48 protein-coding genes, 2 tRNA genes and 4 pseudogenes (1 of these 54 cut by a window edge) are annotated in these 57,643 nt (G+C 58.4%); 25 read left to right on the forward strand and 29 right to left on the reverse strand.

Annotated elements, in window-relative coordinates:
- Positions 1 to 264, forward strand: the 3' portion of a protein-coding gene (locus AO242_RS13405) for a hypothetical protein (protein ID WP_218927837.1). Its footprint begins 252 nt before the window's first position; only the last 264 of its 516 coding nucleotides appear in the window; its start codon lies beyond the left edge, outside the window; the stop codon is at positions 262 to 264.
- Positions 265 to 582: 318 nt separating this feature from the next.
- On the opposite strand, the gene AO242_RS13410 is transcribed toward AO242_RS13405, so the two are convergent.
- Both AO242_RS13410 and AO242_RS13415 read right to left on the reverse strand, forming a co-directional pair.
- Positions 583 to 825: a helix-turn-helix domain-containing protein gene (locus AO242_RS13410; RefSeq protein ID WP_099269091.1), complete on the reverse strand. Its 243-nt coding sequence runs from the start codon at positions 823 to 825 to the stop codon at positions 583 to 585.
- Positions 822 to 1,178, reverse strand: a complete 357-nt coding sequence (locus tag AO242_RS13415) for a helix-turn-helix domain-containing protein (RefSeq protein ID WP_306475053.1) — start codon at positions 1,176 to 1,178, stop codon at positions 822 to 824. The genes AO242_RS13410 and AO242_RS13415 overlap by 4 nt, the downstream gene beginning before the upstream one ends.
- A gap of 44 nt (positions 1,179 to 1,222) precedes the next feature.
- Here AO242_RS13415 and AO242_RS13420 point away from each other — a divergent pair, with 44 nt between their 5' ends.
- Both AO242_RS13420 and AO242_RS13425 read left to right on the forward strand, forming a co-directional pair.
- Positions 1,223 to 1,546: a hypothetical protein gene (locus AO242_RS13420; protein ID WP_257153435.1), complete on the forward strand. Its 324-nt coding sequence runs from the start codon at positions 1,223 to 1,225 to the stop codon at positions 1,544 to 1,546.
- Positions 1,547 to 2,003: 457 nt separating this feature from the next.
- A complete protein-coding gene (locus AO242_RS13425; protein WP_099269093.1) occupies positions 2,004 to 2,231 on the forward strand; it encodes a hypothetical protein in 228 nt (75 codons plus the stop codon).
- Positions 2,232 to 2,351: 120 nt separating this feature from the next.
- Here the strand turns inward: AO242_RS13425 and AO242_RS30170 are convergent.
- The 4 genes and pseudogenes from AO242_RS30170 to AO242_RS13445 all read right to left on the reverse strand — a co-directional run.
- A pseudogene (locus tag AO242_RS30170) lies at positions 2,352 to 2,443 on the reverse strand (HAD family hydrolase); the annotation flags it as partial.
- A gap of 53 nt (positions 2,444 to 2,496) precedes the next feature.
- Entirely contained in the window at positions 2,497 to 2,781 is a 285-nt protein-coding gene (locus AO242_RS13435; protein WP_099269095.1) for an addiction module antidote protein, read from the reverse strand.
- A gap of 3 nt (positions 2,782 to 2,784) precedes the next feature.
- Positions 2,785 to 3,048: pseudogene (locus AO242_RS13440) on the reverse strand (type II toxin-antitoxin system RelE/ParE family toxin); the annotation flags it as partial.
- A 217-nt stretch (positions 3,049 to 3,265) separates the two neighbouring features.
- The gene (locus tag AO242_RS13445; protein ID WP_099269097.1) at positions 3,266 to 3,916 is read right to left on the reverse strand and encodes an HAD-IA family hydrolase; all 651 of its coding nucleotides are present in this window, start codon (positions 3,914 to 3,916) and stop codon (positions 3,266 to 3,268) included.
- Between the two features lie 485 nt (positions 3,917 to 4,401).
- Between AO242_RS13445 and AO242_RS13450 the strand changes: the two genes are divergently transcribed.
- The 5 genes and pseudogenes from AO242_RS13450 to AO242_RS13470 all read left to right on the forward strand — a co-directional run bounded on the left by AO242_RS13450 (position 4,402) and on the right by AO242_RS13470 (position 9,582).
- On the forward strand, positions 4,402 to 6,090 hold the full coding sequence (locus AO242_RS13450) for an NAD-dependent malic enzyme (protein ID WP_099269098.1): 1,689 nt from the start codon (positions 4,402 to 4,404) through the stop codon (positions 6,088 to 6,090).
- Between the two features lie 334 nt (positions 6,091 to 6,424).
- A pseudogene (locus AO242_RS13455) lies at positions 6,425 to 6,964 on the forward strand (methylated-DNA--[protein]-cysteine S-methyltransferase); the annotation flags it as partial.
- A gap of 147 nt (positions 6,965 to 7,111) precedes the next feature.
- A complete protein-coding gene (rnd, locus tag AO242_RS13460; protein ID WP_099269100.1) occupies positions 7,112 to 8,245 on the forward strand; it encodes a ribonuclease D in 1,134 nt (377 codons plus the stop codon).
- Positions 8,242 to 8,535 (forward strand): YcgL domain-containing protein, encoded by a 294-nt coding sequence (locus AO242_RS13465; protein ID WP_027901859.1) that lies wholly within the window; start codon positions 8,242 to 8,244, stop codon positions 8,533 to 8,535. Before rnd ends, AO242_RS13465 begins: the two co-directional genes overlap by 4 nt.
- Positions 8,536 to 8,649: 114 nt before the next feature.
- Positions 8,650 to 9,582, forward strand: a complete 933-nt coding sequence (locus AO242_RS13470) for a D-2-hydroxyacid dehydrogenase (RefSeq protein ID WP_099269101.1) — start codon at positions 8,650 to 8,652, stop codon at positions 9,580 to 9,582.
- Between the two features lie 104 nt (positions 9,583 to 9,686).
- On the opposite strand, the gene AO242_RS13475 is transcribed toward AO242_RS13470, so the two are convergent.
- The gene (locus AO242_RS13475) at positions 9,687 to 10,280 is read right to left on the reverse strand and encodes a nitroreductase family protein (RefSeq protein ID WP_099269102.1); all 594 of its coding nucleotides are present in this window, start codon (positions 10,278 to 10,280) and stop codon (positions 9,687 to 9,689) included.
- Between the two features lie 228 nt (positions 10,281 to 10,508).
- On the opposite strand from AO242_RS13475, the gene AO242_RS13480 reads away from it, so the two are divergent.
- Positions 10,509 to 10,958: a YcgN family cysteine cluster protein gene (locus AO242_RS13480; RefSeq protein ID WP_027901862.1), complete on the forward strand. Its 450-nt coding sequence runs from the start codon at positions 10,509 to 10,511 to the stop codon at positions 10,956 to 10,958.
- A 214-nt stretch (positions 10,959 to 11,172) separates the two neighbouring features.
- Here AO242_RS13480 and AO242_RS13485 read toward each other — a convergent pair whose 3' ends face one another.
- The 4 genes from AO242_RS13485 to AO242_RS13500 all read right to left on the reverse strand — a co-directional run bounded on the left by AO242_RS13485 (position 11,173) and on the right by AO242_RS13500 (position 13,379).
- Complete coding sequence (locus AO242_RS13485; protein ID WP_027901863.1) at positions 11,173 to 11,547, reverse strand: YgaP family membrane protein; 375 nt, start codon at positions 11,545 to 11,547, stop codon at positions 11,173 to 11,175.
- Positions 11,548 to 11,634: 87 nt separating this feature from the next.
- A complete protein-coding gene (locus AO242_RS13490; protein WP_087265375.1) occupies positions 11,635 to 12,123 on the reverse strand; it encodes an RNA methyltransferase in 489 nt (162 codons plus the stop codon).
- 126 nt (positions 12,124 to 12,249) lie between these two features.
- Positions 12,250 to 12,621, reverse strand: a complete 372-nt coding sequence (locus AO242_RS13495) for a YajD family HNH nuclease (protein ID WP_095093505.1) — start codon at positions 12,619 to 12,621, stop codon at positions 12,250 to 12,252.
- A gap of 71 nt (positions 12,622 to 12,692) precedes the next feature.
- Positions 12,693 to 13,379 (reverse strand): spermidine synthase, encoded by a 687-nt coding sequence (locus tag AO242_RS13500; RefSeq protein WP_099269103.1) that lies wholly within the window; start codon positions 13,377 to 13,379, stop codon positions 12,693 to 12,695.
- A gap of 93 nt (positions 13,380 to 13,472) precedes the next feature.
- Between AO242_RS13500 and AO242_RS13505 the strand changes: the two genes are divergently transcribed.
- Positions 13,473 to 13,757, forward strand: a complete 285-nt coding sequence (locus tag AO242_RS13505; RefSeq protein WP_099269104.1) for a hypothetical protein — start codon at positions 13,473 to 13,475, stop codon at positions 13,755 to 13,757.
- Positions 13,758 to 13,938: 181 nt separating this feature from the next.
- Here the strand turns inward: AO242_RS13505 and AO242_RS13510 are convergent, their stop codons facing one another.
- Together AO242_RS13510 and AO242_RS13515 are read right to left on the reverse strand one after the other, a co-directional pair.
- Entirely contained in the window at positions 13,939 to 14,415 is a 477-nt protein-coding gene (locus AO242_RS13510; protein ID WP_095093625.1) for a cyclic nucleotide-binding domain-containing protein, read from the reverse strand.
- Between the two features lie 107 nt (positions 14,416 to 14,522).
- Positions 14,523 to 16,583 carry a S9 family peptidase gene (locus AO242_RS13515; RefSeq protein ID WP_099269105.1) on the reverse strand — a complete coding sequence of 687 codons (2,061 nt, stop codon included), beginning with the start codon at positions 16,581 to 16,583 and terminating at the stop codon, positions 14,523 to 14,525.
- A gap of 142 nt (positions 16,584 to 16,725) precedes the next feature.
- Here AO242_RS13515 and AO242_RS13520 point away from each other — a divergent pair, with 142 nt between their 5' ends.
- From AO242_RS13520 to AO242_RS13530, 3 genes are all read left to right on the forward strand, one after another.
- Positions 16,726 to 17,214 carry an MFS transporter gene (locus AO242_RS13520; RefSeq protein WP_099269134.1) on the forward strand — a complete coding sequence of 163 codons (489 nt, stop codon included), beginning with the start codon at positions 16,726 to 16,728 and terminating at the stop codon, positions 17,212 to 17,214.
- A gap of 59 nt (positions 17,215 to 17,273) precedes the next feature.
- The gene (locus tag AO242_RS13525; protein ID WP_099269106.1) at positions 17,274 to 18,047 is read left to right on the forward strand and encodes a class II glutamine amidotransferase; all 774 of its coding nucleotides are present in this window, start codon (positions 17,274 to 17,276) and stop codon (positions 18,045 to 18,047) included.
- Positions 18,048 to 18,276: 229 nt separating this feature from the next.
- Entirely contained in the window at positions 18,277 to 18,801 is a 525-nt protein-coding gene (locus tag AO242_RS13530) for a DUF2937 family protein (RefSeq protein ID WP_099269107.1), read from the forward strand.
- A 186-nt stretch (positions 18,802 to 18,987) separates the two neighbouring features.
- Here AO242_RS13530 and AO242_RS13540 read toward each other — a convergent pair whose 3' ends face one another.
- The 3 genes from AO242_RS13540 to AO242_RS13550 form a co-directional block, all read right to left on the reverse strand.
- On the reverse strand, positions 18,988 to 20,166 hold the full coding sequence (locus tag AO242_RS13540) for a vWA domain-containing protein (protein ID WP_099269108.1): 1,179 nt from the start codon (positions 20,164 to 20,166) through the stop codon (positions 18,988 to 18,990).
- Between the two features lie 13 nt (positions 20,167 to 20,179).
- Positions 20,180 to 21,025, reverse strand: a complete 846-nt coding sequence (locus AO242_RS13545; protein WP_027901874.1) for an AAA family ATPase — start codon at positions 21,023 to 21,025, stop codon at positions 20,180 to 20,182.
- 278 nt (positions 21,026 to 21,303) lie between these two features.
- Complete coding sequence (locus AO242_RS13550) at positions 21,304 to 22,371, reverse strand: DUF748 domain-containing protein (protein WP_099269135.1); 1,068 nt, start codon at positions 22,369 to 22,371, stop codon at positions 21,304 to 21,306.
- Between the two features lie 135 nt (positions 22,372 to 22,506).
- Between AO242_RS13550 and cysK the strand changes: the two genes are divergently transcribed.
- Together cysK and AO242_RS13560 are read left to right on the forward strand one after the other, a co-directional pair.
- The gene (cysK, locus tag AO242_RS13555; RefSeq protein WP_027901876.1) at positions 22,507 to 23,481 is read left to right on the forward strand and encodes a cysteine synthase A; all 975 of its coding nucleotides are present in this window, start codon (positions 22,507 to 22,509) and stop codon (positions 23,479 to 23,481) included.
- Positions 23,482 to 23,619: 138 nt separating this feature from the next.
- Positions 23,620 to 24,558 (forward strand): aspartyl/asparaginyl beta-hydroxylase domain-containing protein, encoded by a 939-nt coding sequence (locus AO242_RS13560; protein WP_027901877.1) that lies wholly within the window; start codon positions 23,620 to 23,622, stop codon positions 24,556 to 24,558.
- A gap of 236 nt (positions 24,559 to 24,794) precedes the next feature.
- On the opposite strand, the gene AO242_RS13565 is transcribed toward AO242_RS13560, so the two are convergent.
- Positions 24,795 to 25,688 carry a DMT family transporter gene (locus AO242_RS13565; RefSeq protein ID WP_099269109.1) on the reverse strand — a complete coding sequence of 298 codons (894 nt, stop codon included), beginning with the start codon at positions 25,686 to 25,688 and terminating at the stop codon, positions 24,795 to 24,797.
- Between the two features lie 424 nt (positions 25,689 to 26,112).
- Here AO242_RS13565 and AO242_RS30175 point away from each other — a divergent pair.
- Positions 26,113 to 27,087 (forward strand): annotated as a pseudogene (locus AO242_RS30175) (cache domain-containing protein); the annotation flags it as partial.
- 180 nt (positions 27,088 to 27,267) lie between these two features.
- Complete coding sequence (locus AO242_RS30180) at positions 27,268 to 27,993, forward strand: methyl-accepting chemotaxis protein (RefSeq protein ID WP_373562221.1); 726 nt, start codon at positions 27,268 to 27,270, stop codon at positions 27,991 to 27,993.
- Positions 27,994 to 28,091: 98 nt separating this feature from the next.
- Here the strand turns inward: AO242_RS30180 and AO242_RS13575 are convergent, their stop codons facing one another.
- Together AO242_RS13575 and AO242_RS13580 are read right to left on the reverse strand one after the other, a co-directional pair.
- A complete protein-coding gene (locus tag AO242_RS13575) occupies positions 28,092 to 29,273 on the reverse strand; it encodes an FAD-dependent monooxygenase (RefSeq protein WP_099269111.1) in 1,182 nt (393 codons plus the stop codon).
- 70 nt (positions 29,274 to 29,343) lie between these two features.
- Positions 29,344 to 30,021, reverse strand: coding sequence for a MarR family winged helix-turn-helix transcriptional regulator (locus AO242_RS13580; protein WP_218927838.1), 678 nt, complete (start codon positions 30,019 to 30,021; stop codon positions 29,344 to 29,346).
- A gap of 93 nt (positions 30,022 to 30,114) precedes the next feature.
- Here AO242_RS13580 and AO242_RS13585 point away from each other — a divergent pair, with 93 nt between their 5' ends.
- Positions 30,115 to 31,392 (forward strand): aromatic amino acid transport family protein, encoded by a 1,278-nt coding sequence (locus AO242_RS13585; protein WP_099269113.1) that lies wholly within the window; start codon positions 30,115 to 30,117, stop codon positions 31,390 to 31,392.
- Between the two features lie 113 nt (positions 31,393 to 31,505).
- On the opposite strand, the gene AO242_RS13590 is transcribed toward AO242_RS13585, so the two are convergent.
- From AO242_RS13590 to rdgC, 10 genes are all read right to left on the reverse strand, one after another.
- A complete protein-coding gene (locus AO242_RS13590; protein ID WP_099269114.1) occupies positions 31,506 to 31,955 on the reverse strand; it encodes a DUF411 domain-containing protein in 450 nt (149 codons plus the stop codon).
- A 191-nt stretch (positions 31,956 to 32,146) separates the two neighbouring features.
- Complete coding sequence (locus AO242_RS13595; protein WP_099269115.1) at positions 32,147 to 33,742, reverse strand: gamma-glutamyltransferase family protein; 1,596 nt, start codon at positions 33,740 to 33,742, stop codon at positions 32,147 to 32,149.
- Between the two features lie 32 nt (positions 33,743 to 33,774).
- Positions 33,775 to 34,647 carry an ABC transporter permease gene (locus tag AO242_RS13600; protein ID WP_027898079.1) on the reverse strand — a complete coding sequence of 291 codons (873 nt, stop codon included), beginning with the start codon at positions 34,645 to 34,647 and terminating at the stop codon, positions 33,775 to 33,777.
- Positions 34,647 to 35,591 carry an ABC transporter permease gene (locus AO242_RS13605; protein ID WP_027898078.1) on the reverse strand — a complete coding sequence of 315 codons (945 nt, stop codon included), beginning with the start codon at positions 35,589 to 35,591 and terminating at the stop codon, positions 34,647 to 34,649. The genes AO242_RS13600 and AO242_RS13605 overlap by 1 nt, the downstream gene beginning before the upstream one ends.
- A gap of 28 nt (positions 35,592 to 35,619) precedes the next feature.
- Positions 35,620 to 37,122, reverse strand: a complete 1,503-nt coding sequence (locus AO242_RS13610; protein ID WP_099269116.1) for an ABC transporter substrate-binding protein — start codon at positions 37,120 to 37,122, stop codon at positions 35,620 to 35,622.
- Positions 37,119 to 38,252, reverse strand: a complete 1,134-nt coding sequence (locus tag AO242_RS13615) for an ABC transporter ATP-binding protein (RefSeq protein WP_099269117.1) — start codon at positions 38,250 to 38,252, stop codon at positions 37,119 to 37,121. The genes AO242_RS13610 and AO242_RS13615 overlap by 4 nt, the downstream gene beginning before the upstream one ends.
- Positions 38,249 to 39,256, reverse strand: coding sequence for an ABC transporter ATP-binding protein (locus AO242_RS13620; RefSeq protein ID WP_099269118.1), 1,008 nt, complete (start codon positions 39,254 to 39,256; stop codon positions 38,249 to 38,251). The genes AO242_RS13615 and AO242_RS13620 overlap by 4 nt, the downstream gene beginning before the upstream one ends.
- Entirely contained in the window at positions 39,253 to 39,990 is a 738-nt protein-coding gene (locus AO242_RS13625; RefSeq protein ID WP_027898074.1) for a FadR/GntR family transcriptional regulator, read from the reverse strand. The genes AO242_RS13620 and AO242_RS13625 overlap by 4 nt, the downstream gene beginning before the upstream one ends.
- Before the next feature lie 423 nt (positions 39,991 to 40,413).
- A complete protein-coding gene (locus AO242_RS13630) occupies positions 40,414 to 41,379 on the reverse strand; it encodes a bile acid:sodium symporter family protein (RefSeq protein WP_099269119.1) in 966 nt (321 codons plus the stop codon).
- A gap of 143 nt (positions 41,380 to 41,522) precedes the next feature.
- Positions 41,523 to 42,443: a recombination-associated protein RdgC gene (gene rdgC / locus AO242_RS13635; protein WP_027901105.1), complete on the reverse strand. Its 921-nt coding sequence runs from the start codon at positions 42,441 to 42,443 to the stop codon at positions 41,523 to 41,525.
- 161 nt (positions 42,444 to 42,604) lie between these two features.
- Here rdgC and AO242_RS13640 point away from each other — a divergent pair.
- The 7 genes from AO242_RS13640 to AO242_RS13670 all read left to right on the forward strand — a co-directional run.
- Positions 42,605 to 42,680, forward strand: a tRNA-Val gene (locus tag AO242_RS13640).
- 20 nt (positions 42,681 to 42,700) lie between these two features.
- Positions 42,701 to 42,777 (forward strand) — tRNA-Asp (locus AO242_RS13645).
- Between the two features lie 486 nt (positions 42,778 to 43,263).
- Complete coding sequence (locus AO242_RS13650) at positions 43,264 to 43,989, forward strand: hypothetical protein (protein ID WP_099269120.1); 726 nt, start codon at positions 43,264 to 43,266, stop codon at positions 43,987 to 43,989.
- A gap of 474 nt (positions 43,990 to 44,463) precedes the next feature.
- Positions 44,464 to 44,682, forward strand: a complete 219-nt coding sequence (locus AO242_RS13655; protein WP_099269121.1) for an MbtH family protein — start codon at positions 44,464 to 44,466, stop codon at positions 44,680 to 44,682.
- 3 nt (positions 44,683 to 44,685) lie between these two features.
- Positions 44,686 to 45,420, forward strand: a complete 735-nt coding sequence (locus AO242_RS13660; RefSeq protein WP_099269122.1) for a thioesterase II family protein — start codon at positions 44,686 to 44,688, stop codon at positions 45,418 to 45,420.
- A 14-nt stretch (positions 45,421 to 45,434) separates the two neighbouring features.
- Positions 45,435 to 46,421 carry a TauD/TfdA family dioxygenase gene (locus AO242_RS13665; protein ID WP_099269123.1) on the forward strand — a complete coding sequence of 329 codons (987 nt, stop codon included), beginning with the start codon at positions 45,435 to 45,437 and terminating at the stop codon, positions 46,419 to 46,421.
- Positions 46,422 to 46,554: 133 nt separating this feature from the next.
- On the forward strand, positions 46,555 to 57,643 hold an 11,089-nt coding region (locus AO242_RS13670; RefSeq protein ID WP_099269124.1), incomplete at its 3' end, for a non-ribosomal peptide synthetase.

Raw genomic sequence — 57,643 nt, forward strand, 5'->3', positions numbered from 1 at the left:
CTGGCGACGAATAATGATAAGCGAATCAGAATTAAAGCTATAGCAAAAATTGACGACTTTACCGAAATTCCAGAGGGGAAGTTTATTGAAATTCTTAGAGTTGCTGGCATTATATCGAATGATGTCCGCAAAATTCTCGACGTCAAGCTTGGTATTCGTAATAGCTCGGCACATCCATCCGCAATAAATATTTCCGAGGTTAAAGCAACGGATTTCATTATTGATCTAGTGGAAAATGTTATTCGAAAGTATAGGTGTCCGTAGAGAGGATCTGTAGGTGCTCAGCTGTCAGCTAACACTATCGTCTGGTGGATTGATGAGGGGCATTGAAAAAAATTTTATATTTTGATTAGAGGCTCAAATATAGGAAGCGAAAAGTTCCCTGTTGTCGCATCTGACGGAGAGAGCATTTTGTACCACTGCTTTGTACCAAAACTCCGTTGTAGGCCTCATCACGCTTGTGTTTCGGGGGCTACTGAGCATTTCGCAGAGTGTCCCTATCTCTCCGCCATACAAATGAAAGCCCCAGAAGTTATGCTTCTGGGGCTTTTTTGTGTGAGCTAGATAAGTTGGAGAGCAATATTATTCGGTGCTCATCTTTTCCAGACGAACCAGCAACTCATGCGGATCCGCATCCAGCCCCCGACACAAATCCATAAACTCAATCACATCCAGCCGCCGCTCCGCATTTTCGGTTTTCGACACGAAGGACTGCGGCCGTCCCAACTTCGTGGCCAGCTCTTTTTGAGCCAGGCCTGCTTCTATTCGCGCTTCCAGGAGAAGGGTCAGAAGGGATAGGTAGCGGGTGTTGTGGATGGTTTTCACTCTGACGACGCCAGCGCCGCTTCATACTCATTCACAAACTGCGGCAACGCATAACCAAGCACCGCGCACAAATCCCGCAGTTGAATCAGATCCAGGCGTCGTGATCCTTTTTCCACATCGCTCATGAATGACTGTGGTCGGCCCAGCGCTGCGGAGCACTCCGATTGGGTCAGGTCGGCGTTTTCTCTAATCGTGCGCAGTAGCTTGATCAGCACCTGATGTTCTCGTCGATAGATTGCTTTTGTCATGGTGGCCGTTCCTGTTGAACAGCGGCGTAAGCTATAACTGATTTTCAGATATCTGATTTTCGGATATTCTTGGTTTTGATTCGGCGCATGGCTGGAGGTCTGCACGGACGTAATAAATCTCGGAAGGCTTAGCTGAAAGGACACAATTTATGAAAAAACCAAAACTCTCACGCTTTCCCAAGCAAGCAGCTCGACGTAACGCGATGACTCGCTCTGCCAGGCTTTTAAGTCGTAACTCTCAAGCTGCGTTGACCAAGCTGCAAGTCGTCAGCTCCATGTACGCCTACATCATGACCAGTTGGGATGAGTTGCCCGACGAGAACAAGCGTGCTTTGGGCTTCGATTTCGTTGTGGGCAGTGAAGGCGAGGAGGTGGCGCTCAATCATCTGGCGCGGCTTTTTATGGATTACGCGGATTTGTCGTTTCGGCGAGCGTTGGTGGCTCGACGCAGACGGTTGGGTGTTGATGCGTGAATTGAGGTGATCGGCTAGCCTGGTGGAGAATGCTGGTTCCCGGTGTGACTGATGCCCTGCGGCGCCTGAATCGCGGGCAAGCCTCGCTCCCACAGGTTCCACGCCATCCCGTAGAAACGGTTTCAGCCGGGAGGAAGTCGGGGCATATCGCTAGACATTCGTCGGCAGAAATAGCGCCCTCCCGGCTGAAGCCGTTTCTACGGGATGGCTGGCAAACACAGAACTTCTCACTGGGAGAGGGGATTTCGGGTAACGCGGGCCAAAGGGGGTGTAGGAATCGTCCGATTTTCCTCAGGTTGATAGTCGAGAGCTTGGAGATATGAATAACTACCGCAGTCGCCAATTGGAATTGGCTGAAGATGAACCTGAATCCACTCGGCATAACGAGGGAAATCAGTTTCAGGGGCGCAGGCTTATATAGGCGCTCATTTCAGGGGAAACCATGCAGGAACGCGTCATGACTGAAACCGAGCTCGAAAAAACCAAAGCCGAGATCGACAAAATATTAGCTGAAGCTCGCAAGCTCGTTTTGGAGGCTGACAAGCTTGGCGCTGAAAAAACCAAGCTCAATGCTGAAGCTCGCAAAATGACTCGCGAAATCTTCTGGTATCCCGTCGCAATTGCCATCGGCATGATTGGCGCAGTGTCCACGGTAACGCTGTTGCTGGCCAGGCTACTCAGCTAATCGCTTTTTGCTTGCATCCCTTCTGGTGGTGAGTACCTAATAAGCCCCAATCCCTCAGCGTCAACAACCACCGTCACCCCTTCATAGCTCGCCAGCGTCGCGTGCGTCGTCTCTATCTCATGCTGCGTCAACGCCATGACGTTCACCCAGTGATTCCAGACCCGCTCGGCGGCGACGATGGAATTGAGCAGCTTGCCGTCCAAGTCGAACAGGAGTGCCTAGAGCGTCGGTTGTTGAGCATGGCTACCTCGGACTGGGATTCTGGTTAAGGACGATGAGTGACCAGCTTGATTCCGAGTGCAGTTAATACTTTCAGTACTGTGTCAAAGCGCGGCTTTGCACCTGGAGCCAAAGCTTTGTACAGACTGGCTCTGCCAAGTCCTGAATCCTTGGCTATCTGAGCCATGCCACGTGCTTTTGCTACATGGCCCACGGCACGAATCAGTTCGTCCGTATCACCATCAGCAAGAACCTGGGAGAGGTATTCGTTGATCGCCTCGTCGCTGTCAAGGATCGCTGCCATATCAAACGGCACTAGGGTAGTGGACATTTATCAAACCTCCTTCGCCATTATTTTTGCCTGCCTTATATCACCCGGCTGAGTTGATTTATCCCCGCCGACCAGGAGCACGATGATCGTACGGTCCCGGGTGGTGAAATAGATTCTGTATCCTGCGCCGACATCTACGCGCATCTCGGACACTCCTTCGCCGACGGCTTTCACGTCTCCCAGATTACCTGCCGATACGCGCTCAATACGTCGCGCTATAGCGATCCTGGCCCGTATGTCGCGCAAGCCTGCGTGCCAATGGACGAAATATCACAACGGGGCGGAGAGCTTAGGCATGCAACCTGTATCGCGTGCGGTAGATACCTACCGCGCTTGGTCTCATGGAGTCGATGCTGGAGAGGCTGGAGAGGCTGCTGATGAGTTTTTCTGGTATTCCATGGCGGTCGCCGCTGGAATTTTTATCACGATCGCGACGATTACTATCTTAGTAGTCAGGCTCTTGAGCGCGGGCTGTCTTCCTGCTTTAAGCCCGCATCAATCCCAGCCCTTCAGCATCAACAACCACCGTCACGCCTGCATAACTCGCCAGCGTCCCGTGCTGGGTCTCAATTTCATGCTCATGCGTCGCCGTAATCACCACCACACTCGCGCCTGCTGCTTCAGCCGCTGCAATGCCTGCGGGTGCATCTTCGAATACCAGACAGTCCTTCGGATCAACGCCCAGTCGTTTGGCTGCAAGCAGAAAGCAGTCCGGGGCGGGTTTGCCTTGGCTGACGTCCTCAGCGCTGACGATGTTGACCGGTAATTTCAGTCCAGCAGCTTTCAGGCGCGCTTCGGCCAAGGCGCGTGGGGCGGAGGTGACGATAGCCCAACGCTCTGGCGGGAGAGAGGCGAGGAGGCGGGCGGCGTCGGGTACTTCGATGACGCCTTCTACATCGTCGATTTCGGCCTGGGAAATTGCTTCGGCTTCCCGTTCTGCGTCAACACCGGGCAGGTTCAGGTTGCGGATGGTGTCGATGCAGCGCACCCCGTGGATCGTGGGCAGGAAGGTTTTGACGTCCAGGCCGTGGCGCTCTGCCCAGTGAGACCAGACCCGCTCGGCGGCGACGATGGAGTTGAGCAACGTGCCGTCCATGTCGAACAGGAATGCCGAGAAGCGTCGGTTGTTGAGCATGGGTTACCTCGGTCGGGTTGGAGTGATTTATCAGGGTAGGGGGCGGTGACCACGCTTGCCGAACGTCGCCCTCAATTATGTCAGACAGAACGCGTAATCGTTCTTCGCGGGCAAGCCTCGCTCCAACAAATAAGCGAGCTCCGTTGGAGCGAGGCTTGCCCGCGAATGCTTTGGTGCTCTCACCGCAAACCAGCAATAGTGATCATGGACGATTTTCTGAATCTCATCCTGGTTACACACTTCGTCACAATCCGAGTTTAACCAGCAGCGCCGGGGCATTCGAGTCTGATTTTTTGCCATCCTTTCGCCATGTAGTAGCGGCAAATTGTCGCAACACGATTTTGCGCGAGTAAGATGTGCACCTTGATTTCACGACCCCCGATTTTTCGGGGCTGGCTCTGATGCGCTCTGCATGGAGATTCCAGGTTGCCAGCCTTGGTTGTACGGACTGAATACGAGTAGACAAGAAAAGGCGATAACTGAAAATGACCAAGACTTCGCGACCTTTATATATTTCCTATGCCGGCCCTTCGCTGCTGGAAATGCCCCTGCTGAATAAAGGCAGTGCTTTTACCCCGCAAGAGCGGGTCGAATTCAATCTGATCGGTCTGCTGCCGCAAAACGTAGAGACCATCGAAGAGCAAGTTACGCGGGTGTACAGCCAGTATCAGCAGTGCGCGAGCGATCTGGATAAGCATATTTATCTGCGTTCGATCCAGGACAACAACGAAACGTTGTTCTTCCGTCTGCTGGATTCCCACCTCGATGAAATGCTGCCGATCATCTATACGCCGACGGTAGGGCAGGCGTGTCAGGAATTCTCCAAAATCTATCGCACTCACCGCGGTCTGTTCATTTCCTATCCGGATCGCGACCGCATTGATGACATTCTTCGTAGCGCCACTAAAGACCGGATCAAGATCATCGTCGTGACGGACAGCGAGCGAATTCTCGGTCTGGGCGATCAGGGCATCGGCGGCATGGGTATTCCAATCGGCAAGCTGTCGCTGTACACCGCGTGCGGCGGGGTCAGCCCGGCTTACACGTTGCCTATCGTGCTGGACGTCGGCACCAACAACCAAGAGTTGCTCGACGACCCGATGTACATGGGCTGGCGCAACAAGCGGGTGACCGGCAAAGAGTACGAAGACTTCATCGCGTTGTTCATCGAAGCCGTTCAGCGTCGCTGGCCGGACGTGTTGCTGCAGTTCGAAGACTTCGCCCAGACCAACGCCATGCCGTTGCTGGACAAGTACCGCGACGAGCTTTGCTGCTTCAACGATGACATTCAGGGCACCGCGTCGGTGGCGGTGGGGACTTTGCTCGCCGCCTGTAAAGCCAAGAACGAAACCCTCGGTCAGCAGCGCGTGGTTTTCCTCGGTGCAGGTTCGGCGGGTTGTGGTATTGCCGAGCACATCATCGCCGCGATGGTGATTGAAGGCCTCACCGAAGCAGAAGCTCGTAAGCGGGTAATGATGGTGGATCGTTTTGGCCTGCTGACTGACAGCATGGACAACCTGCTGGAATTCCAGAAGAACCTGGCCCAGAAAGCGGGTGACGTTGCGGGCTGGTCGAACGGTGCGGGTTATCCTGAACTGCTGGACGTAGTGACTAACGGCAAGCCGACTGTGTTGATCGGTGTTTCCGGCCAGCGTGGCCTGTTCACCGAGCAAATCATCCGCGAGATGCACAAACACTGCGCCAAGCCGCTGGTCATGCCGCTGTCCAACCCGACGTCTAAAGTCGAAGTCACCCCGCAGGAAGTTCTGACCTGGACCAACGGCGATGCATTGGTGGCTACCGGTAGTCCCTTTGCGCCAGTGACTGTGGGCGATCGCACGTTCCACATTGCACAGTGCAACAACTCCTATATCTTCCCGGGCATCGGTCTGGGTGTGATCGCGGCAAAAGCCACGCGGATCTCCGACAAGATGCTCATGGCGGCGTCCAACGCGCTGGCTGAGTGTTCGCCGATGGTGACGGGCAAGGGCGACGCAGTATTGCCGCCGCTGAAGGAGATTCAGGAAGTCAGCAAGAAGATCGCTCTGGCAGTCGCCAAGCAGGCTCAGGCTGATGGTGTGGCTCTGGAAACCACTGAGGAGTTTCTGGTTGAGGCGATCCAGCGTAATTTCTGGCAGCCGAAATACCGGGCGTATCGTCGCAGCGCGGTTTGATCGCGGGTTGACGAGTTGAGCGAAAGCCGCGACAGGTAAACCTATCGCGGCTTTTTTATGGGTTTAAACTTGGCTCATCTGGCGCTTTTATGCAGGATCTTTGCGTCACGCGTGACCTGTAGGAGCTGCCGAAGGCTGCGAAGACGTTTTATCTGATAGATCGCTTTCGCAGCCTTCGGCAGCTCCTACAGGTTGGCAGTTTTTCCACTGATAACTGGCAAGGCACAGGAGAGATGTATTGGAAGGAATCGACGAGGCAGGAACTGAACAGATCTTCGCCTTCAACGCCGCCCTGAAAACCCTGCTGCAAACCCGGCCAGCTAAGCCTTCCACCGGCGAGCCGCTGTATTTCAAAATCTTGCCAACGCCCCTCGGCCCAATGCTCGCCATGGCGGAAAAGCGCGGGTTGGTGATGCTCGAATTCCTGGATCGACCGATCCTGATGCGTGAGGTCGAAGAGCTGCGCAGCCGTTTCGGCTATTTGATCGGTGCGGGAGATACGCCGCATCTGCTGCAGATCGAAGACGAACTGAACCGCTACTTCGAAGGCTCGCTGACCCGCTTTGAAGTCTCGCTCCACACGCCGGGTAGTATTTTTCAGAATCAGGTATGGGAAGCGTTACGTCAGGTGCCTTATGGCACCACCTGCACCTATGGCGAAATAGCGCTGTTGTTGGGCAAGCCAGGCGGCAGCCGTGCGGTCGGGCTGGCCAATGGCAGCAACCGCATGTCCATCGTTCTGCCGTGCCATCGGGTGATCGGCGCAGACGGTTCGCTCACAGGTTATGGCGGTGGCAAGCATCGCAAGGAATTCCTGTTGCGTCTGGAGCGCGTAAAGCTCCAAATCGACGAACAGGGCCAGTTGGCGTTCTGAAGGTCGGAGCGTTGGCCCGATGAACGGTCACTTTTCGCCTGTATTAGCTGTAAATCCAGGATGAAGATGTTTAACACTTGCAGGACAGATGCGCGGTAATTGCCGAGTGCGATATATACTGCGCGCCATTCTTCAAGGGAGAGCCGTGTGGCCATCGATATTCACTGGATTCGCGACGACGACAGCCTCGCCCTGCATTGCGCACAGTGGCAGTCGCTGCCCTTTGTTGCACTCGACACCGAGTTCATGCGGGTCGACACTTTTTACCCTATCGCCGCGTTGCTGCAGATCGGTGACGGCACCAGCGCGTGGCTCATTGACCCGCTGCTGATCAATGACTGGCGGCCGCTGGCTGCACTGCTGGAAAACCCTGACGTCATCAAAGTGGTGCATGCCTGCAGCGAAGACCTTGAGGTTTTGTTGCGTCTGACTGGCAGCCTGCCCGCGCCGCTGTTCGATACTCAACTGGCGGCTGCTTACCTGAACCTGGGTTTCTCCATGGGCTACTCGCGTCTGGTTCAGGACGTCCTGAACATCGACCTGCCTAAAGGCGAGACCCGTTCGGACTGGCTGCAACGTCCGTTGTCCGAAACGCAGATCAGCTACGCAGCGGAAGACGCGGTGCATCTGGCCGAGCTTTACAGCCTTCTACGCCCGCGACTGTCTGACGAAAAATACGCGTGGTTGCTAGACGACGGTGCCGAGCTGGTTGCCAATTTGCGTCGCGATGTTGATCCGTATGAGGTTTACCGCGAGGCCAAGCTGGCCTGGAAACTGTCCCGTGCTCAGTTGGCAGTCCTCCGTGAACTGTGTGCCTGGCGTGAGCGTGAGGCCCGTGCCCGCAATGTGCCGCGTAACCGCATCTTGCGCGAGCACTCGCTGTGGCCGCTGGCAAGGACTCAGCCGGACAGTCTGGCGGCGCTGGCAAAGATTGATGACATGCACCCCAAGACCGTGCGTCAGGATGGCGAGTTTCTGCTTAACCTGATCAAGACAGCCAGCAGCGTGCCGCCGGATCAATGGCCGCCAGCGCTACCTGAGCCTTTGCCGATCGAAGCCGCGGCCGTGATCAAGACACTCCGTGCCGTTGGCCAGCGCTATGCCGAACAACTGGATATGGCGTCAGAGCTGATGTTGCGCAAAAAGACCCTGGAAGCCCTGCTTAAAAGCGGTTTCCCGAACGGTCCCTATCAATTGCCCGATTCGCTGCGTGGCTGGCGTCGCGAATTGATGGGCCAGGCGTTGCTCGATAGCCTGGCCAACGCAGGAGAACAGCAGTGAAGCGTATTTGCTCGATTTACCGCAGCACCAAGAGAAATGAAATGTACCTGTACGTGCTCAAGAGCGATGAGCTCAAGCGCGTACCGCCTGAATTGATGGTCGCATTCGGCAAGCCGTTTCACGCATTCGATCTGGTATTGAGCCCGGAGCGAGCGTTGTCTCGCGAAGACATCAACAAGGTATTGGAGAACCTCGACACCCAGGGTTATCACTTGCAGATGCCGCCAGCGGAGGACGAGTACATCGAACACTTGCCCGAAGAGCTGTTGCGCCGCAATGATCCGGTCTGAGCCCAAACCAGCACCCGTTAGCCGAAGTTATAAAGATTGATACTGGTCAGCGCGCCGAGTCAGGGCGCATTGCCGGTCAGTGGTCGCTTGTATTGTTTTTAAGGTTTTGAAGCCATGCGCGTTCTGATCGCCGAACACGATTACCCTGTCTACACCCAATTGCTGCGCAAGGCTGCGCCGGAACTGGAAATCCTCAGCACGGGCGACTCTGCGGAGTTGTCCAGGTTTGCCACTGATTGCCCGGTATGGCTCGGCCAGCCGGACCTGTTGGCTAACCTGCTGCGTCAGGGACATAAACCCGCATGGATGCAATCGACCTGGGCAGGCATTACGCCGCTGCTCGCCGAAGGTCTTCCCCGAGATTACCGTTTGACCCGAGCGGTTGGCATATTTGGCCAGGTCATGGCCGAGTTTGTGCTGACCTACATGCTGGGTCACGAACGTGAAGTGCTGGCGCGTCTGGTCAGCCAGGTCGAGCGCAAGTGGGACAACCGCAGCGGCCAGAGTCTCGCAGGCCGCAAGGCCTTGATCGTCGGCGCGGGTGATATTGGTGTGAGCGTGGCGCAATTCCTGGTGCCGTTTGGCGTGCAGGTCTACGGCATCGCATCGAGCGCCCGTACTCAGGCACCTTTCGTTGAAGTCGGCGCGATGGAAGATCTGGACCGGCTAGTAGGAGAGGTGGATTACGTGATCAACCTGCTGCCTAACACGGCGCAAACCCACGATCTTTACGACGCGAAGCTGTTCGCCAAATTCAAGCCTACGGGTTTGTTCATGAACGTCGGGCGCGGTACTTCGGTGGTTGATGCTGATTTGGTGGAGGCCCTCAAGGAAGGGCATCTGGCGGGCGCAGTGATTGACGTTTGCCGTCAGGAACCGCTGCCGCAGCGCCACCCGTTCTGGACCGCCTGGGGTTTGCTGCTGACCGGTCACAGTTCGGCGCCGACTTCGCCCGTGGCGATGGTCGGGCTGTTTCTTGAGAATCTCAAAGCCTATGAGGCGGGTGAGCAGCTGCGCGGGGAAGTGGATTTTTCGCGGGGATATTGAGGCTAGGTCTATCGTCGCATCCGGGTAGGAGGCAACTTGTTGGCGAGGAGGGTGTGTCAGTCACCGCCTCTCGCGAACAAGTTCGCTCCTACCAGATTTGGGGTTTACAGGCTGAAATCACCTTCTGCTGCCAACTGCGCCACGGTCTGACGCGGGCTTGGCACTTCGCGGCCTTGCAGGTATTCCGGCAAGATCGATTTGTCGCCCAGCTTGCCGATTGCCACGGCTGCGTGCACCGCGTAGCCCTCGGGAATATTCAGTTCTTTGCGGGTCAGTTCCTGATCGAAACCGGCCATGCCGTGGGTGTGCCAGCCGCTCAAGCTTGCTTGCAGGGCCAGGTAGCCCCAGGCGGAGCCGGTATCGAAAGTGTGCCAAAGCGCCGGGCTTTCTTCCGTGGCGCCGGGTGCAGTGAAGGTGGTCTTGGAGATCACGATCACCAGTGCCGCCGCATGTTGCGCCCAGTTACGGTTGAACTCGACCAAAAGGCTCAGGTAACGCTCCCAGTTCGGCGTGTCCCGGCGTGCATACAGAAAACGCCAAGGCTGCGAGTTATAAGCCGAAGGCGCCCAGCGCGCAGCTTCGAAAAAGCTCAGCAGGGTTTCCTGAGGAATGCTTTCGCCACTGAACGCGCGAGGCGACCAGCGTTCGGTGAATTGTGGGTCGATGGGATAATCGGCGACGCGAGGGTTTGTGCTCATGGGAATCCTGAAAGGCGAGGATGGAGGAGCGCTCAAGCGGTGGGCCGTGGACGGCAGGCATCGCGGATGTCGACTAGCGCATGTTGTATAAAAGCAGCGCACTAAAGCTACTGCGCCGTCCGTCCGATGACAAGTCTTGAGTACCGACAGTCGATCACACTTGGCCCGTGGCCCCTGTCGCACTAGACTGGCCGCCTTTTTCCTACCTGATGCTGATAGCCCGAACCCATGGCCGCTAAAGTTGAACCCTTCTGGATCCGCAAGACCCTCGCCCAACTGGACAATACCGAGTGGGAGTCGCTGTGTGACGGCTGTGGCCTGTGCTGTCTGCAGAAGCTTGAGGACGAGGACGACAACAGCGTCTATTACACGCGTATCGCCTGCAAGTTACTCGACCTGAAAACCTGCCAGTGCACGGATTACCCCAATCGCCGGGCATCGGTACCGGATTGCATCCAGCTCACGCCGGGGCAGGCTGACGAATTCAAATGGTTGCCGCCGACCTGTGGTTATCGTCTGGTCAGCGAAGGCAAGGACCTGCCACTCTGGCATCACCTGGTGTGTGGTGATCGGGATGCGGTACACAAAGAGCGCATCTCTCAGTCTGGTCGCATGGTCAGCGAGAACAGCGTGCCTGAGGATGATTGGGAGGATTATCTGATCTTTCGCGCGGGTTGAATCATTGCGCGTATCGGTAGGAGGCAACTTGTTGGCGAGGCGGTGTGTCAGTCATCGCCTCTCGCGAACAAGTTCGCTCCTACCAATGCGGTGAAAGCTTCACGCGTTATTTTCAGGTTTGTCGCCGGGCCGGGTAGGAGGCAACTTGTTGGCGAGACGGTGTGTCAGTCATCGCCTCTCGCGAACAAGTTCGCTCCTACCGGTACGGTGAGTTTTACAGCCCGTTCTTCGGCTTGGTCAGCGCTTCCAGACCTTCAGTCAGCGCGTCTTCAGTCGCCACTTCGGCTTTGGTCTTCAACAAGCTCAACTCATCACCGGCACGTTTGATGCGCGATTTGGCGATGTCCAGATCGTTGCGGCTTTTCTCGACCATGCTCTTGGCCGAGCAATGCCCGGTGATACCGCGGGCCAGCACCGCGCCGCCAATGGCCAGCTGAATCAGGCCGAAGAAACCGCCCCGACGCAGGCCTTTACCCATCATCAATACGCCGCCTGCCAGCGAGCCAACACGCTCCCAGCCTTGAACATTCTGTTCTGGTTTGCCTTCGATGGCGTCGTCAATGCGTTCTACGATCGGGGTATCGCTCATGATGTTGCTCCATGATGGGATGATTTTCGGTTCAGTAAGAACTGACTATTGCCTTCCGAAACTGTTCAATCCATTTCACCGAGCTGTTTACGAATCAGCCTGTTCCCGACCGAATTGTGGACCTGAGCGCGTGTTGACGCCTTTGGCCATGCGGTCGTAAAGCACCACATTGACGGTGGCAGCCAGGTTCATACAGCCCTGAGTCGGGATGTAGACGACGTCTTCACACCAGTCGCGAATCTCTTTGTCCAGCGAGCCGTCTTCGGGGCCGAAGATATACAGTGCTCGGTCCGGGTGAGTGTATTCCGGCAGGGCGCGAGCCCCGTCCACCAGTTCGACCGCGACTGGAATGCAGCCCAGGGGCAGGATGCTTTTCAGGTCTTCGATGCCGATCAGCGGGATGTCCTGATGGATCTTTTTAGTGTCGGTAACGAAGTCCCGAGCGCGCTCATAGCGTTTACCGGTGTAGAACACCGACGCCACCCCATAACAACCCGCTGCACGCATCACGGAGCCTACGTTTTCCGGAGACTTGGGATTGAACAGGCCAATGCAGGCATAGCGTTTGTTTGCCACGGGAAAGTGCTCGCAGGGAAAAGCGGGCGATTATACGGTGGCAAAGCCGCAAGCGGTAAGCTACAAGCTACAAGCGGATTGGGTTGCTCTTACTTGCAGCTTGAAGCTTGCAGCTCGAAACTGCTTCTATTCCTTCTTCATCAACCCCGCCAACGCCGCGAACGGGTTGTGCGTCGCCTTGGCGGCTTTCGGGCTGCTGGTGGAGCTTTCCGAGAAGTACTGCTGGTCGGTGTAGCGCGAGTGTTCGTTGTCGTGGCAGTAAAGGCAGAGCAATTCCCAGTTGGAGCCATCCTGAGGATTGTTGTCGTGGTTGTGGTCGCGGTGGTGCACGGTCAGTTCGCTCAGGCGCTTGCCGGCAAATTCACGGGCGCAGCGGCCGCAGACGTGGGGGTACATGCGCAGCGCCTTGTCGCGATAACCCATCTCGCGGTCGCGCTGGGCGTCGGCGAGGATGCGATCCAGCTTGGCGGTGTGGGAGGGTGGATTGGCCGTGCTCATGAGGTCACCTGTATCGGATTCGGTCGATGAAACAATAATGAATGCGTCAAGTCTAGCGCGTCGCGTCGGGTTCAGCCTTTGAGTTTTTCGGCGATCCAGATGGTGTGCCGCGTGCCCTTGTTGCCGTGGGCGAAGACTTGCACCTCCTCAGCCTTGAAACCGGCCTTGCGCAGCTTGTCGGAAAACTTCTGATCGGCGCTGGCTGACCACACAGCCAGAATGCCTTTGGGGCGTAGAGCCTGCGCACACGCGGCCAGTCCACCGGAAGAGTAGAGCCAGCTGTTGGATTTCTGCGTCAGGCCTTCGGGGCCGTTGTCCACGTCGAGCATGATCGCATCGAAGCCATGAGGCTCGCTTTTCAGTACCTGAGCGACGTCTTGAACGATCACTTTGGCGCGTGGATCCAGTAGCGGATTACCAGACTTCTCGCCCAGTGGCCCGCGATTCCACTCCACTACACCGGGTACCAGCTCAGCGACCAGCACTTCGCCATTCTTGCCCAGGTGCTTGAGCGCAGAGGCCAGGGTAAAACCCATGCCGAGGCCGCCGATCAATACGCGAGGCTGTACCCGTGAAGCCACTTTTTTGCAGGGGATCTCCGCCAAAGCGTCTTCGGAGCCGTGCATGCGAGTGTTCATCAACTGGCCGCCATCGCCGCCCTGAATCTTGATCACAAAGTCTTCACCGTATTCGAACAGGCACAAAGCACCGCCGTTATCGGGAATGGCAGTGGTGTCGAGCAGTACGAAACGTTTCATTGAGGACTCGTCTGGAGGTAGATTTTTGACCATAGGTCGTCGGCCAGGAGTAGGCTGAACGGCACAACAATCGTTTGGCACAGGAGGCCATTGATGAAGCGCGCTATTCTACCGGCGATTATCCTGACTGCGCTCTGGGTAAATGTCGGCTATGCAGATAATCAGTCTGCGGCATCTATCCCCGCATCGGGTTCGCCGGGCACCGCTACACCGACGCCGTATCCTCAGGTCGTTCCGCCGGGGCCTGCGCTCATAAACGGGACGCAGGGCGACGGGGCATTGCTGCCCAAAGTCGAACTGCCGCAGCCGCCCAAAGGGCAGCCGGTGCCTGGGCAGGATCCGAATATTCCTACGCCTATGCCGGCTCGGCCTAAATAACTGAATGATTGCTGACGTCCCAGTGGCTAAAGTGTTCTGTGGACGCTACAAAACTGTAGGACCGGCTTTAGCCGGGAGAGCTGCATTTCCGTCCATGCAAATCCAGCGCTGGTAACGACATCCTCCCGGCTAAAGCCGGTCCTACGAGGTCAACGCCTTGGCAAGCTTGCTGCGGGCACCGCTAAACCTGCTGCGCCAATAACTGGCCATCAACCATGCGCAGGCGCTTGGACAGCGACGTTGCCAGCGCACGGATGATTTTCGCGGCAACCCGCGGGGCTTCATCAAGCATTTTTTCCAGCGCGTCCCGGCCCAGATTCAGCAACTGACAATCGGTTGCGGCGATGCAACTGGCTGAGCGGCGTTCGCCATCCAGCACAGCCATTTCGCCAAATGCCCGGCCACGACGCAACACGGCGATTTCCACCGTCTGCCCTTCAGGGTTGAGTTTCTGCACCGAGACCGTGCCCAAATGGATGATGCTCATGAACGAGCCCGGGTCGCCTTCGCTGAAGATCGCTTCGCCCTTGGCAATCGATGCCATGTTGAAGTAGCCCGCAGCGGTCTGGAAATCAGCAGGCAGCAGTGGGTCAAACAGCCCACAGTCCATGAGCATGTCGCGGATTTCGTTATTCAGGTGTGACGGTTGTTCTGACATGGTCGGGTCTTGTTTTGGCCAATCGACGGTGTTGATGTATTTGCGCGAGGTCGGACGCTTCAAGCGTCCGACCCCACAGCTACTAAGACACGGATTTCAAACCGAGTTCATGGCTTGATCTGCAATACCTTGAAGATAAACCCGTATTCGAGTGCCACGTCACGCAAACCCTGATAGCGACCGCTCATGCCGCCGTGGCCTGCGCCCAGTTCGGTCTTGAGCAGCAGCAGGTTATCGTCGGTCTTGTTAGCCCGCAGTTTGGCCACCCACTTGGCCGCCTCCCAATACTGCACCCGGCTATCGTTGTAGCCCGCGATCACCAGCATGGCCGGGTAGTGTTGGGCGCTGACGTTTTCATACGGCGCATAGGCTTTGATTCGCTCATAAACCTCTGGCTCCTGCGGGTTGCCCCACTCGTCGTACTCGGTGACGGTCAGCGGCAGGTCGGGATCCAGCATGGTGTTGAGCACATCAACGAAGGGTACTTCGGCAATCGCGGCCTTGAACAACTCGGGACGCTTGTTGACCACTGCCCCAATCAACAGGCCACCTGCGCTGCCACCACTGATCACCAGTTGTTCGGCGCTGGTGCGCTTCTCGGCGATCAAGTGTTCAGCGCAACTGATGAAGTCGTCGAAGGTGTTCTGCTTGTTTTCCTGCTTGCCGTCGCGATACCAGGCTTCACCCAGTTCGCCGCCGCCCCGCACATGAGCGATGGCAAAGGCAACGCCACGGTCCAGCAAGCTCAGGCGGGCATGGGAAAACCACGGGTCAAGGCTTTCGCCGTAGGCACCGTAGCCATACAGGTACAGCGGTGTCGGCTGGTCGGCCAGTTCACGCTTGACCACCAGGCTGATCGGCACTTGCGTACCGTCCCTGGCGGTGGCCCACAAACGCTGGCTGACGTAAGCGTCGGCATCGAAAGGGCCGAGCACCGGGGTTTCCTTGAGGACCGATTGCTCGCCGCTGGCCAGCGTCAGTTGACGTACCTGAGCCGGTCGATTCAAGGACTGGTAGCGCAGGCGGATTTTATCGCTGTCGAACTCCAGCGTGTCCTGCACGTAAAGGCTGTAAGCCGCATCCGGTAACTGCACGCGATAGGCAGGCAGACCTTGCGGGCGCACCTCGATGATCGGCAAGCCTCCTTCGCGCAGGCTAAGGGTCAGGCCCTTGGCGTTGAGGCTCAGACCTTCAAGCATCACCGTGTCGCTGTGCGGGACCAGCACTTGCCAGTCATTGCGGGTCGGTACGCCAGTGGCTTTTTGCTTAGCCTGATACAGCGCAAAGTTGATGCCGTCCTGATTGCTACGGATCAGCCAGCTCCACACGCCATCCACCTGGCCGTGATCGATGGAATATTCGTGGCCTTCAACGCGCGGTGCCATGCACACGAATACATGTTGCGGTCGATCAGCATCCAGCACCCAGGCTTCGCTGGTGGTTTTGCTGTCGAGCCCGAGAATCAACTGCTTTTCCGAACTGCTGCGATAGCAATGCAGGAAGAAGCGTCCGTCTGGCTCGCTGAAAACCAGATCCGCCGAGTCATCACCCAGTCGGTGGCGATACAGCTTGTGAGGCCGATGGGTATCGTCCAGTTCGCCAAAAAACAGCGTCTGGCTGTCATTGGCCCAGGTCATGCTGCCGTCGCAATCTTCAAACGGCAGGCTGCTGACCTGACCATTGCTCAGCTCTTTGACGTAAAGCTGATAAACCTCTTCGCCGGTGGTGTCCAGGCTGTAGGCCAGACGCTGGTGGTCCGGGCTGATGCTGAAGGCCCCGAGGGAGAAGAAACCGCCCCCCGCCAATACATTGGGGTCGAGCAATACTTCTTCACGGCTTTCGTCGATGCTCATCGAGTCGTCTGCCGGACGCGGGCAGCGGTAATGCCGGGCGTATTCGTCACCCTCGGTGGTGCGGGTGTAATACAGATACGGTCCCCAAGGTGAGGGCAGCGACAGGTCTGTTTCAAGAATGCGGCCTTTGATCTCCTGAAACAGCGTCTCGCGTAGCGCTTCCTGATCCGCAAGCTGTGTCTGCTGCCAGGCGTTCTCTGCCTTGAGGTAGTCGAGAACTTCCTCGGTGTCGCGGTTTTGCAGCCAGGCGTAAGGATCTGCGCCATCGGCTTTGCGGGCGAGGGGGGCAGTTGATGCTGAATTCGATAAGGTCATGCAGGGCTCTCTCGTGGAGGCGCCTGGCGCAAGCGGGGAAAATGAAAAGCCGCTGCACCGGACTAATACTCAAGCCGGACAAGCCGGGTTGGCGAAAAGCCGTTATCATAAGCGCCTCTTTACCTGCCTTACCACGGATGTCATGACCGAGAACGACTATACGATCGCCTGGGGGCTCTACGCTTTTGCTGCGTTGGGCTGTCTGCTGGTTTGGTTTCTGGCGACCCGCTGGATGTGGCGTTACCTGCGCGAGCCGCTGGTGGTGATCGTTGCGGTGTTGCTGTTTACGCCGACGATGATCGACGCCACCAAGGAAATTTACGCGCCTGCTGTTGCCATCACCGCTCTGGACCTTTTGTTCAAGGTGGGCAGTAACGTCTGGAACGCGCTGTCTGACCTGGCCATGTACGGCCTGATTGCCCTTGTGGTTTACGTGCTGTTCGCGCTGATTCGCTGGCCGCTGGAAAAAAGCTGGAAAGCTCGCCATCCGGAAAAGCCGGTCCAGCCTGAAAACCCGGCTGACGCCGAAGAAGACGATGAGCCTTTTTCCGGGACTGACCGCAATACGCGTAAACCGGCGGCTCCCGCAGTCAATACCAGCAGCCGTTCGCGAGTCGAACCGCGCCTTTGAATCCTCCTCCGGCGCTTGTGTCGCCATGCTGCTGAACGTTTGCAATCGAGAACCTGAGCATGTGTGAACTACTGGGCATGAGCGCCAATGTCCCGACTGACATCGTTTTCAGCTTTACCGGCCTGATACAGCGCGGCGGGCGTACCGGCCCGCATCGTGATGGTTGGGGGATCGGCTTTTACGAAGGCCGTGGCTTGCGCTTGTTCCAGGACCCTGCGGCCAGCAGCGAGTCGGAAATTGCCCAATTGGTGCAGCGTTATCCCATCAAAAGCGAAGTGGTGATTGGCCACATCCGTCAGGCCAATGTCGGCCGCGTATGTCTGTCCAATACCCATCCCTTTGTGCGCGAACTCTGGGGCCGTAACTGGTGTTTTGCTCATAACGGCCAGTTGGCGGAATTCGGTCCCCTGGCGACGTTCTATCGCCCGGTGGGTGACACCGACAGCGAGGCGGCCTTCTGCGATTTGCTTAACCGCGTGCGTGAAGCGTTCCCTGAACCGGTAGAAGTCGAAGAACTTCTGCCGTCGCTGGTCGAGGCGTGCAGTCACTATCGCAGCAAGGGTGTGTTTAACTGCTTGCTCAGTGATGGCGACTGGCTGTTTTGCTTTTGCAGTACCAAACTGGCTCATATCACCCGTCGCGCTCCGTTTGGTCCGGCACGGCTGAAGGATGTCGATGTTATCGTCGATTTTCAGGCTGAAACGACACCCAATGACGTGGTGACAGTGATTGCGACAGAGCCGTTGACCGAGAACGAAAACTGGAACCGCTACGAACCGGGTCAGTGGGCGCTCTGGCGGCGGGGTGAGTGTGTGGCGAGCGGCAATACCTGATTTTCGGGAGCAGTGCGCAATGTTGTAGGACTGGCTTTAGCCGGGAGGACGTCGGAACATTCGCCAAATCTCCGTTGCCTGAAATACTGCCCTCCCGGCTAAAGCCGGTCCTACGAGGTCGAGGTCGAGGTCAAGGGCTCGGGCGCCAGCTTGCAGGCAAACATAGAATCTCCCACAGTAGGGATGCAGTCCAAATCCAATAGATGTGCCTGGTTTGAGAGGGATCTAAATGCTGCGAAGTTATCTGCGATTGGTCTTGTTCACAGCGGGCCTGTTGTTCGGGGTTCAGATACCGGGTTTCATCAGCGATTACGGCAAGCGGGTCGAGGCGCATCTGCTTGAAGCTCAGCAGAGCGTGCGAGGATACAACGCCACCGCGCAACAGTTCTTCAAAGGCGATGTGCAGGCGTTGATTCAGCACTACCGCAACAGTGAGGACCCGGTGTTCCGTAGCGACGCCGATACCATCAACACGCTCTTGACCCGCACCCAGGTCCTGGAGCGTGAATGGCTGGCAATGCAAGGTCCTTGGTATGCCCGGGCGATTCACGTCGCAGTGGCCGCCGATGCCGATATTCGCAGCGAGACCTGGAATGGTTACACCTGGCAGGTGTTGCTGGCACCCGACGTTATTGCGTGGGGTATCGTCAGCGCGCTGTTGCTGGCGTTCCTGATCGAAAGCTTCTTCCTGATGATCAACTGGGTCGTCAATGGCGGTCGCCGCAAGCATCGTCCGGAGCGGGACTGGCGCTGATTTTAGCCCCGGTATCTCTACACCGCGCTATATCGAGGCAAACATTGGACCTGTTGGAGCGAGGCTTGCCCGCGAAGCAGTCAATGCGGTAAGTCAGACGCACCGCATTATTGTCTTTCGCGGGCAAGCCTCGCTCCAACAGGTTCTGGGTAGATTCAGATAGCTCCGCGCTGTTTGATGAGAGTGCTACTTCGACAAAAACCTCATCCCTTCTTCCAGCCCTCGCAATGTCAGCGGATACATCTGATCTTCGATCAAATCACGTACGATATTGGTCGACGTCGTGTAGGCCCAGGCGTCTTTTGGGTAGGGGTTGATCCAGATGAGTTTCTTGAACTTGGCGGTAAAGCGCTGCATCCACAAGTAGCCCGGTTCTTCGTTCCAGTGTTCGACGCTGCCGCCCGCCTGGGTGATTTCATAGGGCGCCATGGCGGCATCGCCGATGAAGATCACTTTGTAGTCCGCGCCGTATTTATGCAGCAAGTCCTGGGTCGAGAAGCGCTCCGATCCCCGGCGCATGTTGTTCTTCCACACCGATTCATAGATGAAGTTGTGGAAGTAGAAATACTCAAGATGCTTGAACTCGGTTTTGCACGCCGAGAACAGCTCCTCGCAGACTTTGACGTGGGCATCCATCGAGCCGCCGATGTCGAATAGCAGCAACAGCTTGATGGTGTTGCGTCGTTCGGGGCGCATCTGGATGTTCAGCAGACCTGCGTCGCGAGCGGTGTGGTCAATGGTGCCGTCGATGTCCAGTTCTTCCGCCGCGCCCTGACGGGCGAATTTGCGCAGGCGGCGCAGGGCAATCTTGATGTTGCGCGTGCCCAGCTCCACTTGATCATCGAGATTCTTGTATTCCCGCTGATCCCACACCTTGACCGCTTTGCCTTTGCGCTCGCCAGCGTCGCCAACCCTGATGCCTTCCGGGTTATAGCCGCCGGAGCCGAATGGACTGGTGCCACCCGTGCCGATCCATTTGTTGCCACCGGCATGACGTTCCTTTTGCTCTTCCAGACGCTTCTTGAATTCTTCGATCAGCTTGTCGAGCCCACCCAGTGACTGGATTTGCGCCCGCTCTTCATCCGTCAGAGAGCGCTCGAACTCCTTGCGCAGCCAGTCTTCCGGGATCAGCGCCTTGAGATGATCGTCGAGCTTTTCCAGGCCATTGAAATAAGCGCTGAACGCTCGGTCAAACTTGTCGAAATGCCGCTCGTCCTTGACCAGAATCGTCCGGGCCAAAAAATAGAACTCATCCATGTCGGCGAAGGTGACACGTTGTTTCAACGCGTTGATCAGGTCCAGCAGCTCACGGACTGAGACCGGCACCTTGGCGGCGCGCATTTCATTGAACAGATTGAGGAGCATGGTCTCTCCTGAATCAGCGGTTGCCGCGACGGCTCATGAATGCAAGGCGCTCAAGCAACTGTACGTCCTGCTCATTTTTGACCAGTGCACCGGCCAATGGCGGGATGGCCTTGGTCGGATCGCGTTCGCGAAGCACGGCTTCTCCGATGTTGTCGGCCATCAGCAGTTTCAGCCAGTCCACCAGCTCCGAGGTCGAAGGCTTTTTCTTCAGGCCCGGCACTTTGCGCACATCGAAGAACACGTCCAGCGCTTCGCTGACCAGGTCTTTCTTGATGTCCGGGTAATGCACGTCGACGATCTTTTGCAGCGTCGCCCGGTCCGGAAAAGCGATGTAGTGAAAGAAGCAGCGACGCAGGAAAGCGTCCGGCAGCTCTTTTTCGTTGTTGGAGGTAATGATAATGATCGGCCGGACTTTGGCCTTGATAGTTTCGTCGGTCTCGTAGACGTAGAACTCCATCTTGTCGAGTTCTTGCAGCAGGTCGTTGGGGAATTCGATGTCGGCCTTGTCGATTTCGTCGATCAGCAGAATGACCCGTTCTTCGGCTTCGAAGGCTTCCCAGAGCTTGCCTTTCTTGAGGTAGTTACGCACGTCGTGGACTTTGTCCACGCCCAGCTGCGAATCCCGCAGGCGGCTGACCGCATCGTACTCATACAGGCCTTGATGGGCCTTGGTGGTGGATTTGATGTGCCAGGTAATCAGCTTCGCGCCGAAGGATTCAGCCAGTTGCTCGGCGAGCATGGTTTTACCGGTGCCGGGTTCGCCCTTGACCAGCAGCGGGCGCTCCAGGGTAATGGCCGCGTTGACCGCCAGCTTGAGGTCGTCGGTGGCGACGTATGCGCGGGTGCCTTCAAACTTCATCGGTAAATCCTCGATAAACAATGCGCGGACTATAGCGCGCAGGTCTGGCGGCTGTGAATGTGGGGCGGGTATTCATTGATTGAATGGCGAGGTTGGTGCGCGTCCTACGGGACTGCGTACACTCTGTGGGAGCGAATTCATTCGCGAAGGGGCCTGTACATCCGCAGCCTATGTATCATCTGAAATGCCGCCTTCCCGAATAAATTCGGTCCCACCGGTTCGCTGTGGCCAAGAGCATAAATTCGCTTCCACAGGAATTGCGTTCGCCCCGCGCAAAATTACCCTTTGCTGTTGTCATACCGCGCATTGAACGCCTGCACGAACGCATTCCTCAGGATCTGCAGGAATGCCTGAAACGCGCTGACATCCTGGTTGTGCACGCTCCCGCTCAGTTCAACCCGGGTAGCAAACTGGTTTTCGCTCTGGTTCTTGAGCACGGTTTCGCTGCCGCCCACCACGGCTTCCCAGATGGACCGAAAGAAGCCTTTATTCTGGTTTTCGACATCCTGCTTCCAGTTGAAGACTTCAACATCGCGTAGCAGCGGTTTGATGTAACCACTCAACTGGCCTTTATTCGCTTGAGCTTCGATCACCAGATCGCCTTGCCCGGCATTGAAGTCGAAGTTGCCGTAGGCGGACGCAAAGTCGTTCAGGCGCTTGAGCTGTATGCCGGTGGCACGCAGTCGCAAGTCAAAATCCTCGAAGTTGCTGAACGGATCGAAGGTCGCGGACCCTTCCATTTTTGCGTGCCCTTCGAGGAGCGCCTTGCCTTCGAAGCGGGCATCGCGATTACCCTTTACGTCCTCGACGTTCGTCAGGTTATAGAGGCTGGCGTTGAGCGAGTCGGCCTCGATCTTCACTTTCGGCGTTGTGCTGAAATTATTGAAGGTGATCTTGCCGTCATTGATGCGGACTTCGTTGAGGGTAATCGGTAGCAGCTTGTTTATTTGCTCCTGCCAGTCGGTGCCCTTACCCGTCTGTGACGCTTGCTTGTCGTTGCCGCCGTCGACAAAGTTGATCTCTGGCTGGGCGAATATCATCTCGGCAACCACCGCGTGGTCGTACCACAGATGATTCCAGCTCACCGCCAGATCGATGACGGGTACTTTGACGAATGGCACTGGTACCTTGCCGTCCACCTTGACGATATTCAACCCGTTGATTCTGTAAGCGCCGCGCCACAGCGCCAGATCCACATCCGTGACCTGGCCGCGGTAGTCGCCCATGTTGGCGAGCTTGTCATTGAGGTAGTTGCGAACCAGCAAGGGCAGGGTGATATGCACTGCGATCAACAGCACGATAATCCCGGCCAGAGTCCAGAGTGGCCAGCTATAGCGACGTTTCATGGCAAAGGTCTCAAGTTGCGATGAGTTGTTGACTCCGTGCGTTCGCATCCGTTCGCTGCGACTGGACGCATGCAGGTCATGAGGCATAGGCTTCCAACTCTCTGACATCTGATGAACGTGCACAAGGACACCGCCATGAGCCGTATCTACGCTGACAACGCCCACTCGATCGGCAACACCCCACTGGTGCAGATCAACCGTATCGCCCCCCGTGGAGTCACGATTCTGGCCAAGATCGAGGGCCGCAATCCGGGCTACTCGGTGAAATGCCGGATCGGTGCCAATATGATCTGGGACGCTGAAAGCAAGGGCAAACTCAAGCCCGGCATGACTATCGTCGAACCTACCTCCGGCAACACCGGCATCGGCCTTGCATTTGTCGCCGCAGCACGCGGCTACAAGCTGATGCTGACCATGCCCGCGTCCATGAGCATCGAACGCCGTAAAGTTCTCAAGGCATTGGGTGCCGAACTGGTTTTGACCGAGCCCGCCAAAGGCATGAAAGGCGCTATCGAGAAGGCCGAAGAACTGCTGGCCGGCGATCCTGAAAAATTCTTCATGCCAGCCCAGTTCGAAAACCCGGCCAACCCGGCAATCCATGAAAAAACCACCGGTCCGGAGATCTGGAACGACACGGATGGCGCGGTCGATGTGCTGGTCGCGGGTGTCGGCACCGGCGGCACGATCACCGGTGTGTCCCGCTACATCAAAAACACCGCAGGCAAACCGATTCTGTCTGTTGCCGTGGAACCTATGGTTTCGCCGATCATTACTCAGGCGCTGGCGGGTCAGGAAATCAAGCCAAGCCCGCATAAAATCCAGGGTATTGGCGCTGGCTTCATTCCCAAGAACCTTGATCTGTCCCTCGTCGACCGGGTGGAACTGGTCAGTGACGAAGAAGCCAAAGCCATGGCCCTGCGCTTGATGCAGGAAGAGGGCATTCTTTGCGGTATTTCCTGTGGTGCCGCCATGGCTGCAGCGGTCCGCATGGCGGAAACCCCGGAAATGCAGGGCAAAACCATCGTCGTGGTCCTGCCCGATTCGGGCGAGCGTTACCTGTCGAGCATGCTCTTCAGTGACCTGTTTACTGATCAGGAGCTGCAGCAGTAAGACCTCGTTTGCACCGCGCTGCTTCTTGTCAGGTCGGCGAGGGTTTATGATGCCCGGCTGGCGAACCATCTATAGGATGGTTCGCCTTCACGCATGATTATCACGGCAAGACGTACAGCGGTAAGCAAGGAGAGTTAGATGACGTTTTCATTGGCTGCCAAGGTATCGATCCTGATGCTTTTCGTGTGCAGCACGCTGTATGTGCATTTGCGTGGCAAGGCGCGATTGCCGTTGTTGCGTCAGTTCGTCAACCATTCGGCGTTGTTCGCTCCTTATAACGCCCTGATGTACCTGTTTTCCCGCGTGCCGTCCAAGCCGTATCTGGACCGCAGCGCGTTCCCCGAGCTGGATGTGCTCAAGAATAACTGGCAGACCATTCGCGAAGAGGCCATGCACCTGTTCGACGAGGGCTATATTCGGGCTGCCGAGAAGAATAACGATGCCGGTTTCGGTTCGTTCTTCAAGAAGGGCTGGAAGCGTTTTTACCTGAAGTGGTACGACAAAGCCTTGCCGTCCGCCGAGGCCCTGTGTCCGAAGACTGTCGCACTGGTCAACTCCATCCCCAACGTTAAGGGCGCGATGTTCGCCCTGCTGCCCGGTGACAGCCACCTGAACCCGCACCGCGACCCGTTTGCCGGTTCGCTGCGCTATCACCTGGGGCTATCGACGCCTAACTCTGATGATTGCCGCATCTACGTGGATGGTCAGGTCTATGCCTGGCGTGATGGCGAAGACGTCATGTTCGACGAAACCTATGTGCATTGGGTCAAGAACGAGACTGACGTGACCCGCGTGATCCTGTTCTGCGACATTGAACGGCCGTTGCGTTCACGCATCATGACCCGCCTCAATCGCTGGGTCAGCGCATTTCTCGGCCGTGCAACAGCGCCGCAGAACACCGACGATGAACGCGTAGGCGGGATCAACCAGGCCTATGCCTGGAGCAAGCGCTTCAGTGATACCTTCAGCGGCAAGGTCAAGCAGTTCAAACGCAAGAACCCGAAAGCCTACCGGGTGTTGCGCCCGGTGCTGGCGGTGGTGGTGCTTACGTTGTTGGGATATTGGTTGTTTGGGTGAGGTTGAACACAGGTTTCATATAAAACCTGTGCAGACTGTGTGAAAACTACTGCAGGCTGGGCACCTTCGGTGCTACGCGCACAATACTGCGTTAAAAACAGGCGAAAAATGCTCATTTAGAACACAAACCTGTGGGAGCGAATTTATTCGCGAAAGCGGGGGTATCAGGCACCGATGTTCTTCAGGCCTGGCCCCTTCGCGAATAAATTCGCTCCCACGCAATACGCAAACTTCCTTCAGGTTGTCTTCACCGCCGCAGGCCGCAACACCAGCCACAGCGACACCGCAATCAGCGCGCCGCCGTAGACGTGCACCATCGACAGCGGCTCATCCAGAAATAACGCACCCCACAGTACGCCGAACGGCGGAATCATGAACGTGACCGTCATTGAACTGAGCGGGCCGATGCTGCTCATCAGGCGGAAATACAGGATGTAGGCCAGAGCGGTGCAAACGAGGCCCAGACCCAGCAGCGATACCCAGACACTGACGCCACCCCAACTGGCAGGCGGGTCGGTGAACACGCGATAGCCAAAAAAAGGCAGCAGCAACAAGGTTGCGCCAAGCATGCTGCCCAGTGCTGAAAGACGACTGTCCAGTCCGCCCTGACGGTCCAGCCAGCGGCGGGTCAGGAAGCCGGCGAACGCATAACACGTGGTCGCCAGCAGGCAGGCGAGGGCACCCATCAACAGCTCAAGGTTGAAAGCCACCGGTCCTGCACGCGTCAGGATGCCGACACCGACCAACCCCAGAAAGACGCCGCAGATCTTCACTGCCGAGAGCTTCTCACTGAAGAACAACCCGCCGACTAATACGCCCATCAGGGGTGTCGTGGCATTGAAAATCGACGAGTAACCGGCAGGCAGCGTTTGCGCTGCAATCGAGTAAAGCGTCGCTGGCAGCCCTGAGTTGATTACCCCCAGCAGCATGCAGGTCTTGAGCTTGCCACGAAAATCCAGGTGCACGCGCATCAACAGGAAAATGATCAGCAGGCCTGCTGCGGCAATGGACACACGAAAAAAGGCAGTCGGCACGCTGCCCAATACGGGCGCAACAATGCGCATGAACAGAAAGCTCGCGCCCCAGATGGCGGCGAGCACCAGCAGGTTGACGATATCGGCAGGTTTCATGAAAGGTCCTTCTTGTTAGAAGGGCGGGAGTTTTACCGGGAGATGGATGCTGTTGCAATGGTTTGTAACGTTATTGGCGATTGCCAGACTTCTAATTCCAGTTAGTGAGCGCAAGCGTTGAGAAAACTTGATAGATCGTCATACAACTGTATGACTTTGTTAAACATTTAATACTTTAGTGCGATAGCAAATTATCGATATGCAGCCATTCATTTATTTTGCCAGCTGCCGACACAAGTCATTAGGTCGCCGCATAACAGTCAAAGCTGCGTGGTGACTTTAATCCAACGCCAATGTATTGGCTTTGCGCCATTGAGGGCCCGTATTTTAAGGGCCTCAGCAATCGCCATGAAAAATACAAATCTATTAAAACTATCGCATTCCACCGTTTTAATCGGTTTGTGATCGGAGAGGAAGTGTCGTAATGGCTTTGAAGTTTCGTCATAAAATTCTGCTGGCTGCCTCGATCATCGTGGTATTGGCGTTCGCGTTATTCACGCTGTACAACGATTATCTGCAGCGCAATACGATTACCAAAAACCTTGAAAACTCGGTGGCTCAAGCCGGTGAGCTGACAGCGACTGGCATTCAGAGCTGGTTGAGCGGACGCATTCTTATTCTGGACAACCTGGGGCAAAACGTTGCCCGACAAGGGACCAAGAGTGACCTGGGCGGCCTGGTAGGCCAACCGTCGCTGACGTCGACGTTCCAGTTCACTTACATCGGTGATACCGAGGGCGTGTTCACTCAACGACCTGACGCCGAAATGCCTGCCGGCTACGACCCTCGCAAGCGTCCCTGGTACACCTCGACGGTAACCGCTGACAAGACCATCATCAGCGCGCCTTACCTGGCCTCGGTAGGTGGATTGGTGGTGACCATCGCCAGTCCGATCAAGATCAATGGCAAGCTTGCGGGTGTTGCAGGCGGCGACCTGAGCCTGGAGACCCTGGTCAAAATCGTTAACTCGGTAGAGTTCGGCGGCCTGGGGCATGCCTTTCTGGTAAGCGGCGACGGGCAAGTCATCGTCAGCCCGGACAAAGACCAGGTGATGAAAAATCTCAAGGACATCTACCCAGGCCAAACCCTGACCCTGGACAAGAAGTTGCGTGAAGTCACCCTCAACGGCCAGCAACGCTTGCTGTCGTTTGCCCCGATCAGCGGGTTGCCGGGGGCGGACTGGTACATCGGACTGTCGATCGATAAAGATAAAGCCTACGCGCCACTGGGCGAATTCCGGACCTCAGCGCTTATTGCAATGGTAGTGGCCGTCATCGTGATCGCCTTGCTGTTGAGTCTTCTGATCAGTGCGCTGATGCGTCCGCTGACAGCGATGGGCCGTGCCATGCAGGACATCGCGCAGGGTGAGGGTGATCTGACCCGCCGCCTGAGCATTCAGGGCAAGGATGAATTTGCCGAGTTGGGTGGCTCATTCAACCAGTTCGTCGAGCGCGTGCACGCGTCAATCTCGGAAGTTTCTTCAGCGACGCTGCTGGTTCATGACCTGTCGCAACGGGTAGAGCAGTCGTCCAATTCCTCGATTCTTGGTTTTGACGAGCAGAGCGCCCGGACCAATAGCGTGGCCGCCGCGATCAATGAACTTGGCGCTGCGACTCAGGAGATCGCCCGCAACGCTTCCGATGCTTCCGCTCAGGCCAGTCAGGCCCGGGAACAGGCAGAAGACAGCCGCGCAGTGGTGGAAAAAACCATTCAGGCAATGACCGGTCTTTCATCCAAGATCAGCGATTCCTGCACGCAAATCGAAACCCTGAACACCAGCACTGAAAACATCGGGCAGATTCTCGACGTGATCAAAAGCATCTCGCAGCAGACCAATTTGCTGGCGCTCAATGCCGCAATCGAGGCCGCGCGCGCAGGTGAAGCCGGTCGTGGCTTTGCGGTAGTAGCCGATGAAGTACGTAACCTGGCGCACCGCACTCAAGAGTCTGCCGATCAGGTGCACAAGATGATCGGCGAGTTGCAGCAGGGCTCTCATGACGCCGTGGAGAACATGAACCAGAGTCAGGCCAGCAGCCGCGACAGCGTTGACGTCGCCAATCAGGCGGGCATTCGACTGACCAGCGTCACCCAGCGCATCAGCGAAATCGACGGTATGAATCAGTCAGTGGCGGCTGCCACTGAAGAGCAGACCGCCGTGGTGGAAACACTCAACGTCGATATCAGCCAGATCAACATGCTGAACCAGCAGGGCGTCGCCAACCTCAACGAAACCCTGTCCGACTGCGCCGCGCTTTCGCAACAGGCAGGTCGTCTGAAACAGTTGGTGGCAAGCTTCAAGATCTGACCGATCCATCGGTGAATGTCAGCAAAGGCCAGCGAGCGTTGCAGTTCCTGGCCTTTTTTCAGCGCAAAGGAGAGTGCGCGATATTCAAAGACTCAGGTTTATTCGTAATCCGGAAGTTTTACCTTCTCCGAATCACGAAGGAACAGATTGGAAAATGCTTTGCGTATCATGGGTTGACCGGCAATACGCATTGCGCCCCTGAGTAACGTCAGTCCCCCGCGAGTGTGAGGCCAGAGCATACGTGGAACAATCTTCGGAACGCCTTGGCCTTCTTTCACGAATGGCCGCATCACTCGCTCGTACGCTGCAAGCGCGGACGGCAGATCCTCAGTCCTCGACAGCTCGCCCGCCAATACGTATCCACCGACAATCGCGAGGGTGGTGCCGATACCCGACAGGGGAGTAGCGCACCAGGCAGCGTCGCCAGTCAGGACAACCCGATCGTCATACCACCGGTTCATCCTCACCTGCCGAAGGACATCAAAATAGAAATCGTCTGTCCTGGACATACCGTCGAGAATGCGCGGGAAGTGCCATCCTGCATCCGAGAATTTCTCTTGCAGGAACTGCTTCTGACGCTCGGTATCCCACTGGTTTTCACCCTCGGGTTTCTTCTGCATCCCCATGTAAACATGGACAGTGTCCTGTCGACCTGGCTTCAGCGTTGCCCCGATACCGCCAACGGTATTGTATTGACGGGCAAACACTCCATCCTCGGACGTCCTGGGGATTGCGAAGTAGGCGATAGTAATATCCATCCACTTCGGCTTGTTCTCTCCCGGGAAAACCAGTTCGCGGGTGGGTGAGCCAACCCCTTCTGCAACGATGACGAGATCGTAGCGATCGCTTGGGCTGTTCTCGAAATGCACGGTGACACCATGGGCATCCTGCTCTAGCGCCTTGATTGTTTCGTTGAAGCGATAGTTTGAACGCTGACTTGCGGGTTCATAGATCATGCTGGCGATATCGCCGCGCATTATTTCCAGCTCGGCTGTTGGCCCGTCGCCTATGTCCTCGACTGCAAATCGCGCGATGGTGTTGTCATGTTCGTCGACCCAGTCCGTGCCCGCCTCACCGGTAGTGAGGTCGAGAGCCGCTTGCTCCAGCCCCATCTTTCGCAAGACTTGGCGACCAGCGCCACGCACGTCCACGTTTTGCCCGCCATCGCGAAATTGAGGGGCCTTTTCTATAACGGTCACATCAAAGCCATGGCGGGAAAGCCACCACGCTGTGGTGTTGCCTGCAACACTTGCCCCACTGATGAGGATTCTTCTGGACATGCGGATTCTCCTGTAATCCGCACTTTGTATCACGCGTGATATAAATAAACATCACGCGTGATACAAAATGTTACTCTTCCAGATTGCCGATGAAGCGCTGGAGCAACGTAACGAAAACCGTAGCCTCTTCTGGACTGAAGCCTTCCAGGCCACGTGCATTGGTGTCGAGCAAAACCTGTTTTCCCAATGCCGCCACCTCCTGACCTCGCGCTGTGATGCTCACGTTGGCAGCACGCTTGTTTGTGGCAACAACGGAACGCTGGATGAGGCCAGCAGCTTCCAGCTTGTCCAGAGTCGCAACCATTGCGGGCTGTTTGACGGCAGAGGCTTTTACAAGGTCGCGCTGAAGCATGGGGCCGCGCCAGGCAAGCCACAATAACGGGCCGAGCAGGGTTAGCGAAATACCGTGAGACCGTAACGCGGCATCGGTCGCGCGGTTGAACACGCGTTCCGCGTGATTGGCGAGATAGCCGGGAGCGACGGCGGCTTCCGGGTGGATGTCTTTATCATTCTTCATCGGAGCATTTTGTCGGATTTTGAAAGGTTCCACTACCTGCGGCCAGCGTCTAGTTTTAAACAGCAAGTCCCTTGCCCAATCTGCGTTCATGCAGCGAAACCAGAAATAGTGAAAAACTCCGAGAAAATCTACAAACCTGCATTCATCCGTTCTGAATATCACGTAAGACTGATCCCGATCACGCTCTTCTCGTCCGACAAACCTTTGATTTTCCGGCGTAATCCCTGACAATCGCGCCCCTCTTTTCTGAGGGGACGCGAAACTGCCCGGTTTATCTGACGCGTCCCTGCCATGTTGTATTAACCGGCACGGAGATTCGACCGGATGAATGATCAGGCCAACAGCGTCGAACAGCGTTTTGATGCAGCCGCTACACCGATTGCGGCATGGAGTCGTCATGACACCACCTGGATGCTCGGGTTGTTCGGCACCGCCATCGGCGCAGGCACGTTGTTCTTGCCCATCAACGCAGGTATTGGCGGCTTCTGGCCGTTGCTGGCCCTGGCGTTGCTGGCGTTTCCGATGACCTATTACGCGCACCGTGGTTTGACCCGTTTTGTGCTGTCCGGCCGTGAAGGCGCAGACATCACGGAAGTCGTTGAGCAGCACTTCGGCAAAAGCGCCGGGACGCTGATCACCGCGTTGTACTTCTTTGCGATCTTCCCGATTCTGCTGATCTACAGTGTGGCGCTGACCAATACCGTTGGCAGCTTTCTTGAGCACCAGCTTCACATCCAGCCGCCGCCCCGCGCCTTGCTGGCGTTTGTGCTGATCCTCGGGTTGCTGGCAGTTGTGCGCTGTGGAGAACGGTTCATCGTCAAGGCCATGAGCCTGATGGTCTACCCGTTCATCGTGGCGTTGCTTTTCCTGGCGGTGTTCCTGATTCCGCACTGGAACGGCGGCATTCTCAGCACGGCCACCACGCTGCCGGAGCCATCGGCATTTCTGAATACTTTCTGGCTGGCGATTCCGGTAATGGTGTTTTCCTTCAACCATTCGCCGATCATCTCGGCGTTTGCCGTTGACCAGAAGCGCATGTACGGCGATCAGGCTGAAGGTCGCAGTTCGGAGATTCTGGCGCGGGCTCACGGTTTGATGGTGGTCATGGTGATGTTCTTCGTGTTCAGCTGTGTGCTGACCCTGTCGCCAGCACAACTGGCTGAAGCCAAGACCCAGAACATTTCGATCCTGTCGTATCTGGCTAACCATTTCAGCAACCCGACGATTGCCTTCGTGGCACCGCTGATTGCTTTCGTGGCGATAGCCAAATCATTCCTGGGCCACTACATCGGTGCCAGTGAAGGTTTGAAAGGCATCGTGGTGAGAACCGGCCTGCGTCCCGCGCCCAAAGCGCTTGATCGCCTCACCGCAGCCATGATGCTGGTGGTGTGCTGGGTTGTAGCGACACTTAACCCAAGTATCCTCGGCATGATCGAAACCCTTGGCGGGCCGATCATTACCGCGTTGCTGTTCCTGATGCCGATGTACGCCATCCACAAAGTCCCGGCCATGCGTCAATACGCAGGCAAGGCGTCCAACGTGTTCGTGGTAATTGTGGGTGTGGTGTCGATGCTGGCGCTGGTTTACTCGTTGATGCAGTAAGCCTTGGAATGCAATTCTTGTAGGAGCTGCCGAAGGCTGCGAAGCGTTAATCCTGATACACCGCTATTCGCAGCCTTCGGCAGCTCCTACAGGGGTTGTGTTTCACTGGCAACTCACTGCGCCGGGTAGTCCGCCACGACCCGTTCTTCACCCGAAGCCGTCAGACCAATGATCTGATGGGCGCTTCTGCGATTACCCGATTCCATGCCCGGCGAACCCATCGGCATGCCGGGTGCAGCGACGCCGATCAGGTCTTTTTGCGCGACCAGTTCGCGAATCTCCGAGACTGGCACATGACCTTCGACAAACTTGCCATTGATCACGCCGGTGTGACATGAGCCGAGTTTCTCGGGCACGCCGAGTTTTTCCTTAACCGCGCTCATGTTGTCTTCAGGGTGATCATTCACGGTAAACCCGTTTTCCTTGAGGTACGCCATCCACTTGGTGCAGCAACCGCAATTCGGGTCGCGGTAGACGTCGATGGTTTGCGGCGCGGCATGCAGCAGTGCGCTGAAACCGAGGAGGGCGATCAGGCTGGCTTGTTTGATCTTCGAAAGCGTCATGAGAGATGTGCTCAAGGATGTTCAAAGTGCAGAGGCTACACGGGTTGTGAGGGCTGGAAAATACCGTGGTCCGCGGCACCCTTATCGCGGGCAAGCCTCGCTCCCACATGAAAATAACATTCTCCTGTGGGAGCGAGGCTTGCCCGCGATAAGGGCTACAAAGTTTTCAGCTGGATTGCGTTAGCTTAAGCTCAATAAGCCGCCACCAACCCATCCTTCCTCGGATCAGTCCCGCCCACATACCCATGCGCCGTACGCTGGATGATCTGGGCGCCGCCAAAGGCAAACACGCCACTTGGCTCTTCGACATCAATGTCATGACCTTTGGCGCGCAGGGCTTTGACCACTTCCGGATCAAACGCACGCTCCACGGCAACTTTCAGACCTGACTCGATCCTCCAGCGCGGTGCGTCGGCAGCGGCTTGCGGGTTCTGTTTGTAGCGCAGGATGCGCATCATCATCTGCAAGTGACCCTGCGCCTGCATCGGGCCGCCCATCAAGCCGAAGGACATCAACGGCGTACCATCGGCGTTCATCACAAAGCCGGGGATGATGGTGTGGAACGGACGCTTGCGCGGTGCCACGTAATTAACGTGCTGCGGATCCAGCGAGAAGCCTGCGCCACGGTTCTGCATGCTGATGCCAGTACCCGGCACCACGACGCCGGAGCCGAAGCCCATGTAATTTGACTGGATGAACGAGATCATCATGCCGCTTTCATCGGCTGCTGACAGGTACACCGTGCCGCCCGGTTTTGGCGAGCCGTGACCCGGATTCGCAGCCTGATCAGTCACCAGTCCGGCGCGCTCCATCAGGTAGGCCTTGCCCAGCAAATCCTCGGAAGGTACACGCATGTGATCGCTGTCGGCGACGTGTTCGTCCAGGTCAGCGAGGGCCAGTTTCATGGCTTCAAGCACTGGGTGAACGGTTTCAAGGCTGTCCACCGGATGCTCGCCCACGCCCAGCGCTTCCAGCATGGTCAGGCCAGCCAGTGTCGCGATGCCTTGGCCATTCGGTGGCAGTTCGTGAACCACGGCACCGGCATACGGCACTGACAGCGTTTCGATCCAGTCCACGGTGTGCGTCGCCAGATCGTCGAGGCTCATGACGCTGCCATTGGCGTTGGCATGGGCAATGATTGTCTCTGCCAGTTCGCCGCGATAGAACGCTTCGCCCTTGGTTTGGGCGATCAGTTCCAGGGTGCGGGCGTGGTCCTTGAGCTGGATTTTTTCGCCAGCCAGCGGAGCCTTGCCATCCGGCATGAAACACTCGGCAAAGCCCGGTTGATCCTTGAGCAACTGCGAGCCGCGCTTCCACAGCTCGGCGATGATCGGCGTGACCTGATAGCCATCGCGGGCATAGCCAATCGCCGGTTCAGCCAATGTGGCGAACGGCAACTTGCCGTAACGCTCCGACAACTCAACCCAGGCTGATACCGCACCCGGCACGCTGACCGCAGGCCAGCCACGTTGCGGCATCTGGCTCAGGCCCGCGAAATACTCGGGCGTCCAGGCCTGCGGTGCGCGACCGGAAGCGTTCAGACCTTGCAGCTTGTTGCCGTCCCAGACAATGGCGAAGGCATCGCTGCCAATCCCGCAGCCGGTGGGCTCGACCACTGTCAGCACCATGGCCGCAGCGATAGCGGCGTCGACCGCGTTGCCGCCCTTGCGCAGCATGTCCAGCCCGGCCTGAGCGGCCAGTGGCTGGGAGCAGGCGACCATGTTGTTGCCCATCACCGGCGAACGTGCCGAAGCGTAAGGTTGGCTGTAATCCAGATCATCGAACATATGCGTTTCTCTTTGGCAGAATAACGAAAGGTTTAGCCTTTGGGGTCCAGCGCATCGCGCAGGCCGTCACCCAGCAGGTTGAAACACAGGACCGTGATGTAGATCGCCACGCCGGGCGCAATCGACATCCACGGAGCCTGCTCCATGAAATTTTTTGCAGTATTGAGCATCGAGCCCCAGGACGGCGACGGCGGTTGCTGGCCCAGGCCGAGGAACGACAGGCTGGCTTCGGCCAGAATCGCCGAAGCGATGGTCAGCGTCGCTTGCACCACCAGCGGCGACATCACGTTGGGCAGCACGTAACGCAGGATGATCCAGCGGTCCGGCAGACCGATAGCGCGGGCACCCTCCAGATAATCCTCGTGCTTGATCGACAGCACCTGGCCGCGGGTCAGCCGGGCAAAAATCGGCATGGCGGAAAGGCCGATGGCGATCATCGCGTTGGTCAGGCTTGGGCCGAGAAACGCGCCCAGTGCGATAGCCAGTACCAGAAACGGACAGGACAGCAGCGCCTCCATGACCTGGGAAATGATCATGTCCAGCTTGCCGCCGAAGTACCCGGCCAGCAGGCCCAGGGGCACGCCGATAAACATGGCGATAGCCACCGAAACACCACCGGCCAGCAGCGAACTGCGAGCGCCAAACAGCAACCGCGAAAACAGATCCCGGCCCAGTTCGTCGGTGCCCAGCCAGTACATCAGCGAAGGCGCTTTACGCACGGCGAGGAAGTTGGCTTTCAGCGGGTCGTGGGGCGCAATCCATGGCGCCAGAAGGGCCGCCAGGACAAACAGCAGCAACACTGCCGCGCCAATCACCGCACCTTTGTTGGCGAGGAATTTCTTCAGGAACGGCGAGCGGCTGCGGGGCAGGATCGCGCTGTGCGGGAGGCTGGCAATAGCGGTCATCAGGCAGTCCTCAGACGCGGGTTGATCAGGCGGTAAAGCACGTCGGCCAGCAAGTTCAGCATCAGGAAGCCAATCGCGACACACAACACCACGCCTTGCACCACGGCGTAATCACGATTGAACACGGCATCGACGATCATCTTGCCGAAGCCCGGAATACTGAACACCTGCTCGGTGAGTACTGCGCCGCCAAGCAGTTCACCGAACAGCAACGTGGTCAGCGTCACGATGGGCATCAGCGCATTGCGAAGCGCATGCTTGAGAATCACCGTGCGCGGGAACAACCCTTTGGCCCGGGCAGTACGGACGTAATCGGTGCGCAACACTTCGAGCATCGCGCTGCGGGTGTGGCGCATGAGAATCCCCGACAGCCCGGCCCCCAGCACGAAGGCTGGCAAAATCAAGGTCTTCAGGTTTTGCCCGAAGTCCTCGCCCATGGGCACGAAACCGGAGGCGGGTAGCCATTGCAGTTTCACAGCGAAGATCATGATCAGCAGGATGCCCAGCCAGAAGTGCGGAATGGAAATCCCTGACAGCGCCACCACGTTGGCCCCGTAATCCACGGCGGTGCCTTTGCGCACCGCCGAGATAATCCCGGTGGGGATGCCGATCAGCAGCGCGATCAGCAAGGCCAGCACCGCCAGCTCAATGGTTACCGGCAGCTTGGACGCCAGCAGCGTGGTCACCGGTTGCTCGGTGCGCAGCGAGGTGCCGAAGTCGCCGGTCAGCACGTTGCCGACCCAGTTCAGGTACTGCAACGGGATCGGGTCATCAAGCCGGTACTTGTCGCGCAGGTATTCCATGACCGCTGGATCGCGTTCTTCCCCGGCCATGGCCAGCACCGGGTCACCCGGCAGCAGCTTCTGCAGAGTGAAGACGAACAGCGAAACCAGAATCAGCGTCGGGATCGAGCTGAGCAGGCGTCGCAGGATAAACATCAGCATGCCGGAACCTCGCAGGTGCGTCCGTCAGTCATGGTTTGAACGCGACGTTGGCCAGACGAATCAGGCCGTCCGGATTTGGCACGAAGCCGGTCACGTTGTTACGCATGGCAATGATGCGTGGGTCGAAATACAGGTACGCGGTCGGCACTTCGTCGGCCAGCAGACGCAATGCTTCGTTGTACAGCGCCTGACGTTGTGGAACGTCGTTGACGGTGCGCGCTTTGTTGAGCAGTTCGTCGAGCTTGGCGTTGCAGTATTTGCCGTCGTTCTGGCCACCTTTGCAGGTCACGAACTGGTGGATGTCGCCATCCGGATCAGGGCGGCCCGACCAGGCGCTCATGCCGATCTGGAAGTTGCCGCTTTGCTGTTCGCTAAGCATCGTGGCGTATTCAGTGGCAATCAGATTGACCTTGAAACCGGCTTCTTCAGCCATGGCCTGAATGATCTGCCCGACCTGTTGCGCGATAGGGTTGTTGGCCACTTTCAGGTCTACCGCCAACGGCAGCTTCACACCGGCCGCGGCCAGCAGCGCCTTGCTTTTCTCGACGTCGCGAGCCGGGATCGGCAACTCCTGATCGTAGTACGGGCTGTTTTTCGGGAACGGTTGGGCGCTTGGCGCGTAGAGGCCTTCGAACACCACCTGGTTGATCGCATCGCGGTCGATGGACAGCTCAAACGCCTTACGCACGCGCTTGTCTTTGCCCATCGGCGTGTTGGCTTTTTCGCCGTTGCCGATGTTGAACATCAACTGCATGTAGCCCAGGCCAGGCGTGTTGTAGATCGCCAGCTTGCTGTCGCCCTTGACGGTTTTCACGTCGGTCGGCGCGACTCGTTCAATGATGTCCAGATCGCCGGAGCGCAGGTTGGCCAAGCGTACCGAGGTATCAGGAATCGGCAGGAACACGACTTTGTCGAAGTGATACGCCTGCTTGTTCCAGTAGTTGTCAAAACGCTCCAGCACGATGCGATCCTGCTGCACGCGCTGGACGAATTTGTAAGGGCCGGAGCAGACGGGTTTGGACGCGAATTCGCCCTGAGCGGCTTTCGGCGCGAGCATCATCCCGGCGCGGTCCGAGAGCTGTGAAACCAGCGTGGCATCGGCTTGCTTGAGTTTGATGGCGACGGTTTTCGTGTCGATCACTTCAACGCTGTCCACCGACGCCAGCTCGCTTTTGCGCAGGGAGTCGGGCAGGGTGCGGGCGCGGTCCAGGTTGAACTTCACCGAGGCCGCATCGAAAGGTTCGCCATCGTGGTAGGTCACGCCCTCGCGCAAGGTCATGGTCAGGGTTTTGCCGTCCTCGCTCCAGTTCCAGGCGGTGGCCAGCTGTGGCGCGTAGGTCAGGTCCGGGTTGACGTCCACCAGCTTGTCGCACAACGCGGTGTACACCAGACGACCGGAATAGGTACGTGAACGATGCGGATCCAGCACATCGGGATCGTCCTGAATGCCGATGCGCAAGGTCGATTCGGCAAAGGCTGCGTTGGCGGCCAGCAATAACAACGTTCCTGTCATGACGCGTGCGATTTTCATGGCTGGCTCTCCACTGCAAGGGATTGATGGTTCTTGAACAGATTCAGGCGCTGTGTGTAGGCAGCGCTGGGTGTCGGAAGGATCAAGGTGCCGCTGCCCGCGTTGGCGATTTCACGCCAGAAGTGGCACGCCACCTGGCGCTCGGCCTCGACGGTTTCCATGACCGGCACGGCTTCTTTGCACAGCGCGCGGGCATGGGGGCAACGGGTATGAAAACGGCAACCGGAAGGCGGGCGGCTCGGGCTGGGCATGTCGCCGCCGAGCAAAGGGCGCGGTTGGCGCAGATCCGGGTGGCTCACCGGTACGGCGGCCATCAGCGCCTGGGTATAGGGATGCAAAGGGTTTTCGAACAGCGCGTTGACCGGCGCCAGCTCGACGATTTCACCCAGATACATCACCGCGACCCGGTCGCTCATGTGGCGGATTACGGCCAGCCCGTGGGCGACAATCACCAGCGTCAGGCCGAACTGATGCTTGAGGTCTTCCAGCAGGTTGACCACTTGCGCCTGCACCGAAACGTCCAGTGCCGACACCGGCTCGTCGCCAAGGATCAGCCGCGGCTCGGAAGCCAGCGCGCGAGCAATACCGATACGCTGGCGCTGACCACCGGAGAATTCGTGAGGATGGCGACCGCCGTGTTCCGGGGCCAGACCGACCGTACGCAGCAGTTCGGCGACCTTGGCCTGACGGTCGCTGCGGCTGGCTTCGCTGTGCAGCCAGATCGGTTCGCCGACAATCGATTCCACCGTCATGCGCGGGTTCAGCGACGCGAACGGGTCCTGGAAGATGATCTGCAAGTCGCGGCGTACCTGACGCAGCTTTTCCGCCGACAGGTTGGCCAGGTTGCGGCCTTCGTAAATCACGTCGCCCGCGGTTGGTTGCAGCAGGTTGAGCAGCAAGCGGCCAAGGGTTGATTTACCCGATCCGGACTCGCCCACTAACGCCAGCGTCTCACCTTTGCGAACCGACAGGTTGACCTGATTGACCGCCTGTACCGGTGGCTTCTTTGGCTGGAAAAGACCGCTTTCCACCGCAAAGTGCTTGCTCAGGCCGATGCCTTCCAGAATGGGTTTCTGCTTGCTGCTATCGGGGTTGGTACGCTCGGCGATGTCTCGTTCGGAAAGGCTCACGCACTGACTCCCACATGCTGTTCCAAGGGTGCGCGGATGCACGCGGCGAAGTGTCCGGGAGACAGTTCAAGCAGCGGCGGTCGCTCTTCCCGGCATTGCTGGATGACAAACGGGCAGCGTCCGGCGAAGCGGCAGCCGCTGGGCATTTCTGCCGGTGTCGGCACGCGGCCATTGATCGTTGCCAGGCGACCTTCACGAGGGCCAATCGATGGCATCGAACCCATCAGGCCAATGGTGTACGGATGCTGCGGATCGTCGAACAGGGTCTTCACCGGGCCGCTTTCCACCACGCGACCGGCGTACATCACCATCACGTCGTCGGCCACTTCGGCGACCACGCCCAAATCGTGGGTGATCAGAATCATCGCGGTGCCGGTTTCGTTCTGCAGGTTGGCGACCAGCGAGAGGATCTGCGCCTGAATAGTCACGTCCAGTGCGGTGGTCGGCTCGTCAGCAATGATCAGCGCTGGATCGTTGGCCAGCGCCATGGCGATCATTGCCCGCTGACGCATGCCGCCAGAGAGTTCGTGAGGGTAGGCATCCAGTCGCTGGCGGGCGTCCGGTACGCGGACTTTTTCGAGCATTTCCAGCGCCCGCTGCCGGGCTTCCTTGTCCGAAAGGCGTTGATGGCGAATCACGCTTTCGGCGATCTGCTCACCGATGGTGAACACCGGGTTCAGTGACGTCATCGGCTCCTGAAAAATCATCGCCATGCGATTGCCGCGCACGTCCAGCAAGCGCTCTTCGGACATGCCCAGCAAGGCTTCATCAATCAGCAACGAATCGCTCGCGGCAACTTTTGCGGTGGCGGGTAACAGGCCCATCAGTCCCATGGAGGTCACGCTCTTGCCACAGCCGGATTCGCCGACGATGGCCAGGGTCTTGCCGCGCTTGACGGAGAACGAAACGCCGTCGACCACATTGGCGGGTGCACCGGCGAAGCGAACGGTCAGGTCGCTGACGCTGAGGACTGTGTTATCGGTGGTTGAGGCGGTGGCGCTCATAAGCTGGCCTCCAAGTCTTGATTGATGACGTTATCCAGCGCCTGTTGCAACGCCCGCAAATGGCCGCGCATGGCGGTAGCGGCCTTGATCGGGTCGCGGGTTTCGATGGCACTGACGATGTCGTCGTGATCGTGGCTGTAAGTGTCGAGGCGGTCTGCGTTGCGCGCCCGTTGACGCAGATCGCGCCAGGCCGGGTCCAGACGAATCGCATCGAGCATTTCGAAAATATCCAGCATCAACCGGTTGCCCGCGGCTTCAGCAATGGCGCGGTGCAGGGAGCTGTCCCAGAGCTCAATGCCTTCGGCATCGGGATGCTCGGCTTCCTGCTGGCGAGTGGTGCGCTCGGCAAGGCGGCGCAGGATCGCCATCTGCTCGCCATTGGCCCGCACTGCGGCGAGTGAGGCCAGCGCGGGTTCCAGATGCAGACGCGCTTCCATGACCTCGCTGAAATTGGTCCGCCCGGAAAGCCGGGCAAAACTCATGGCCGCGCTGGGTGGCGTTGGGCCGACAAAGGTCCCTTTGCCTTGCCGCCGCCAGATCTGGCCTTCGGCTTCCAGCACTGCCAGCGCGCGACGAATCGCGCGCCTGCTGACACCGAAATCGGTAGCCAGATCGCGCTCGGTAGGCAGCGCCCGCTGGGGGAACGCAGCATGCTGAGCAACGATCTGCCGTAAGGCATCCAGCGCCAGTTTCGAGGAGTTATCGATGGGCGTGTCAGGGTCGAACCTTTGCATCGTGGTACTCGCGCCAGACCAGAAAAAGATGCCCTGAGCTGCCTGTAGGCAGTGATTCGAGGCAAGAGGGCTGGTGCAAGAGCGATGCCAATGGAAATTGGTTCGATAGTTTTTCAGGCTCTATATGCCTGGAGATTGCTAGCGATCAGGGTTGTCGGGCCAATGTGCAAAGGTCCGGTAGGGTGGTCCGGAGGGATGAACGGTAATTGGTTCGCGGGTGGGTGAACCAATTTCGAAACGGGATCAGGTTTTTGTGCATCAATGCGGGCGTGGTGCGCCGGGGTGGTGCCCGGTGATGCATGTTGGAGCGAGGCTTGCCCGCGAACCTGCGACTCGGTAAGTCAGACACGCCGCGTTATCGTTCTTCGCGGGCAAGCCTCGCTCCAACAGAAGTTATCAAGTACTACTGTTGCGCCGAACTAATCAATCAACAACCGGCGCTGTCGTCTTCACCGGCTCATCTTCATCCTTCATCTTGCGGAAGTACGTCGACAACAATGCCCCGGAGATGTTGTGCCACACGCTGAACAGCGCACTCGGCACAGCCGCCAGCGGCGAGAAGTGCGCACTGGCCAGTGCGGCACCGAGACCTGAGTTCTGCATGCCGACTTCAAGTGCCAGGGATTTACGTTGAGGCAGCGGCAGTTTGAACACCTTGCCGGTGAAGTAACCCAGCAGGAAGCCGAAAGTGTTGTGCAGGATCACCACAGCCATGATCAGCAAGCCGGACTCAGCGATCTTCGCCTGGCTGGCGGCAACCACGGCGCAGACGATCATCACGATGCTCACTACGGAAATCAGCGGCAGCACGTCAATCGCGTAGGCGACCCGGGCACCCAGCAGGCGTTGAGCCAGAACGCCAAGCACGATGGGCAGCATGACCAGTTGCAGGATCGACCAGAACATATCCATGAAGGACACCGGCAACCAGGCCGAGGCGAGGAACCAGATCAGGGTGGGCGTCAGCAGCGGAGCGAGCAGGGTGGTGACCGCTGCAATGGCAACGGCCAGCGCCAGGTCACCCTTGGCCAGCCACGCCATAACGTTGGACGAGGTACCGCTCGGGCAGCAACCCACCAGAATCACACCGACGGCGATTTCCGGTGGCAATTGAAATACCTGACACAACAACCACGCCACGCCGGGCATGATCACGAAATGCGCAACTACACCCAAGGCTACGCGCCATGGATTGCGGGCCACTTCGGAAAAGTCTTCAAGCTTCAGGGTAAGACCCATGCCGAACATCACCAGACCCAGCAACGGGACGATGAGGGGCTTGAGCCCGATGAACGCTTGGGGGAACACGAAGGCCAATATGGCGAACAGAAGCACCCAGTACGCAAAGGTATTACCGACAAAACGACTCAAGGTTGCCAATGCACGCATGGCGGGTTCCTTTCTTATTAGGTTGGGGGAGGGGGCGTCATCTGGCTGGATACGTAAAACTGTAGGAGCTGCCGAAGGCTGCGAAGCGGTTTAACAGGCAAATTGCTTCGCAGCCTTCGGCAGCTCCAGGTGACCAGTGGTGTTTAAATCCCCTGCGGAATCTCTTCACCGCCCAGCGCTTCAAACAGCTCTGGCAGGAATTCACCGAAGGTCAGCATCATCAGGGTGAAGCTGGCGTCCAGTTGACCCAAGGCCTCGTCGCCGCCGTCCTGTTCCGCTTGATCCTGCAACAGGTCTTCGAACTTCAGACGCTTGACGGTCATCTTGTCGTCAAGCACGAAGGACAGTTTGTCCTGCCATGCCAGGGACAGCTGGGTCACGACTTTGCCGGTGCTCAGGTGCAGCTGGATTTCATCGCTGGTCAGGTCCTGACGTTTGCAACGCACAATCCCGCCATCTTCGTGGGTGTCGCGCAGTTCGCATTCATCCAGCACGAAGAAGTTGTCGGCAGCTTTCTGCGTGGTGACCCAATCGGTCATCACAGCGGTAGGTGCGGTCTTCACCGTCAGCGGACGTACCGGCAGGGTGCCGATCACTTCACGCAGGGTCGACAGCAAATCCTCAGCGCGTTTCGGGCTGGCCGAGTTGACCAGAATCAGGCCCTGTTTCGGCGCAATAGCGGCGAAGGTCGACGAACGACGAATAAAGGCACGCGGCAGGAACGCCTGGATGATTTCATCCTTGATCTGCTCGCGTTCCTTCTTATAGACCTTGCGCATTTGCTCGGCTTCGATCTCGTCGACCTTTTCCTTTAATGCGTCACGCACAACGCTACCCGGCAGGATGCGTTCTTCTTTACGGGCAGAAATCAGCAGGAAGTCGCCGCTGACGTGGACCAGTGGTGCGTCTTCGCCTTTGCCGAAAGGGGCAACGAAACCGTAAGTGGTCAACTCTTGGCTGGCGCAGGCACGGGCCGGTTTGGTGGCCAAAGCGGTTTCCAGTGCTTCGGCATCAAAAGGCAGATCCTGGGTCAGGCGGTAGACAAGCAGGTTTTTGAACCACATGAGGTGAATCTCTCCTTCGGTAAAAAGTGGGGCATTATTCGCTGCTATTACCTCGCGGCCAACCCTGTGCTAAGCCTTTGGAAGGATTATAAAAATTATTTAAAAAAGTGCTTGCCAGAGGTTAGGTCGCTCCGTAGAATGCGCGCCACACCGAGAGTGAAGGGTGATTAGCTCAGCTGGGAGAGCAGCTGCCTTACAAGCAGCGGGTCGGCGGTTCGATCCCGTCATCACCCACCAACTCGCTCTAAGTGTTACGCGCAGCGGTAGTTCAGTCGGTTAGAATACCGGCCTGTCACGCCGGGGGTCGCGGGTTCGAGTCCCGTCCGCTGCGCCATATTCCGCTTCAAGGCCCTTGAACTCCTTGAAGCAACAGAAAGCCCGCCTAGTGCGGGCTTTTTGTTGTCTGGGTTTTTTGCTCCTGCGATTTGGTCAGGCGTCAGCCCGGGAATCTGCAGGAGCTGCCGAAGGCTGCGATGGCGGTGTGTCAGGATGAATGCTTCGCAGCCTTCGGCAGCTCCTACAAAGTAAACAGCAGGTAGAGCCTTTTACGATTACTCGCGCGTCAATTTTCGTATGGGTTCGTCTATTGCTGGATTGTGTCCCCCCATCCTTGGTGCAAGCGCCGGATCCGTGTAGCCTGAACGCCGCAGATGAACAGAAAGTCGTCGACCAGTTTCTGTTCTCAAGAGAATGGGGCGGCACGTTCTGACGACCCAATTGAACGTCCCAGCGCTTTTGTGTCGGCCCACCAGGTTATGTCGGCGAGCGGTATTGGATAAAGGCAGGATGTAGGTCCTGAGCAGGACCAGGAGAATCTACTATGTTTGCCAGGCAGGATTTATTAGAGTCTTTTGATGTAGTCGATGAAGACAGTTCTGGGCATCTTTTTTTTCAATATGATTTTCCAAAGAAAACTTTTCGATACTGTTTGAAAAACTGTGCTCATCATTATGCTGTCGTTGGGTCTGAAGATGTAGATGACCGCCGGTTTGCATCTGCTGTACTGGATCAATTGCCAGATTTTCTGTCTCCCGTTAAGCCTACCCTATATAGTCTGCAAGAAAACAGTTATGGCTTTACTCATGCGATAGCTGTTCCAAAGGATTATCACGGGCATTTGAAAGGGGATTTGCGGGATAAGCGTGATGGCCTATTTCTCTGCGTTCCGATTTTCAAGTGTGAATTTTCCGGGAGTGAGAGTGAAGTTGAATTCAAGCAATTGGTACGTATGTTGCCGATTTTTGAATGGAATAGAGACGTTTTCCCCAAATTAAATGTTTACTTTGATAATCCTTCGACAGGGGCAGGGACGGATGAAGAGGGTGCGCTGTTTAAATTTTCGACATTGGTTTTGGAAATTGAAAATCTAAATGGTGTTGTCAGTGGTTTTATTGAAGTAACGAACTATAAGGGTGGTGTGATAGAAATTTTGTCGCCTGCTGTCGATGCGTATACGTTGATAAGAAATCGTTGTGATGATGAGGCTGAGACACCCTTGAGTTTTTCCGTACTTATGAAAAAGATTGCCGCGTTCTCCCAGCTTTAGTGGATCTGTTGATAACGTCGCGCCGGAAGCAAAGTCGAACTTGATTGTGGGTGGTGACGCCTGTTTTCAGGTTCCACCTCCTCAAGGCCCTTGAACTGCTTGAAGCAACAGAAAGCCCGCCTGGTGCGGGCTTTGTTGTCTGGGTTTTAGTGATATGCCCGGCCGGTCCTACGAGATCCCGCCAAAGCCCTTGAGATGAACGCGCGGATGGCCGGGCCAGCATTGCCCGTCGATGCCTCGACACCGGAACTGGCTCGGGAGTGGGTCGCCCGCTTGCGCGGCACGCTGCGCTGACTGTCCGTCGCAACAACACCCGCAGCACGGTGCAATGCCGGCTGCGGCACAGGCTGAAACAATCTCTCACTTAATCATAATTATTCTCATCCCCCCTTCGTCTTATTGGAAAGCAGGTAAGAAGGCTGACGTAAAAGGCCTTCTACCGATCTATTCGCTGGCGACAGGAGAGTAAGTCCGATGGCATTTGATCGCGAAGACGCGCTGTACAAGGTTCTGATCAATCAGCAAGAACAGTATTCGCTGTGGCCCGACTACAAGGCCGTGCCGGCCGGCTGGCGTGAGGCGGGCAAGCAGGGCAGCAAGGCTGATTGCCTGGCCTACGTCGAGCAGGTCTGGACCGACATGCGGCCACTGAGCCTGCGGCAAAAGATGGACGGGCAGGCGGAGGCACGTTAAGCCATGCAGCGTCCTGCCCTGCGACTGTTCTGTCTGCCTTACTCGGGTGCCAGCGCCATGGTTTACCTGCGCTGGCGTCGCTCGCTGCCAGCATGGATCGAAGTCTGTCCGCTTGAGTTGCCCGGTCGTGGCCGACGTTTTAATGAGCCGCTGCAAACCGATATGCCAGCGCTGGTGGCGCAGCTTGCCGTCGAACTGGAAGGTCGCCTTGATCTGCCTTACGTCCTGTTCGGTCACAGTCTGGGAGCGTTGCTCGCCTTTGAGTTGGCCCACGCCTTGCGGCGCAAAGGGGCGCCGCCTGCGCGAGCGCTGTTCGTCTCCGGCGCACCGGCTCCTGCCCACCGTGAATACCACACTGACTTGCAGGCAGAGCAGAGTGATGAGCAGTTGCTGGCCCGTTTGCGTCAGTTGGGCGGAACCGACGAGGCGGTGTTCGCGGACCCGGAAATGCTGCTCCTGACTCTGCCGGTACTGCGTGCCGACTTTCTCTTGTGTGGCCGTTACCGCTATGACCGTCGGGCATTGCTCAGTAGCCCGATTCATGTGTTTGGCGGCAAGCAGGACCGCATGTCGGTAGAGGCTTTGTCGGCGTGGCAGAACGAAACCGCTGAAGGCTTCTCCCTGGAGATGTTTGACGGCGACCACTTTTTTATCAATGCCCATGAAGCGCACCTGCTCGAGCTGATGGTCGAGCGCCTGCAGCCAGTCGGGCCAGTGCAACAGCCGGTCACGGCTTGAGCGGAGAATGCGCGATGGATTCCAGTCAACTGTTTACCTTTGAGACATTGCCCGGCGTTCGCGGCGACCTGCCGTTGTTGGTCCAGGCGCGCCACGAAGGCATTGATCTGCAGGATGCGCTCGCCGATTTGCGCGTGTTGAGCACCAAGCGCCTGGAAAAGTGCGGCGGCTTGTTGCTGCGTGGTTTTCACGTCGGGGGGGCCGAGCGCTTTAGAGAGTTCGCGGCAGGCTTTGGTCATCCGCTGCTCAACTACGAGTTCGGTTCAACGCCGCGCAGCAATGTGACCTCCGGTGTTTATACGTCCACCGAGTATCCGGCCCATCAGCACATTCCGCTGCACAACGAGCAGGCCTACACCCGCGAATGGCCGATGAGAATCTGGTTCTATTGCGTGCAGGCCGCGCTGGTCGGCGGTGAAACCCCAGTGGCGGACAGCCGCGAGGTCTATCGGCGTGTGCCGCAGGCCATTCGCGAGCGCTTCACCGAACGCGGCCTGATGTACGTGCGCAATTTCGGCAACGGTCTGGATGTGTCGTGGGAACAAGTGTTCAACACCGATAACCAGCAGGAAGTCGAAGCCTACTGCCGTCAGCACTGTATCGAGTGCGAGTGGAAAGACGACGGCGAACTGCGCACGCGCCAACTCTGCCAGGCGGTGGCGCGTCATCCGCGCACTGCGGAGTGGGTCTGGTTCAACCAGGCGCACCTCTTTCACATCTCCAACCTGCCACAGGAAGTACGGGAAAACCTGCTGGAGGTGGTCGACGAGGAGGACTTGCCGCGCAATGTGTACTACGGCGACGGCAGCCCTATCGAAGATTCGCTGCTCGATGAAGTGCGCGGTGTCCTGGAGGAAACCAAAGTGGTTTTCCCGTGGTACAGCGGCGACGTCCTGATGCTCGACAACATGCTGGCTGCCCACGCCCGCTCGCCATTCAGCGGACCGCGCAAAGTAGTGGTGGCTATGGCTGAAGGTCATCAAGTCAGCACGCTTTCCTGAAGCGTTGATTACCGCGTCAGCTTTTTAGCGCTGGCTCTTTAGCGCTTGAGGCAAGGCTGACGCGGCTTTTTTCTTTTTTTGAGAACTGCCCCGGCGGGCGGGCCACTGCCCGTCGTCCATAACAGGTGATGCCATGAATGACCCCTACGAAGCCGTCAACCTGGTTGAGGTGTTGCAGCAGCGTGCCTGCCAGACACCTGAAAAGATCGCACTGCGTTTCATCGCCGAAGACGGCGATCAACCGCTCAGTTACCGGGAGCTGGACGAGCGTGCACGAGCCTTGGCTGTACAGATGCGCCAGCATGCCGCTTCGGGAGCGCGGGCGGTGTTGTTGCTGCCGAGTGGTCCAGATTACGTCACCGCTTTTTTCGCTTGCCTCTATGCGAACGTTATTGCCGTTCCGGCCTATCCGCCAGAATCGGTACGCCCGCAGCATTTGATGCGCCTGCGCGCTATTCTCGACGATGCCGAGCCGAGCCTGGTACTGACCGATTCGACTCTGATCGAGGCTCTGCGCCCAGCCTGCGAGCGTAGCAACGGTGAGTCGCCACTGCTGCTGGCGGTCGATCAGGTGCCGAGCGCGCTGGCCGAACAATGGCAACTACCGACGCTGCGTGACGACGACATCGCCTTTCTGCAATACACCTCTGGCTCCACGTCGACTCCCAAGGGGGTACAGGTCACTCAGGGCAACCTGTTGGCCAATGAGCGGCTGATTCGCCACGGGCTGTCGATTAGCGATGACGATGTGATGGTCAGCTGGCTGCCACTGTTCCATGACATGGGCCTGATTGGCGGTCTGCTGCAACCGATCTACAGCGGCTTTCCCTGCGTATTGATGTCGCCCCGTTACTTTCTCGAACGGCCGCAGCGCTGGCTCGAAGCGATCAGCAAGTACCGGGGGACCATCAGCGGCGGCCCTGACTTTGCCTATCGTCTGTGCTGCGAGCGACTCAAGGAATCCGCGTTTAAAAGCCTCGACCTGAGCTGCTGGCGACTGGCGTATTCCGGCTCCGAGCCGATCCGGCCCGACACACTGGAACGCTTTGCCAGCCAGTTTGCCGTGGCCGGATTCGACGAAAACGCCTGGTTCGCCAGTTACGGCCTGGCGGAAGCCACGTTGTTCGTCAGCGGCAGTCGGCGTGGTCAAGGTATTGCCCAGATTGAGGTGGATACCCGCGCGCTGGCCGATAACCTCGGTCGCCTGGGCTCCGGCAGCCGTCTGGTCAGCTGTGGCTGGGGCCAGCCAGAGCATCCGTTGATGCTGGTTGATCCGGTCAGCACTGAGCCAGTAGCGGAGGGCGGTGTCGGCGAAGTCTGGAGCTCTGGCCCGAGCGTGGCCAGCGGCTACTGGCGCAACCCACAAGCCACCGCCAAGAGCTTCATCGAGCGTGACGGCCGTGTCTGGCTGCGCACCGGCGACCTGGGTTTCATGCACGGCGGAGAGTTGTTCATCACCGGTCGCCTGAAAGACATGATCATTATTCGTGGCCAGAATCTGTACCCGCAGGATCTCGAACGCTGCGTTGAAGAAGAAGTGGACGTGGTGCGCAAGGGCCGCGTTTCGGCGTTCGCCATTGAGCATGATGGCAATGAAGGGATTGGCATCGCGGCAGAAATCGGCCGCAGCGTGCGCAAGCTGGTGCCTGCCGAGGCGTTGATCAAGGCCATCAGTGAGGCTGTGGCAGAGCGTTTTCAGGAAGTCCCTGTGTTGATCGCGCTGCTTGAGCCGGGTGCGTTGCCAAAAACGTCTAGCGGCAAACTGCAACGCTCAGCCTGTCGCCAGGGTTTGGCCGACGGCAGTGTCGCCAGCTATGCCGTACAGCGTGCCGGGCAGATGCTCGACGACTCGAAGCAGGACAATACGCCGCTCAGCGCTGCCGAGCAGGCCATGGCCGAGCTGTGGACGCAGGTACTGGATGCGCCTGTGACGCAGCGTGAAGCTAACTTCTTTGCCTTGGGCGGTAACTCGATCAAGGCCGCGCAACTGATGGCTCGACTGCGTGAACGCGAAGGTCGCGCAGTGGAGTTGCGCCTGTTGTTTGAGGCGCCACAACTGGACGCTTTCGTCGCCGCGCTGGACAGCCAGCCGCAGCACTCGGTCGTCCCCGTCGCGCTGCTCGACCGTCAGGGTCCATTGCTGCCATCTGCTGCCCAGCAGCGTTTGTGGTTCCTGTGGAAGCTCGAACCACACAGCGCCGTGTACAACATTGGCGGCCGCTTGCGGCTGCGTGGTCAGCTTAATCTGGCCGTATTGCAGGAGGCTTTTACGGCCTTGTTGCAACGGCATGAAGTGCTTCGCAGTCGTTTTGTCGAGTCCGAAAACGGCGAGGTAACGCTGCAGTTTGCCGCGCCCGGTGCGGTCCCGCTCAGCGAGGTCAACCTCGGTTCCCTGGCCGACGCCGAGCTTGAAATCGAAGCCCGTGCCGATGCCGAGCGTTTTATCGCTGAGCCCTTCGATCTGGCCAACGGTCCGTTGCTGCGTCTGCGTTTGCAGCAGCTGGACACTGACCGCCAGCAGCTGTTGCTGTGTGTGCATCACATCGTGGCCGATGGCTGGTCGCTGAACCTGCTGCTCGGGGAATTCACCGAGCTGTACAGTGCCCGTCTGCAAGGTCGTGAAGCCACTATCGCGCCCTTGTCACGCCAATACCTGGACGTCGCCGAGGCCCAGCGCCAGCAACTGCAAGCCGGTGAGGGCGAGCGTCAGTTGCAGTGGTGGAAAGAGCGCCTCGGCACCCGGCATGTGCCGCTGGAGCTGCCTTTTGCCTTGCCTTACCAGCCACAGCAAAGCCGCCGTGCCGCGTTCATTGACGATGAACTGGGCGCTGATTTGAGTGCCAGACTCGGCCAGTTGGCACTGCGCCATGGCGTTACCCCGGCAATGCTGCTGCTGGCCGCCTTCAATCTGTTGTTGCAGCGCTACAGCGCAACCCACGATTTGCGCGTGGGCCTGACCCAGGCGGGACGCGAAAGTCTGGACAGCGAAGCGTTGGTAGGTTTCTTCGTTAATCTGCTGGTTCTGCGTTGCGAGCTGCCTGCGGGTCTTACCCTGGCAGAGCTGCTGCACCAGGTGCGAGACAACGTGCTGCAGGCACAGGCGCATCAGTCGTTGCCGTTCGAGCAATTGGTGGAGGCCTTGCACCCGGAGCGTGGTCACGGCCGTCATCCGCTGTGCCAGGTGGCCTTCGATTATCAGTGGCAAACCCGTGCCGCGGACAACCTCAGCGGCTTGCAGGTCGAAGCGCTGGAGCAGATCGACCTGCAAACGCCGTTCGATCTGGTGTTGCGTGTGCGTGAAAGCCAGGATGGCCTGCGTTTGAACTTCTGCTATGCCAGCGAGGGCTATGCCGCCGCAGGCATGCAGCGTCTGGCGAGTAACTTCCGGCGCCTGCTGCAAACCCTGCTGCAGCAGCCTGCTGATCAGCCGCTGCAAGCCTCGGCATGGCTGCCCGAAAGCGAATGGCGTGACACCGCCGATTGGCCAGTGCAGGTTTTTACCCCGCTGAGCGAACGGATTGCCGAGCAGTGTCTGGCGCTGGGCGACCGCCCAGCCCTGATTGATCCGCAGCATCAGCTCAGTTTTACCCAGTTGGAAACGCGTTCCAACGCACTGGCGAATCACCTCATCGCCCAAGGCATTGGCGCCGAAGTACGCGTCGGTGTGGCCCTGCCGCGTGGAGTGGAAATCCCTCTGGCCCTGCTGGCGGTCATGAAAGCCGGGGGCGCCTATGTACCGCTGGATATCGACTACCCGCGTGAACGTCTGACGTGGTTGATACAGGACGCCGGTATTCACTGGGTACTGACCCACAGCAGCTTGCGCGACCGGTTGTCTCTGCCGGACGGGGTGCTGAGTCTGGAGCTTGATCGACTGGACCTGAGCCGCGAATCGACGCAGCGCCCGGTAGTCACCGTCGAGGCGCAAAACCTCGCGTACCTGATCTACACCTCGGGTTCGACTGGCCAGCCAAAAGGGGTAGCGGTCGCCCACGGTGAAATCGCCATGCATTGCCAGGCGATTGGTCAGCGTTATGCGATGAGCGCTGCCGACCGTGAGCTGATTTTCATGTCCTTTGCGTTCGACGGTGCTCACGAGCGCTGGCTGACGGCGCTGTCGCACGGGGCCAGTGTGTTGATTCGTGGTGACGAGCTGTGGACCGCCGAGCAAACCCTGAATCAACTGCGTGACCATTCGGTGAGCGTGGCGGCTTTCCCTCCGGCTTATCTGTTGCAGTTGGCCGAGGAGGCCGCTCGCCAAGGTCCTGTGCCGAGCATGCGGATCTATTGCTTTGGCGGCGACGCCGTGCCCGAAGCCAGTTTCGAACTGGCCCGGCGGCACCTCAAGGCCGAACATCTGATCAACGGCTATGGCCCGACCGAAACAGTGGTCACCCCTCTCTTGTGGAAGGCCGATGCCAGCGCCCAGTGCGGCGCGGCGTATGCGCCGATTGGCGAAGTGGTCGGCGCGCGTCGCCTGTATGTGCTCGATGATCAGTTGCAGCCTCTGCCACGTGGCGTCGCAGGTGAGCTGTACATCGGCGGTGAAGGCTTGGCGCGGGGTTATCACCAGCGTCCGGCAATGACCGCCGAGCGTTTTATTGCTGATCCGTTCAGCGCTGCTGGCGGCCGTTTGTACCGGACCGGTGACCGGGTTCGCCTGCGTGAAGACAACGCTATGGACTATTTGGGGCGTGTCGACCAACAGGTGAAAATTCGTGGCTTCCGGATCGAGCCGGGGGAAATCGAAGCGCGCCTGCAAGCGTTGCCGGGCGTTCATGCGGCGGCGGTATGCGCCCGTGAGTCGGTGCAGGGCCTGCAACTGGTGGGCTACGTGGTTGCCGTCAGCGGTCAGCCATTGAGCACCGACAGCTTGAAAACGGCCCTGCGCGATCAGGTGCCGGACTACATGGTGCCTGCACACATTCTGTTGCTCGACAGCCTGCCGCTGAACATCAACGGCAAGCTGGACCGAAACGCGCTGCCGGAACCGCAAGGGCAGGGTGCCGAATTCGTTGCGCCACTGGACGGCATCGAATGCCAGGTCGCTGCGATCTGGAGTGAGGTGCTCGGCGTGGCGCGTGTCGGTCGTCAGGACGATTTCTTTGATCTGGGCGGGCACTCGCTGCTAGCGACTCAGGTGGTGTCGCGGATCAAGCGTGACCTGGGCCTGGAGTGCCCGCTGCGTACCCTGTTCGAATGCTCACGGTTGAACGAGTTCGCGGCGCGACTGGCTGCCCAGGATGTCTCGGTCAGCACCCACTCAGTGCTGCGAGCCCTGCCGCGCAATGGCACCATGCCGCTGTCAGCCGCCCAGAGCCGCCTGTGGTTCTTCTGGCAAATGGAACCGCAAAGCGCGGCCTACAACGTGCCCGGTGCGCTGCGTTTGCGCGGTGCACTGGATCTTGCAGCGCTGCGCCGCGCTTTCGATGCGCTGGTACAGCGTCACGAGACCCTGCGCACCCGTTTCGACGAAATCGACGGCCATCCATTTCAGGTAATCGAACCTGCGCAAGCTTTGCCGCTGGTCGAACACGACCTGTCTGGCGTCGTTGATGCTGAACTGCAAGCACGACAGTTGGCGGCAACCGAAGCGATGCAACCCTTCGATTTACGCCAGGGACCGTTGCTGCGTCTAAGCCTCATTCGTTTGGGTGACGATCACCACGTGTTGCTGTTGACCATGCACCACATGGTCTCCGATGGCTGGTCGATCCGGGTACTGGTCAATGAGTTCAGCGAGCTTTATGGCGCATTCACGGCGCAGCGCGAACCGGTTCTGGCTCCGTTGTCGGTGCAATACGCCGACTATGCCCAGTGGCAACGCGAGCTATTGGCCAGCGCCGAGGGCGCGCGGCAGCTTGCCTGGTGGAAGGAGCGTCTGGGCACTGACCAGATCGTGCTCGAACTGGCGACCGATCGTCCGCGTCCTGCCGTACAAAGCTACCGTGGCGCAAGCCTGGGCTTTGAACTGGACGGCGATCTTGGTACTCGCCTCAAGGCGTTGGCCAAAGCGCATGACGTGACGTTGTTCATGCTGCTGCTGGCCGCTTACGGTGTCTTGCTGAGAGGCTACAGCGGTCAGCGTGACCTGCGTATTGCGGTGCCGGTGGCCAGTCGGCAGCAGATGGAAACCGAAGGCCTCATCGGCTTCTTCGTCAACACTCAGGTCATACCGTGCCACATAGACGACTCAGCCAGCTTTGCTGCGCTGCTCGCAGAAACCCGTCAACTGGCACTCGGCGCCCAGGCCAATCAGGACTTGCCGTTCGAACAACTGGTAGAAGCCTTGCAGCCCGAACGCAGCCTGGCGCATAACCCTTTGGTGCAGGTGAAATTCAACTTCGGCTTTGATGTGAGCGTCCTGCCGAATGCCGGCGACCTGCGGCTTGAGCTGTTCAGTGAAGAGCAATACGGCGCACGGTTCGACCTCGCGCTGGACATGGCCGAAGGGCAGGACAATGTGCTGCGCGGCAGCTTTGTCTATGCCAGCGACTTGTTTGATGCACCGAGCGTGGCGGCCATCGCGCAGACCTTCCGCCAGTTGCTCGCCCGTCTCTGCGAAGCACCGACACGTCCGTTGTCCGAGCTGCCGCTGGCGGCATTGGGCGAGGCTGCCGAGTTGCGCGGCGAACTGCAGCAGTGGCCGTTCAGCAATGTGCTAGCCGGGTTCGCCGCTCAGGTCGTGACACGGCCTGAGGCGATTGCCGTGCAGGCCTGGGATGGTCAGTTGAGTTATGCCCAGCTTGACGCTGCAACCAATCAACTGGCGCGACGCTTGCAGGCCGCCGGTGTGCAACCGGGCGACCGCGTGGCGCTGTGTCAGGCGCGCAGCAGCCAGTGGGTGCTGATGTTGTTGAGCGTCATGAAGGCGGGGGCGGCGTACGTGCCACTGGACCCGGCGCTGCCGTTGGCGCGACTGCAACGTATCGTGGTCGAGAGCGACGCACGTTGTGTATTGCTCGGTGATCCTGCGTGGCTGACCAGCTTCGGTGATGCGGCACTGTTGGTCGATGCTGGCAGCGAGGACGGTTTCTCCGACGCCGCACTGTCACTGCCTGTCGATGTTACCAACGCAGCCTATGTGATTTTCACCTCCGGTTCGACCGGGCAACCCAAGGGCGTGGTGGTCAGCCACGGCGCATTGGCCAACTACGTTCAAGGTATTCAGGCACGTTTGGATCTGCAGCCAGGGCAGGGCATGGCGATGGTCTCATCGGTGGCCGCCGACCTGGGCAACACCACGCTGTTTGGGGCGTTGTGCTCCGGTGGCCGACTGTGTCTGGCCAGCCAGGATGATGTAGCGGATGTCGAATGTTTTGCCGCCTTCATGCAACAGCATGCGGTGGATGTACTGAAGATTGTTCCCGGTCATCTCAGTGGCTTGCTCGCCGCACTGCCTGAAGCCCGGTTGCTGCCGCGTCAACTGCTGGTAGTGGGCGGCGAAGCGTGCGACCGCAGTCTGTTGCAACAGGTGCGGGAACTGGCACCGGCTTGCCGCATCGTCAATCACTATGGCCCGAGCGAAGCGACGGTCGGTGTCTTGACCTATGAACTGGCGCATGACGCCGAACTGCCGTTGGGCGCGCTGGCAATCGGTCGGCCATTGCCCAACTGCCACGTGCGGGTTGTGGACGAGTACCGCAACCCGTTGCCGGTTGGCGTGCCGGGTGAGCTGTTGATTGGAGGTGCCGGGCTGGCTGATGGCTACCTGAGCCAGCCCGAGTTGAGCGCCGAGTATTTCGTGCACATCGACGGTGAGCGTCTGTACCGCAGCGGTGACCGGGTGCGCCTCCGACACGATGGGCTGATCGAGTTCCTTGGGCGTCTCGATGAGCAGGTCAAGATTCGCGGTTACCGGGTTGAGCTGGGGGAAATTACCCAGGCCCTGAAAGCGCTGCCCGGCGTCAGTGCCGCGCTGGTACTGGCCGAGCGCGAAGCCGAGGGCCCATTGCGCCTGTTGGCATGGTGCGTCAGCAGTGCTGGCAACGCTGAAAGCCTGCGTCAGGCACTGGCGGAGCAAGTCCCTGAATACATGCTGCCCGCACAGTTGATGCTGCTGCCTGGCATTCCCTTGACCCCCAACGGCAAGGTTGATCGCCAGGCGCTGCCGCGTGGCCCGGTGGTGGAGGCTGGCAGTGCGCCGGAAACGGCGATGAGCGAACTGGAAAGCCAGTTGGCCGACATCTGGCAAGCCGTTCTGAAGATTGAAGCGGTGCGTGCCGAAGACAACTTCTTCGAACTGGGTGGCGACTCGATTCTCAGCCTGCAAATCATCTCGCGCATCCGCAAGCTGGGTTACAAACTCAGCCCCAAACAGCTCTTCGAGCGTCAGAGTGTTCGCCAACTGGCGCAGTGGCTGGAAAGTCGCGGCCCGGCCAAACCGGTGGTGACAGCCGCCGCAGCTGCGGTGGCCGTCAGTGGCGAGTTGCCGTTGGCGCCGGTCCAGGCGCGGTTCTTCGAGCGTGTTCACAGTGATCAACGCAATCACTGGAACCAGGCAATCTTGCTGCAGCCCAAATCGCCGCTGGACCTGGACAACCTGACGCGTGCGCTTCACTGGTTGCTCGGTCAGCACGACAGCCTGCGCTTGCGCTTCGACAGCCGCACCCAGCCTGTGCGGCAGGTCTATGCCGAGCCGGGTTTGCTGGACCTGACGCTGCCGTGGCGTCGCCGTGCCAATGACGAGCAGACCCTGGAACGCCTTTGCGACGAGGCGCAACGCAGCCTTGATCTGAGCGCAGGCCCGTTGCTGCGAGCAATGCATGTCAGCCTGGAAGATGGCAGCGAGCGCCTGTTACTGGTCATTCATCATCTGGCCGTAGACGGTGTGTCGTGGCGGGTGCTGCTGGAAGACCTCGAAAGCGCCTACCGTCAATTACTGGCAGGCAAGGCTCCGGCGCAACTGGTTAAAAGTGACAGCTATCAGGCCTGGACCCAGCGTCAGCATGCCTTCGCCAACAGCGCCGAGTTGCAAGCCGAACTGGGTTACTGGCAGGCGCAGTTGCAAGACGCTCCGGCGTTGCCGCAGACGCGTAGCGATGCCCGGACCACTTGGCGTGAAGCTGCGCAGGCGAGTTTCAGCCTGGACAGCGAAGCTACCCGGCAACTGCTTGGCCCGGCTCAGCAGGCGTACCGCACCCAGATCAACGACCTGTTACTTACCGCACTGGCCCGTGCGCTGTGCAGTTGGAGCGGTGCCGAACAGGCGCTGATCGAACTGGAAGGCCATGGCCGCGATGCTTTTGATCAGGGTGCGGCACTGGACCTGAGCCGCAGCGTGGGCTGGTTCACCAGTCTTTACCCTGTGCGCCTGAGTCCTCAAGGCGATGTCGGTGCTTCGTTGAAAGCCATCAAAGAGCAGTTGCGTGGCGTGCCGCGTGCCGGTATCGGGTACGGCTTGCTGCGCTACCTCAGTCCATTGGGTGCGCAGTTACAAGAGCTGCCGCCAGCACGAGTAACCTTCAATTATCTGGGGCAGTTCGACCAGCAGTTCACTGATTCGGCATTCCTCCCGGCCAAAGAGTCGGTCGGCCGCAGCCATGCCGATGACGCGCAATTGGGCAATTGGCTGGTGTTCAACGGCAAAGTGCTCGGCGGTTGTCTGCAACTGGAATTGCACTACAGCCGTGAAATGTTCGACGCCTCACTGATCGATCAATTGTTGAGCGTGCTGCAGGCAGAGCTTCAAGGTTTGTTGCAGCACTGTCTGCAAGCCGCTCCGGCGTTGACCCCGAGTGATGCACCACTGGCGGGCCTGGATCAGGCCACGCTGGACAGCTTGCCAGTCGACGCCAGCAACCTGGAAGACCTGTATCCACTGGCTCCGATGCAGCAGGGCATGCTGTTCCATGCCCTCGATGTGCCTGGCTCGGCGCTCTACGTCAACCAACTGCGCGTGGACCTGGACAACCTCGACGAAGCCCGCTTCGTGGCGGCCTGGCAGCAGGTGCTGATGCGCCATGCCACGCTGCGCAGTGGCTTCCTGACTGAAGGCCTTGAAGTGCCCTTGCAGTTCGTGTTGCGCCACGCCGAATTGCCGGTGGAGCATTTCGACTGGCGCGAGCGCAGTACCGACCGGGTAGCGCTCGACGCATTGGCCGACAGTCAGCGCCAACGCGGTTTCGACCTGACGCGTCCGCCCTTGCAGCGTCTGGCACTGGTACGTCTCGGTGAGCGGCGCTTCCACTTGCTGTGGACCTGTCATCACCTGTTGCTGGACGGCTGGAGCAGCGCCCGCTTGATCGGTGAAGTGCTGGCCGCTTATCAGGGCAGCAGCCTGCCGCCGGTAGCGGGGCGTTACCGGGATTACATCGCGTGGTTGCAGGTGCAGGATGCCAGCCTCGGTGAGCGCTTCTGGCGTCAGCGTCTGGCGGGTTTTGACGAGCCGACGCTGTTGGCGACTGCCTGCGCGGGCAGCTATGTCATCGAACCGACGCGCGAGGTGCGCAGCCAGTTCGATGCCGTCGCCAGTCAGCGTTTGCAGCAGTTTGCCCAGCAACAGCGCGTGACCCTCAATACCCTGTTGCAAGGGGCGTGGCTGTTGCTGCTGCAACGCTACAGCGGTCAGTCGCGGGTAGCCTTCGGGGCCACTGTGGCCGGGCGTCCGGGAAATCTGCCGGGTGCCGAGGACATGCTCGGGCTGTTCATCAATACCCTGCCCATCGTCCAGCAACCGCAGGCCGCTCAGGCACTGGGTGACTGGCTGCGTGAATTGCAGGCCTACAACCTGGAAGTGCGCGAGTTCGAACACAGCCCGCTGTACGACATTCAGCGCTGGGCCGGGCGTGGTGGTCAGGCGTTGTTCGACAGCATTCTGGTGTTCGAGAACTTCCCAATGGATGCCGCACTCACGCATTCGGCGGCAGGTGAAGACGGCCTGCGTATCCTCGGTCATCAGCCGGTGGACTCCACCAACTACGCGCTGACCCTGGTCGCCAGTGCCGGTGAGTGCCTGGATGTGCGTTACGGCTACCGGTCCGAGCGCTTCTGCGCCAGCCAGGTCGAGCGTCTGCGTGAGCATTTCGAGTGCCTGCTGCTGAGCTTCTGTGACAGTGCCGAGCAAGCATTGGCGCACTTGCCGATGCTGGCCGCGACTGAGCGCGAACAGTTGCTCCACGGCTGGAACGACACCGCCGCTGAATTCCCTGATCAGGTGCAACTGCAAAGCCTGATCGAACAGCAAGTCGCTGCAACGCCGGATGCTTTGGCCGTGCAGTTCG

Origin of the sequence: Pseudomonas sp. ICMP 561 (assembly GCF_002699985.1) — a bacterium.
Taxonomy (GTDB): domain Bacteria; phylum Pseudomonadota; class Gammaproteobacteria; order Pseudomonadales; family Pseudomonadaceae; genus Aquipseudomonas; species Aquipseudomonas quasicaspiana.

Bases quoted from the DNA above. Each gene is read 5' to 3' on its own strand.
- AO242_RS13655 (WP_099269121.1), top strand. From the start codon at position 44,464: ATGGCATTTGATCGCGAAGACGCGCTGTACAAGGTTCTGATCAATCAG.
- AO242_RS13480 (WP_027901862.1), top strand. From the start codon at position 10,509: ATGGCCGCTAAAGTTGAACCCTTCTGGATCCGCAAGACCCTCGCCCAA.
- AO242_RS13595 (WP_099269115.1), bottom strand. From the start codon at position 33,742: ATGTTCGATGATCTGGATTACAGCCAACCTTACGCTTCGGCACGTTCG.
- AO242_RS13435 (WP_099269095.1), bottom strand. From the start codon at position 2,781: ATGTCCACTACCCTAGTGCCGTTTGATATGGCAGCGATCCTTGACAGC.
- AO242_RS13530 (WP_099269107.1), top strand. From the start codon at position 18,277: ATGCTGCGAAGTTATCTGCGATTGGTCTTGTTCACAGCGGGCCTGTTG.
- AO242_RS13520 (WP_099269134.1), top strand. From the start codon at position 16,726: ATGACCGAGAACGACTATACGATCGCCTGGGGGCTCTACGCTTTTGCT.
- AO242_RS13600 (WP_027898079.1), bottom strand. From the start codon at position 34,647: ATGACCGCTATTGCCAGCCTCCCGCACAGCGCGATCCTGCCCCGCAGC.
- AO242_RS13495 (WP_095093505.1), bottom strand. From the start codon at position 12,621: ATGAGCACGGCCAATCCACCCTCCCACACCGCCAAGCTGGATCGCATC.
- AO242_RS13505 (WP_099269104.1), top strand. From the start codon at position 13,473: ATGAAGCGCGCTATTCTACCGGCGATTATCCTGACTGCGCTCTGGGTA.
- AO242_RS13540 (WP_099269108.1), bottom strand. From the start codon at position 20,166: ATGCTCCTCAATCTGTTCAATGAAATGCGCGCCGCCAAGGTGCCGGTC.
- AO242_RS13620 (WP_099269118.1), bottom strand. From the start codon at position 39,256: ATGAGCGCCACCGCCTCAACCACCGATAACACAGTCCTCAGCGTCAGC.
- AO242_RS13450 (WP_099269098.1), top strand. From the start codon at position 4,402: ATGACCAAGACTTCGCGACCTTTATATATTTCCTATGCCGGCCCTTCG.
- AO242_RS13485 (WP_027901863.1), bottom strand. From the start codon at position 11,547: ATGAGCGATACCCCGATCGTAGAACGCATTGACGACGCCATCGAAGGC.
- AO242_RS13525 (WP_099269106.1), top strand. From the start codon at position 17,274: ATGTGTGAACTACTGGGCATGAGCGCCAATGTCCCGACTGACATCGTT.
- AO242_RS13510 (WP_095093625.1), bottom strand. From the start codon at position 14,415: ATGTCAGAACAACCGTCACACCTGAATAACGAAATCCGCGACATGCTC.
- AO242_RS13515 (WP_099269105.1), bottom strand. From the start codon at position 16,583: ATGACCTTATCGAATTCAGCATCAACTGCCCCCCTCGCCCGCAAAGCC.
- AO242_RS13445 (WP_099269097.1), bottom strand. From the start codon at position 3,916: ATGCTCAACAACCGACGCTTCTCGGCATTCCTGTTCGACATGGACGGC.
- AO242_RS13470 (WP_099269101.1), top strand. From the start codon at position 8,650: ATGCGCGTTCTGATCGCCGAACACGATTACCCTGTCTACACCCAATTG.
- AO242_RS13425 (WP_099269093.1), top strand. From the start codon at position 2,004: ATGACTGAAACCGAGCTCGAAAAAACCAAAGCCGAGATCGACAAAATA.
- AO242_RS13660 (WP_099269122.1), top strand. From the start codon at position 44,686: ATGCAGCGTCCTGCCCTGCGACTGTTCTGTCTGCCTTACTCGGGTGCC.
- AO242_RS13610 (WP_099269116.1), bottom strand. From the start codon at position 37,122: ATGAAAATCGCACGCGTCATGACAGGAACGTTGTTATTGCTGGCCGCC.
- AO242_RS13500 (WP_099269103.1), bottom strand. From the start codon at position 13,379: ATGAAACGTTTCGTACTGCTCGACACCACTGCCATTCCCGATAACGGC.
- AO242_RS13475 (WP_099269102.1), bottom strand. From the start codon at position 10,280: ATGAGCACAAACCCTCGCGTCGCCGATTATCCCATCGACCCACAATTC.
- AO242_RS13420 (WP_257153435.1), top strand. From the start codon at position 1,223: ATGAAAAAACCAAAACTCTCACGCTTTCCCAAGCAAGCAGCTCGACGT.
- AO242_RS13550 (WP_099269135.1), bottom strand. From the start codon at position 22,371: ATGAAACGTCGCTATAGCTGGCCACTCTGGACTCTGGCCGGGATTATC.
- AO242_RS13565 (WP_099269109.1), bottom strand. From the start codon at position 25,688: ATGAAACCTGCCGATATCGTCAACCTGCTGGTGCTCGCCGCCATCTGG.
- cysK (WP_027901876.1), top strand. From the start codon at position 22,507: ATGAGCCGTATCTACGCTGACAACGCCCACTCGATCGGCAACACCCCA.
- AO242_RS13625 (WP_027898074.1), bottom strand. From the start codon at position 39,990: ATGCAAAGGTTCGACCCTGACACGCCCATCGATAACTCCTCGAAACTG.
- AO242_RS13545 (WP_027901874.1), bottom strand. From the start codon at position 21,025: ATGAAGTTTGAAGGCACCCGCGCATACGTCGCCACCGACGACCTCAAG.
- rdgC (WP_027901105.1), bottom strand. From the start codon at position 42,443: ATGTGGTTCAAAAACCTGCTTGTCTACCGCCTGACCCAGGATCTGCCT.
- AO242_RS13605 (WP_027898078.1), bottom strand. From the start codon at position 35,591: ATGCTGATGTTTATCCTGCGACGCCTGCTCAGCTCGATCCCGACGCTG.
- AO242_RS13575 (WP_099269111.1), bottom strand. From the start codon at position 29,273: ATGTCCAGAAGAATCCTCATCAGTGGGGCAAGTGTTGCAGGCAACACC.
- AO242_RS13590 (WP_099269114.1), bottom strand. From the start codon at position 31,955: ATGACGCTTTCGAAGATCAAACAAGCCAGCCTGATCGCCCTCCTCGGT.
- AO242_RS13630 (WP_099269119.1), bottom strand. From the start codon at position 41,379: ATGCGTGCATTGGCAACCTTGAGTCGTTTTGTCGGTAATACCTTTGCG.
- AO242_RS13585 (WP_099269113.1), top strand. From the start codon at position 30,115: ATGAATGATCAGGCCAACAGCGTCGAACAGCGTTTTGATGCAGCCGCT.
- AO242_RS13560 (WP_027901877.1), top strand. From the start codon at position 23,620: ATGACGTTTTCATTGGCTGCCAAGGTATCGATCCTGATGCTTTTCGTG.
- AO242_RS13650 (WP_099269120.1), top strand. From the start codon at position 43,264: ATGTTTGCCAGGCAGGATTTATTAGAGTCTTTTGATGTAGTCGATGAA.
- AO242_RS13665 (WP_099269123.1), top strand. From the start codon at position 45,435: ATGGATTCCAGTCAACTGTTTACCTTTGAGACATTGCCCGGCGTTCGC.